The 44,963-nt window shown below is 42.2% G+C and carries 42 protein-coding genes, 1 pseudogene and 1 riboswitch; of the genes and pseudogenes, 37 read left to right on the top strand and 6 right to left on the bottom strand.

Translation table 11 applies throughout. The features are described 5' to 3' along the window. Positions 1–307: 307 nt before the first annotated feature. The gene (locus tag ACFX4I_RS22820) at positions 308–673 is read left to right on the top strand and encodes a collagen-like protein (RefSeq protein ID WP_377423202.1); all 366 of its coding nucleotides are present in this window, start codon (positions 308–310) and stop codon (positions 671–673) included. 35 nt (positions 674–708) lie between these two features. Here ACFX4I_RS22820 and ACFX4I_RS22815 read toward each other — a convergent pair whose 3' ends face one another. After that, a complete protein-coding gene (locus ACFX4I_RS22815) occupies positions 709–909 on the bottom strand; it encodes a hypothetical protein (protein ID WP_230302376.1) in 201 nt (66 codons plus the stop codon). A gap of 300 nt (positions 910–1,209) precedes the next feature. Between ACFX4I_RS22815 and ACFX4I_RS22810 the strand changes: the two genes are divergently transcribed. The 17 genes from ACFX4I_RS22810 (at position 1,210) to ACFX4I_RS22730 (ending at position 19,715) form a co-directional block, all read left to right on the top strand. Beyond that, positions 1,210–2,787 carry an ATP-binding protein gene (locus ACFX4I_RS22810; protein WP_377423200.1) on the top strand — a complete coding sequence of 526 codons (1,578 nt, stop codon included), beginning with the start codon at positions 1,210–1,212 and terminating at the stop codon, positions 2,785–2,787. Between the two features lie 11 nt (positions 2,788–2,798). Beyond that, on the top strand, positions 2,799–3,488 hold the full coding sequence (locus ACFX4I_RS22805) for a response regulator (protein WP_230302374.1): 690 nt from the start codon (positions 2,799–2,801) through the stop codon (positions 3,486–3,488). Positions 3,489–3,624: 136 nt separating this feature from the next. Next, complete coding sequence (locus tag ACFX4I_RS22800; RefSeq protein WP_377423198.1) at positions 3,625–4,506, top strand: helix-turn-helix transcriptional regulator; 882 nt, start codon at positions 3,625–3,627, stop codon at positions 4,504–4,506. Between the two features lie 249 nt (positions 4,507–4,755). Beyond that, on the top strand, positions 4,756–6,048 hold the full coding sequence (locus ACFX4I_RS22795) for a CitMHS family transporter (protein WP_230302372.1): 1,293 nt from the start codon (positions 4,756–4,758) through the stop codon (positions 6,046–6,048). 201 nt (positions 6,049–6,249) lie between these two features. After that, complete coding sequence (locus ACFX4I_RS22790; RefSeq protein ID WP_377423195.1) at positions 6,250–8,193, top strand: PTS mannitol transporter subunit IICBA; 1,944 nt, start codon at positions 6,250–6,252, stop codon at positions 8,191–8,193. Positions 8,194–8,279: 86 nt separating this feature from the next. Beyond that, positions 8,280–10,370, top strand: a complete 2,091-nt coding sequence (locus ACFX4I_RS22785) for a BglG family transcription antiterminator (protein ID WP_377423192.1) — start codon at positions 8,280–8,282, stop codon at positions 10,368–10,370. Positions 10,371–10,375: 5 nt separating this feature from the next. Further along, a complete protein-coding gene (locus ACFX4I_RS22780; protein ID WP_377423190.1) occupies positions 10,376–11,518 on the top strand; it encodes a mannitol-1-phosphate 5-dehydrogenase in 1,143 nt (380 codons plus the stop codon). Positions 11,519–11,749: 231 nt separating this feature from the next. Continuing rightward, positions 11,750–12,091, top strand: coding sequence for a hypothetical protein (locus ACFX4I_RS22775; RefSeq protein WP_377423188.1), 342 nt, complete (start codon positions 11,750–11,752; stop codon positions 12,089–12,091). A gap of 74 nt (positions 12,092–12,165) precedes the next feature. After that, positions 12,166–12,579: a hypothetical protein gene (locus tag ACFX4I_RS22770; protein WP_377423186.1), complete on the top strand. Its 414-nt coding sequence runs from the start codon at positions 12,166–12,168 to the stop codon at positions 12,577–12,579. A gap of 131 nt (positions 12,580–12,710) precedes the next feature. After that, positions 12,711–14,240, top strand: a complete 1,530-nt coding sequence (nikA, locus tag ACFX4I_RS22765; protein ID WP_377423183.1) for a nickel ABC transporter substrate-binding protein — start codon at positions 12,711–12,713, stop codon at positions 14,238–14,240. Then, a complete protein-coding gene (nikB, locus tag ACFX4I_RS22760) occupies positions 14,241–15,194 on the top strand; it encodes a nickel ABC transporter permease (RefSeq protein WP_377423181.1) in 954 nt (317 codons plus the stop codon). After that, positions 15,185–16,024 carry a nickel transporter permease gene (gene nikC / locus ACFX4I_RS22755; RefSeq protein WP_377423178.1) on the top strand — a complete coding sequence of 280 codons (840 nt, stop codon included), beginning with the start codon at positions 15,185–15,187 and terminating at the stop codon, positions 16,022–16,024. Before nikB ends, nikC begins: the two co-directional genes overlap by 10 nt. Then, positions 16,021–16,818, top strand: a complete 798-nt coding sequence (locus tag ACFX4I_RS22750; protein WP_377423175.1) for an ABC transporter ATP-binding protein — start codon at positions 16,021–16,023, stop codon at positions 16,816–16,818. Before nikC ends, ACFX4I_RS22750 begins: the two co-directional genes overlap by 4 nt. Beyond that, positions 16,815–17,579 carry an ABC transporter ATP-binding protein gene (locus ACFX4I_RS22745; RefSeq protein WP_377423173.1) on the top strand — a complete coding sequence of 255 codons (765 nt, stop codon included), beginning with the start codon at positions 16,815–16,817 and terminating at the stop codon, positions 17,577–17,579. Before ACFX4I_RS22750 ends, ACFX4I_RS22745 begins: the two co-directional genes overlap by 4 nt. A 162-nt stretch (positions 17,580–17,741) precedes the next feature. Further along, on the top strand, positions 17,742–18,146 hold the full coding sequence (locus ACFX4I_RS22740) for a DoxX family protein (RefSeq protein WP_377423171.1): 405 nt from the start codon (positions 17,742–17,744) through the stop codon (positions 18,144–18,146). 4 nt (positions 18,147–18,150) lie between these two features. Further along, positions 18,151–18,999, top strand: coding sequence for a VOC family protein (locus ACFX4I_RS22735; protein ID WP_377423169.1), 849 nt, complete (start codon positions 18,151–18,153; stop codon positions 18,997–18,999). A gap of 29 nt (positions 19,000–19,028) precedes the next feature. Further along, a complete protein-coding gene (locus tag ACFX4I_RS22730) occupies positions 19,029–19,715 on the top strand; it encodes an FMN-dependent NADH-azoreductase (protein ID WP_377423167.1) in 687 nt (228 codons plus the stop codon). A gap of 74 nt (positions 19,716–19,789) precedes the next feature. Here the strand turns inward: ACFX4I_RS22730 and ACFX4I_RS22725 are convergent, their stop codons facing one another. Next, positions 19,790–21,202 (bottom strand): sigma-54 interaction domain-containing protein, encoded by a 1,413-nt coding sequence (locus ACFX4I_RS22725; protein ID WP_230300786.1) that lies wholly within the window; start codon positions 21,200–21,202, stop codon positions 19,790–19,792. Positions 21,203–21,584: 382 nt separating this feature from the next. Here ACFX4I_RS22725 and pruA point away from each other — a divergent pair, with 382 nt between their 5' ends. From pruA to ACFX4I_RS22635, 18 genes and pseudogenes are all read left to right on the top strand, one after another. Continuing rightward, complete coding sequence (gene pruA / locus ACFX4I_RS22720; protein WP_249597328.1) at positions 21,585–23,132, top strand: L-glutamate gamma-semialdehyde dehydrogenase; 1,548 nt, start codon at positions 21,585–21,587, stop codon at positions 23,130–23,132. Between the two features lie 18 nt (positions 23,133–23,150). Further along, the gene (locus ACFX4I_RS22715; RefSeq protein WP_305161853.1) at positions 23,151–24,344 is read left to right on the top strand and encodes an ornithine--oxo-acid transaminase; all 1,194 of its coding nucleotides are present in this window, start codon (positions 23,151–23,153) and stop codon (positions 24,342–24,344) included. 22 nt (positions 24,345–24,366) lie between these two features. Continuing rightward, positions 24,367–25,632: a Glu/Leu/Phe/Val family dehydrogenase gene (locus ACFX4I_RS22710; protein WP_377423164.1), complete on the top strand. Its 1,266-nt coding sequence runs from the start codon at positions 24,367–24,369 to the stop codon at positions 25,630–25,632. 37 nt (positions 25,633–25,669) lie between these two features. Beyond that, the gene (locus ACFX4I_RS22705) at positions 25,670–25,924 is read left to right on the top strand and encodes a biotin/lipoyl attachment domain-containing protein (RefSeq protein ID WP_076364404.1); all 255 of its coding nucleotides are present in this window, start codon (positions 25,670–25,672) and stop codon (positions 25,922–25,924) included. A gap of 192 nt (positions 25,925–26,116) precedes the next feature. Next, positions 26,117–26,757, top strand: a pseudogene (locus tag ACFX4I_RS22700) (amidohydrolase); the annotation flags it as partial. A 416-nt stretch (positions 26,758–27,173) separates the two neighbouring features. Beyond that, the gene (locus tag ACFX4I_RS22695; protein WP_377423162.1) at positions 27,174–27,854 is read left to right on the top strand and encodes a DUF975 family protein; all 681 of its coding nucleotides are present in this window, start codon (positions 27,174–27,176) and stop codon (positions 27,852–27,854) included. Positions 27,855–27,978: 124 nt separating this feature from the next. After that, positions 27,979–28,161 (top strand): DUF4083 domain-containing protein, encoded by a 183-nt coding sequence (locus ACFX4I_RS22690; RefSeq protein WP_230300783.1) that lies wholly within the window; start codon positions 27,979–27,981, stop codon positions 28,159–28,161. Positions 28,162–28,809: 648 nt separating this feature from the next. After that, positions 28,810–30,048, top strand: coding sequence for a cytochrome P450 (locus tag ACFX4I_RS22685; RefSeq protein ID WP_377423204.1), 1,239 nt, complete (start codon positions 28,810–28,812; stop codon positions 30,046–30,048). Between the two features lie 299 nt (positions 30,049–30,347). After that, positions 30,348–30,998, top strand: coding sequence for a phosphatase PAP2 family protein (locus ACFX4I_RS22680; protein ID WP_309518581.1), 651 nt, complete (start codon positions 30,348–30,350; stop codon positions 30,996–30,998). A gap of 83 nt (positions 30,999–31,081) precedes the next feature. Further along, positions 31,082–31,693 carry a DedA family protein gene (locus tag ACFX4I_RS22675; protein ID WP_230300781.1) on the top strand — a complete coding sequence of 204 codons (612 nt, stop codon included), beginning with the start codon at positions 31,082–31,084 and terminating at the stop codon, positions 31,691–31,693. A 179-nt stretch (positions 31,694–31,872) separates the two neighbouring features. Then, complete coding sequence (locus ACFX4I_RS22670) at positions 31,873–33,510, top strand: spore germination protein (protein WP_377423158.1); 1,638 nt, start codon at positions 31,873–31,875, stop codon at positions 33,508–33,510. Next, complete coding sequence (locus ACFX4I_RS22665; protein WP_377423156.1) at positions 33,500–34,726, top strand: Ger(x)C family spore germination protein; 1,227 nt, start codon at positions 33,500–33,502, stop codon at positions 34,724–34,726. The genes ACFX4I_RS22670 and ACFX4I_RS22665 overlap by 11 nt, the downstream gene beginning before the upstream one ends. A gap of 21 nt (positions 34,727–34,747) precedes the next feature. After that, entirely contained in the window at positions 34,748–35,857 is a 1,110-nt protein-coding gene (locus ACFX4I_RS22660; protein WP_377423155.1) for a GerAB/ArcD/ProY family transporter, read from the top strand. Between the two features lie 27 nt (positions 35,858–35,884). Further along, on the top strand, positions 35,885–36,115 hold the full coding sequence (locus ACFX4I_RS22655; RefSeq protein WP_230300777.1) for a YczF family membrane protein: 231 nt from the start codon (positions 35,885–35,887) through the stop codon (positions 36,113–36,115). Positions 36,116–36,288: 173 nt separating this feature from the next. Continuing rightward, entirely contained in the window at positions 36,289–39,498 is a 3,210-nt protein-coding gene (locus ACFX4I_RS22650; RefSeq protein ID WP_377423151.1) for a DEAD/DEAH box helicase, read from the top strand. A gap of 226 nt (positions 39,499–39,724) precedes the next feature. Then, positions 39,725–40,207: a DUF2975 domain-containing protein gene (locus tag ACFX4I_RS22645; RefSeq protein WP_230300775.1), complete on the top strand. Its 483-nt coding sequence runs from the start codon at positions 39,725–39,727 to the stop codon at positions 40,205–40,207. A gap of 10 nt (positions 40,208–40,217) precedes the next feature. After that, positions 40,218–40,439: a helix-turn-helix domain-containing protein gene (locus ACFX4I_RS22640; RefSeq protein WP_309518586.1), complete on the top strand. Its 222-nt coding sequence runs from the start codon at positions 40,218–40,220 to the stop codon at positions 40,437–40,439. Between the two features lie 79 nt (positions 40,440–40,518). Next, entirely contained in the window at positions 40,519–41,310 is a 792-nt protein-coding gene (locus tag ACFX4I_RS22635) for a DUF817 domain-containing protein (RefSeq protein WP_283933104.1), read from the top strand. A gap of 152 nt (positions 41,311–41,462) precedes the next feature. On the opposite strand, the gene ACFX4I_RS22630 is transcribed toward ACFX4I_RS22635, so the two are convergent. The 3 genes from ACFX4I_RS22630 to ACFX4I_RS22620 form a co-directional block, all read right to left on the bottom strand. After that, on the bottom strand, positions 41,463–41,777 hold the full coding sequence (locus tag ACFX4I_RS22630) for a DMT family transporter (protein ID WP_098373619.1): 315 nt from the start codon (positions 41,775–41,777) through the stop codon (positions 41,463–41,465). Then, positions 41,777–42,118, bottom strand: coding sequence for a DMT family transporter (locus tag ACFX4I_RS22625; RefSeq protein ID WP_063232562.1), 342 nt, complete (start codon positions 42,116–42,118; stop codon positions 41,777–41,779). The genes ACFX4I_RS22630 and ACFX4I_RS22625 overlap by 1 nt, the downstream gene beginning before the upstream one ends. Before the next feature lie 72 nt (positions 42,119–42,190). After that, a riboswitch (guanidine-I (ykkC/yxkD leader) is annotated at positions 42,191–42,290 on the bottom strand. Between the two features lie 190 nt (positions 42,291–42,480). Next, entirely contained in the window at positions 42,481–43,452 is a 972-nt protein-coding gene (locus ACFX4I_RS22620; RefSeq protein ID WP_230300773.1) for a DMT family transporter, read from the bottom strand. Between the two features lie 501 nt (positions 43,453–43,953). Between ACFX4I_RS22620 and ACFX4I_RS22615 the strand changes: the two genes are divergently transcribed. After that, a complete protein-coding gene (locus tag ACFX4I_RS22615) occupies positions 43,954–44,238 on the top strand; it encodes a transition state genes transcriptional regulator AbrB (protein ID WP_230300772.1) in 285 nt (94 codons plus the stop codon). A 60-nt stretch (positions 44,239–44,298) separates the two neighbouring features. On the opposite strand, the gene ACFX4I_RS22610 is transcribed toward ACFX4I_RS22615, so the two are convergent. After that, entirely contained in the window at positions 44,299–44,736 is a 438-nt protein-coding gene (locus ACFX4I_RS22610) for a GNAT family N-acetyltransferase (RefSeq protein WP_230300771.1), read from the bottom strand. Positions 44,737–44,963 lie beyond the last annotated feature (227 nt).

Genomic DNA, 44,963 nt, shown 5'->3' with positions numbered 1-44,963 from the left:
ATATATCTCTAACTTCGGAGATAAAACAGTAGAATACGTCGATATATCTCTAATATTCGGAGATAAAACAGTAGAATGTGTCGATATATCTCTAAATCCGGAGATAAACCTATATATTACGTCGATATATCACTAAATTCGGAGATAAACCTATATATTACGTCGATATATCTCTAATATTCGGAGATAAAACAGTAGAATGTGTCGATATATTTCTATATTCAGAGATAAATTGCATTTCCAGCCCAAACACCTTGAGTCCATATATCATAACGTATTACATTCAATCTTATAGAGGTGAATGATCATGTATATGTACCCAACGTATCATTATGAAGATCCAATTTTTCTTGAACGGCAGTTTCCCGGCATACCTGGTTTACCTCAATTTCCAGGTCAACCAGGACCACCGCCGAGTTCGCAAGCACCAACAGCTCCCCCGCCAGCGTTTATCCCCCAACAGCAAACGGCTTCAACATTTGCCGTAGATCCAGGTGCCATTTCGTTTTGCATGTTCAGGAATACTTTTATATGGCTAAACAATGGTGCGCGTTTCTGGTATTACCCCATTTTCGTCGGTCCGCGTTCTGTTGCCGGCTTCAGGTGGAATGGCAGGTTCTGGACGATTTTTGGTATTGATACAAGACAAATCAATTCATTTAGCTGTTTTTGAAAAAATGCTCAAAGGAGATGTTTCCTTTGAGCATTTTATGTTTCCGATTGTTTTGCTTTCTTCCAATACGAAAAGGTATGGTAGGAAATGCCTATCGTTGCTCGACCCCCTAAAGCGGTCAACACTCCGACTAGGGAAAGGAGATTCAGTGTGTAAAACAGCTGCGCCTTGATCCTCACATCATGATCGGCGTGACCATCTTTCTTAAATAGGACACTGAGAAATAAACCGATCATAACTCCAAGAAATACCTCGGGTGAAATTTATGAGATTGAAAACTGACTGGAAAAAAATCATTAATAAGCAAAAGGGTGATGATGATCATATAAGTCATTTGAAAAGGATTCAAGAAATTCATTTCGCACTCCCTTTTTTTTTTGATAAATTACCCCTTATTTTGTTATTTAAATCCTTTCATTTTTCAATGTGGCGAAATAAACGGCCAACAATGTTCAATATTTAATAGAAATGGTAAAATCATTATGCTCCTATAAAATTTAGTGAATGAAAATGAAAATAGAGGATGCTGTTGAATTATGAGGAAAGTATCGCTGGAAACCAAGATTCTCGGGTTAGTCTTATCGTTGAGCCTGTTTTTGATTATTTTATTGACGACTACTTTTTCCTATATGGAAGGAAGGCAAATAGCGAAGGATAAAGGTCATTTGGCGTTGGAACTTTCAAAGACGATTAGCTTCATGCCTACAGTTATAGAAGCCTTTGAAACGGATGATCCCGCTGGCACAATTCAGCCGATTGCCGAAAAGATCCGCAGGGAAACAGGGGCTGAGTTCATCGTTGTCGGGAATAAAGAGGGAATTCGCTATTCCCATCCGCTTGCTTCCGAAATTGGGAAGAGGATGGAAGGCGGGGATAATGCCAGAGCCATTCAGGAAGGTGAATATTATGTCTCCGAAGCGGCAGGATCACTCGGTCTTTCCATTCGGGGGAAGTCACCGGTATTCGATGCTGATGGAAGAATAATTGGAATCGTCTCCGTCGGTTTTTTAGTCGACGATGTCCGCGCCCAAATTTTCAAGGACTTGTCCAAAGAGATGATTGTATCTTTAGTGGCCATCATGATATCGATCATTGGCAGTTATATGCTGGCAAGGAGCATACGTAAAGATACATTGGGGCTGGAACCATTTGAAATCGCCAATTTATATAAAGAAAAAAATGCAGTGCTTCAATCGGTGAAAGAAGGGATTCTGGCCATTGACCAAAATGGGTTGATTACCTCGATGAATCAGCCGGCAAAAAAATTGCTGGATATTCAAGAGTCCGTTCGCCATTTGAATGTGGATGGCCTATTTCCTACGAAATATTTATTCGAAGTGCTGAAGTCCGGTGAACCGCAGGTGGATAAGGAGATTTCATGGAAAGACAAATCCGTTATCGTCAATTGTACGCCAATCTTCGATAGTGAAGGGGTAAGCGGTGTTGTCGCTTCGTTCCGTGATCGAACGGAAATTGAGGAAATGGTCAACACATTATCGGAAGTGAAGATGCATTCAGAGGATTTAAGGGCACAAACCCATGAGTTCACCAATAAACTATATGTCCTTTCAGGTTTGATACAATTAGGCGAATATGATGAAGCAATAGATATGATTCAAAGCGAAACATCCGAATTGCATTCCCTGAACCGTGTCGTGTTCGAACAGATAAAGGATACAAAGGTACAAGCCCTTTTACTTGGAAAGATAGGAAAAGCATCTGAGAAGAAGATCTTCTTTGAAATAGACGCACAAAGTTACCTAGAGAAACTGCCGGATCATATAAAATTATCACAACTAACATTGATTCTAGGCAACATTATCGATAATGCACTTGAAGCGGTTTCAAGCATGGAAGAGCCGCTCGTGAAATTTTTCGCCACGGATATCGGAAATGATATGGTATTTGAAGTGAGTGATAACGGAAAAGGAATACCTGAGGATGCCATCGCCCATATTTTCGATCGGGGTTTCACTTCGAAAAACAGCGGAAGTCCGAGTGGTTATGGACTTTCGAATGCTGATCATGTCGTTAAAGAGCTGGGCGGCATCATCGAAGTTTACAGCGAGGATGGAAACACCATATTCACCGTGTATCTTCCTAAAAAACAGTGAGGAGGGAAAAAATGCTGAAGATAAGAGCAGTCATCGCAGAAGATGATTTTCGTGTAGCGGATATCCATGAAAAGTTCTTAAAAAACTTTGATGAAATAGAAGTGGTCGGAAAAGCCGGCAATGCCAAAAAAACGCTTCGGATCTTGGAGCAAAAAAGCCCGGATCTGCTTTTGCTTGATGTTTATATGCCAGATCAACTTGGTACAGACCTCCTTCCGGACATACGGAAAATGTTCCCGAATGTGGATATCATCATGATTACCGCAGCAACGGATAAAGAACAACTTGAAAAGGCGCTTCACTATGGTGTTGAGAATTATTTAATTAAACCAGTGGAAATGAAACGTTTCAACCAAGTTATCGAAGAGTATTTGAAGAAAGTCCATCTGATGAAATCCAAACAAGAGATAGATCAGGATTTTGTTGATCTCATTTTGAAAAAGGGATCTGCGGTTTCGGAAACGAACGATGGGCCGGCCTTACCGAAAGGGGTCGACGAAATCACGTTGGCGAAAGTGATCGAGGTACTCAAAGCAAGCGATATCGGTTTATCGGCTGAGCAAGTGAGCGGCCAGATCGGCGCTTCCAGGACAACCGCGAGACGCTACCTGGAATATTTGATATCCGTAAAGAAATGTAAAGCGGAAGTCGTATACGGGGTAGTGGGAAGACCTGAGCGAAGATATTATAAAATTCAATAGAATTAAGTGTGAAACACCTTCAAGATTGGAGGTGTTTTTTTTATGCATGCGAGGATTGAAAGATTTTAAAAAAAAGCAATATATGTAAAAAAAACGATGTTTTAATCTGTTATCTTATTCTTAAGGAGGCTCGGAAATGAGATACAGTCCCATCATCCAAAAAACGATTGAATATATAGAGAATAGCTTACAAGAGGAATTATCCTTGGAGAACATCGCACGATTCGCAGGTTTTTCGAAATTTCATTATCATCGTATTTTTCTCAAGGAGGTTGGCGTGACCGTATCAGAATATATTCGATATCGAAGGATCGCCAATGCAGCAAACATGCTGCTTTATACAGATGAAAAAATAATCGACATTGCTTTTTATTACCGCTTTGAAACACAAGAATCCTTTACTCGTTCATTTAAGAAATATTATGAACTGCCGCCAGGGCAATATCGGAAACTCGTAAGTAAATTAACCTTGCAAAAGGAGGAAATGACGATGAAAAACGAACAATTATTAAAAGGATGGAATGTAAGCGGGAGTCATCCATTCAATTATAAAATGGGAATTGACCGGGAGACATTCCATAAAGGCCGGGCATCAGGTTTCCTGAAATCCGCCACTGCGGAATCCAAGGAGGAATTTGCAACGATGATGCAACAATTCAAGGCGGAAAATTACCTTGGTAAAAGAATGAAACTGTCGGGTTTTTTAAAATCAAAAGATGTTGATGGATTTTGTGGCTTATGGATGAGGGTGGATAATGCCCTTCATGATGTTTTGCAATTCGACAATATGGGGAATCGGCCCATCGTTAACGATACGGAATGGAACCATTATTATATTGTCTTGGATGTACCCGAAAACAGTGCCATCATTTCATTCGGGGTCCTTCTTTCAGGGCGTGGCAAAGTATGGATCGATGAACTGGAATTCGAGGAAGTCAGTAAAGCTATACCAACGACCAATATAGAATACGGCTGTGACCTTTTGGATGGACCGGCAAATCTATCTTTTGAAGAATAAATGCACAGTGGCATGCCTTTTCCAGCGATAAAGATATAGTCAAAGTTTTCTTAATAATTGCAATCATTCTCTTAAAGAACCCGCCATTCAACCCGGGGAGTGGCGCCGGTTCAGCCACAAAAAGTCGCTTCCGTGAACACAATGAACAAAAATAACAAAATAGTTTTAAAAAACAATAAATTGAGAACGCTTACAAATGAAGCGATTTCATATACAATTTACCTTATTAGAAGATAAGGAGTGATTGATATGCTCGCTTTATTAGGATACTTGATGATAGTAGCGTTTATGATTTTAATTATGACAAGGCGACTTTCAGCCATGATAGCTTTGATTGCAGTACCAAGTGCCTTTGCGCTTATTGGCGGGTTTGGCGGTAAAATGGGTGAGATGGCGCTGGAAGGGATCAAGGACGTTGCGCCAACGGGAATCATGATTTTATTTGCAATCCTTTTCTTTGGCATTTTGATCGATGCTGGCGTTTTTGATCCAATCATCAATACGATACTTAAGGTTGTAAAAGGAGATCCAGTGAAAATTGCCATCGGCACTGCCGTCCTGGCTTTGCTGATTTCCTTGGATGGAGATGGTACAACCACATATATGATAACGATTTCAGCCATGCTTCCGCTATATAAACGGATTGGTATGAGACCGCTTGTATTGGCCGGTATTGCCGTTTCGTCCTCTGGAGTCATGAACCTTCTTCCTTGGGGAGGCCCTACAGCACGGGTGATGACCGCTTTAAAACTTGAAATGTCTGATGTTTTCACTCCTGTCATTCCAGCGATGATCGGCGGGGTCCTATTCGTCCTTTTCATGGCATATTGCCTGGGTAAAAAAGAAAGAAAAAGAATCGGGATCATAGAAGTCGATTATCATGTTATGGCACAGCAAGCGGCTGCAACGGAAGATGCTTATCTTAAGCGTCCTAAATTGATAATATTCAATTACGCATTGACTCTTACATTGCTGGTGGCGCTGATTATGGAACTTATGCCTTCAGCGGTTCTGTTCATGATAGGTTTTGCGATTGCCATTACGGTTAATTATCCGAAACTCAGTGATCAAAAAGAGCGTGTGGCAAACTATGCGGACAATGCTTTATCTGTAATTTCGATGATTTTTGCAGCAGGTGTCTTCACTGGAATCCTTGCCGGTACGGAAATGGTCGATGCCATGGCAAACTCTTTGATTCAGCATATTCCAGATCAAATGGGCGGACATTTTGCTGTCATCACAGCCATCATCTCAGCACCTTTTACGTTCTTCATGTCTAATGATGCATTTTATTATGGTGTGCTCCCATTGCTTGCTAAAGCGGGAGCTGCTTATGGAATTGACCCTGCCATGATCGGCAGAGCTTCACTATTAGGGTTGCCCGTCCATCTATTAAGCCCGCTTGTTCCATCTACCTATCTATTGGTTGGAATGGTAGGGGAAGATTTCGGTGCATTGCAGCGTACCTTCCTGAAATGGGCATGCGGATCGACGCTTGTCATGATAGTGGTATGTGTCCTATTGGGAATCATCCCACTATAAAGTTCTAAAGAGTCCCGTTCGTCAAGATGCGAACGGGACTCTTTACTGTCTGTATCAAGCGCTGAATAAATCTGGAAAAGTGAGATACATTATGTTTGTCTTCTCTTTCGCGACAAAGTTAGCTTTTACTTTTATTGAATGCGGAAGGTACGTACCTTAAGATTAAAGGAAACTATATTAATTTGAAGGGAAGAGTGCAAAATGGCTCACTTTAATATAAAAGTTGCAGTTCAAAAGTTCGGTAACTTTCTAAGCTCAATGGTCATGCCGAATATATCAGCTTTCATAGCATGGGGGCTAATCACTGCCCTATTCATACCATCTGGTTTCCTGCCAAATGAAAGCCTTGCCAAAATGGTTACACCGATGGTTACGTTTTTACTGCCGCTTTTAATTGGGTATACGGGTGGTAAGCTAATCCATGACCACCGTGGCGGCGTAGTCGGTGCCATTGCGACAATGGGCGTCATCGTCGGATCTGATATCCCGATGTTCCTTGGCGCCATGATAATGGGACCGTTCGGCGGTTATGTCATCAAGAAATTCGACCAATTGATTGAAGGGAAAATAAAGGCCGGTTTTGAAATGCTTGTTAATAATTTCTCAGCGGGGATAATTGGCGGCTTATTGTCCATTCTATCCTTCTTGGCCATCGGGCCTGCTGTAGACGTATTTACAGGCTGGCTTGTAGCAGGAGTCGATTGGCTTGTCGGTACAGGTTTACTGCCATTGACAAGTATCCTGATCGAGCCTGCCAAGGTATTGTTCTTGAACAATGCCATCAATCATGGTGTACTATCACCAATCGGTGTAGAGCAAGTTAAACAAACAGGGGCTTCAATCCTGTTCCTACTGGAATCGAATCCTGGACCGGGTATCGGCGTATTGCTTGCCTATTGCTTTTTTGGAAAGGGAACGGCGAAGAAATCGGCTCCAGGAGCTGCCATCATTCATTTCTTCGGCGGGATCCATGAAATTTACTTCCCTTATATCCTAATGAAGCCGATGTTATTCATAGCCGTCATTCTTGGAGGCATGAGTGGAGTTTTCACATTGGTCCTACTAGGCGGAGGATTGTTCGCTCCTGCTTCTCCAGGCAGCATACTTGCCATTACAGCAGTAACTCCGCATAATGCGGGCGCATATATTGCTAACTTTGCAGGCGTGATCGTTGCCGCCCTTGTTTCATTCATCGTCGGTGCATTCATCCTGAAAACAGGAAAGCAATCTGAAGAGAATATTGAAGATGCCGCGAAAAAAATGCAAGAAATGAAAGGCAAGAAAAGCTCTGTTGCCGATGTATTCGCTTCAGATCCGGGAACGATGCCAACAAACGTCAGCAAAATAATATTTGCCTGCGATGCCGGGATGGGATCAAGTGCGATGGGAGCTTCGCTGCTTCGCAAGAAGGTGAAGGAAGCCGGATTGAATATCACCGTGACCAATACGGCGATTTCGAACATTCCTGCTGATGCACAAATCGTCATAACACAGGAAGAGTTAACTCCAAGGGCACAGAATAAAGTGCCGAATGCTTATCATGTATCCGTCGATAATTTCCTATCGAGCCCTGAATACGATTCATTGCTTGCACGGCTTCAGGATGATGGCCTTGACGAGCTGCATGAAATCGTCGAAGATGCTGAAGAGAAGGTTCCCGGTGTTCGTGAACATTCAATCGAGCCTGGCATCAACGATGATGATCAGGATGATAATGAATTGCTTTGCGAAGAAAATATCTTCCTTAATCAACAATTCGCCAATAAGGAAGAAGCGATCCGCTTTGCGGGAAGAGCTTTGGTCAATGCGGGTTATGTTAAGGAAAGCTATATTGAAGCAATGATTGCCCGTGATGAATTGACTTCAACCTATATGGGGAATGATGTAGCCATTCCGCACGGAACCGAGGAAGCTAAGAAAGATGTCCTTAAATCCGGATTTACCGTTTTACAAATTCCTGATGGTGTCGACTTTGACGGCCAAAAGGCACGATTGATATTCGGCATCGCCGGCAAGGACGGGACACATCTTGAAATTCTATCTGGCATTGCGGTTACCTGCTCTGAGATGGAGAATATCGAAAAGATGGTTAAAGCGACATCAGCCAGGGAATTGATGGATATTATAAATGTCGGAAATAATTAAATACACTTAACCAAGAATAGAAAAGCGTTTTACGCTTTTCTATTCAGTATTTTCTCGTGTTACTCCACCTGAAATGAGTTGGTAGCATGTATATTACTTCAAGGGAAAAATCAATCATAGAATTGATCATAAAAACTTCTGGGAAACATACAGCCTTATCCATTGCGACACAATTGAATGTCAGTGTCCGGACTGTTCAACGTGATCTGAAGTCCATAGAAAAGATTCTTCAATCATTTGAGTTGCATTTAACGCGCAATACACATGAAGGACTGACCATCGACGGGAAGAATGAACAAGTCTTTCGGCTTGTACAGCACCTGATGGGCAATCATCCAATCGATCAAACGCCACAAGAAAGAAAGTTGCATCTCCTTTTAGCTTTGCTGCAGGAAGAATCATATAAAACTCAAGTTCTTGCGGGGGATCTCGGTATAAGCATTACGACTCTTACAACCTATTTGGACGAACTGACTGAATGGTTAAAGAATTTTAATATCGTGATTACCAGAAAAAGGGGAGTCGGAATAGAGCTTGCCGGCACTGAAGAAAATAAACGGAAAGCCCAGGCCGCCTATTTCTTGCACTTTTTTAATGAAGAACTGATTGAAAGTTTATTTTTGTTGCAAGAAGGAAAATTCCCAGAAGCGAAAATCCTCGACTATTTCGATCCCGAATATCTTCTGGCTATCGATGGGGTGCTGTTTTCCACTTTTAACAGTGTCCATTCCCGATTGGCGGATAGCGGGTATATAGGGTTAATTGTACATATTTATGTAACCCTGCAAAGGAATGAAAGCCAATTTTTTTTGGAGAAGGACTTCAAGAAAATAAGCGAACTTTCCGATGAGAATAATCTCATGAATAAAATAGGCAAGGAACTCAGTACCATGCTGGAAGTCTCTTTTACCATCGATGATATAAGCTACCTGGCAGCCATCCTTAAAGGTTCCAAGCTTCATGCGGCGGATGCCGTTCCATATGACAGTGTGTTGCTTGGCCAACTGATAAGAAACCTGATAAAAGATGTTTCGGCACAACTGCAAATCGATTTGACCAAGGATTTCCCATTGTATCAAGGGCTCCTTGCCCATATGGAACCATCGCTTTTCCGGATCAAACAGGAAATGGGATTGTACAACCCCTTAACCGAAGATATTAAACGAAAGTATCCGGTTCTCTTTTTGGCAGTAAAGACCAGTCTGGAAAAGGGATTCAAAGAAATAAAAGAATTTCCTGAAGATGAAATAGCCTTCATCGTCCTACATTTCGGATCTGCATTAGTGCTGCGGGAGGAAGAAATATCAATAAGGGCACTCATCGTTTGCCCGACAGGTATCGGCACGTCGAAGATGCTTGCAAGCCGGATCAAAAAAGAAATCATTGAAATCGAGACTGTAGAAATCAAGACGATCAAAGACATCCAGCAGCAGGGCAGTCTGAAAAACTATGATGTGATCATTTCTACCGTCCGGCTTCCGTATATCGATAGTGATTATATTCTTGTATCCCCTCTTTTGAGTGAAGAGAATATATGGAACATCAGGAATTATTTAAGGAAGAATATCGAAAACTTCACAAAGAATAAGCGATATGGCAGTCATTCAGCCCATAAGGATACTCTGACCAAAAAAAAGGATGACGAATTGAAAGAAGTGCTGCAGGAATTGAAAGATGCCCAGCAGAGCATCGAGTCAATCATGGATAATTTCCGGTTTTATCGGCTGCCGCATCTGAAAGGACATCCAGAAATCATTGAAGAAATGGTCAGGATGGCTGAAAATGAATCACTGCTAATGGGTGCGGATGATGTAATCGAATCCTTGAACGAACGGGAAAAAAAAGGTGGTTTAGGCATTCCTGGCACTGGAATGGGCCTTTTCCATACGAGACACAAGAATGTGAAAGAACTGATATTCCAGGTGGCCCACCTGGAGGAATATCGACTGGTCAAAGGTATGGATGGAAATGAAGTCCATATGAAAAATTTACTGCTGATGCTGGCACCTGAAGAATTGAGTGTGAAGCAGCAGGAAATCGTCAGCTTAATAAGCTCAAGCTTAATTGAAAGCAATGAATCCATCATGATTTTTTCATCTTCGGACGAGGGAATGATTAATAGAAGGCTGGAAGCCATATTTTTGGACTATTTATATACTAACTTGATAAAGGGATGATTGTAATGAAACAAGCAGTACATTTCGGTGCAGGAAACATTGGACGAGGATTTATCGGAGCACTCTTTTCACAATCTGGATATCATGTGACTTTTGTGGACATAGCCGATCAAATCATCGATCAGTTAAATGATAAAAAGCAATATCAAGTCAAACTGGCTACTGATCAACAAGAATCCGTAACAGTAGAAAATGTTTCGGGTTTAAACAGCTTAAAGCAGGAAGAGGAAATCATAAAAGCAATTTCCGAAGCAACCTATCTCACTACTGCTATCGGTCCCAATATTTTGCCTCATATCGCTCCTTTAATTGCAAAAGGATTAGCCTCAAGGGTGAAGGTAACCGATGAAAAACTATATGTGATCGCTTGTGAAAACCAAATATCGGCAACAGACCTTTTAGAAGGCTACATTCTAGAAAAATTGGATCAAGATACAAAAGAAAAACTAGCCGATAAAGTATACTTCTTTAACTCAGCAGTCGATCGCATCGTTCCTATCCAAAATAACGAAGGATCACTCGATGTTTTGGTGGAACCTTATTATGAATGGGTGGTTGAAACGAATGAAAGCATTCCTGCCGTTGAAGGGATGACCATTGTAAAAGAACTCGCTCCATTCATTGAAAGAAAATTGTTCACCGTTAATACAGGACATGCCGTCATTGCTTACCTCGGTTATCTCAAAAATAAAAAATCGACGATTGACCAATCATTGGAGGACGCAGGCATTGTAGAGCAAGTCAAGAAAACCCTAGGGGAAACAGGCGCTTATTTAATAAAGCAATACGGTTTGGACGCAGATGAGCATCAGCAGTATATCGAAAAAATCATTAATCGATTTAAAAACTCCTACCTGAATGACTCGGTGAATAGAGTCGGCCGTTCACCGCTGCGCAAGCTCGGGCCAAACGACCGCCTCATGCGCCCTGCCGTAGAAGCCAAGAAAGCCGGACTTTCCTATACTAATCTGGCGAATGCGATAGCCGCCGCTTTACTCTTTGATTTTAACGAAGATGAAGAAGCCCTTAAACTGCAAACGATGATCAAAGAACACGGTATAGCTACCGCACTTAAGGAAGTTAGCGGATTGGACGAAAATAGCGAAATAACCAAAGAAGTTATCAACCACTACAACAACTTGAAATAAAAGCCGAAAACTCCTGAAAACTTTTTTCAGGAGTTTTTTCTTAATCAAAAAGCAAATTATAGAAGGAACTGGCATCCGATAAACTGTAAAACTCAAAAAAACCTTGTAAACAGTAATCATTACGTTTTATAATGAAAGGCAGTCAAGACAGGAGGGGATTTATTAAAGCATAAATCGTAATCATTTTGATTTATTTGAAAGGAGCTTTTTTATGAGATTAGGCTTTACAAAATGCGGATTGGTGCAGTAAATCAAGAGTTAGGCGCAATTACTTTAGATTTTGGGTGCTATTGCACGAGATATAGAGCCGTTACTCACGGGTTTGGAGCGTTTACCCGTGAATTTGGCGCATTTACTCGTAAGTTTGGAGCGTTTACTCGTGAATTTGGCGCATTTACTCGTGAGTTCGGCGCATTTACTCGTGAGTTTGGCGCATTTACTCGTGAGTTTGGCGCATTTACTCGTGAGTTTGGAGCGTTTACTCGTGAGTTTGGAGCAAATACTCGTGAGTTTGGCACAAATACTCGTGAGTTTGGCACAAATACTCGTGAATTGGTGTTCAAACAGGAGTAGTTTGATTTTACTCAAGATTATGCGTGTTTGAACGAGATATAGAGCCGTTACTCACGGGTTTGGAGCAAATACTCGTGAGTTCGGCGCATTTACTCGTGAGTTCGGCGCATTTACTCGTGAGTTCGGCGCATTTACTCGTGAGTTTGGCGCATTTACTCGTGAGTTTGGAGCGTTTACTCGTGAGTTTGGAGCAAATACTCGTGAGTTTGGCACAAATACTCGTGAATTGGTGTTCAAACAGGAGTAGGTTGATTTTACTCAAGATTATGCGTGTTTGCACGAGATATAGAGCCGTTACTCACGGGTTTGGAGCAAATACTCGTGAGTTCGGAGCGTTTACTCGTGAGTTCGGCGCATTTACTCGTGAGTTCGGAGCGTTTACTCGTGAGTTTGGAGCAAATACTCGTGAGTTCGGAGCAAATACTCGTGAATTCGGCACAAATACTCGTGAATTAATGTTTACTCTCGAGGAGCATTACATAGTTTGATTTCGGATAAGCATTCGGCAATGCGTTGCCTGGTTTGTCATGATAGTAAAGCAAAGCTGTAATATAAATCGTAATCAATACGATTTTGCAGCAGCCAATAAAAATAGTTGAGGTAATGGGGGAAATCTATCGTGTTCAGAAAAAGTAAATCGATTTTTATTGTATGTTTATCATTCTTTCTTTTGGCTGCTTGTTCCACCGAGTCTGCGAATGATGAAGTGGGAGGGGAGAATGAAGTGAACTTGCTTTTTAATTTTGCGACTAGCTCGCTTGATCCGAATGTTGATACTAGTTATGTGTCACTAAGGGCTGGGATCACTGAGACATTGGTGCATCTCAATGATGAGGATTTGACTATCGAACCTTGGCTGGCGAAAAGCTGGGATAGTAAGGATGGTCAGTTATGGAATTTTGAGTTAAGGGAGGGTGTGACTTTTCAGAATGGAAAGCCAATGGATGGCAAAGCGGTGAAGGCTTCCTTGGAGAGGGCGATGAAGGATAGTCCGGCGATCAAGAATGCTTTGCGCATTGAATCGATTGAAGCGGACGGGAATGTTCTGACCATTAAGACGGAGGTTCCATTTCCTGAGTTTCCTTCTGAATTGGTCCATCCAAATACTTCGATTATTGACGTGAAGGAAAGTGACTATATAAACAAGCCGATAGGAACAGGGCCATTTGCCGTTTCGAAATTCATACCTGGTACGGCTGTTGATTTAATACGGTATGAGTCTTACTGGGATGGAGCCGCAAAGCTTGAGAGAGCCAGGTTTTCGTTTAATGAAGATGCCAATGCACGGTCCCTTGCCCTTGAATCGGGATACGCCGATATTGTTTTCCGTCCGGAAGTGGAAGGGCTGGAAAATTTAGAGGCGATAGATAGAGTGAAGGTGGAATCGACATCCACTTTCCGCGTACATCAAATGACGATGAATTTGGAACGTAAAGCACTGCAGGACATACACGTCCGAAAGGCGATAGATGCCTTGATCGACCGTTCATCCATAGCCGATACGATTTTACATGGTCATGCGGAAGTGGCAACAGGGCCATTTCCATCCACTTTCTCTTTTGCTCCGGACTATCCGAAAAAAGAGAATGGAATGGAAGCGGCTAAGGGGTTTCTTGATCAGGCGGGATATAAAAAAGTGGATGGTGTCATGCAAAAAGACGGCAAACCGTTAACGTTTACACTTCTTACATACAGTTCACGTGCCGACCTGCCGTTAATTGCCCAAGTTTTTCAATCGGATGCCGGCCAGTTGGGGATTGATGTGAAAATCAAGCAAATAGAAATTCCTGAAGAGTATATGGCTGCCAATCGCGATTGGGATTTAACGACCTACAGCAATTTAACGGCTCCGCGCGGGGATGCCGGTTATTATTTAAATGCTACTTATCATCCAAAGGGAGCCTTGAACTTCAGTGGGGCCGATGATGATCACCTGACGTCCCTGATTGATAAGCTGAACGTAACGGTCAAGCAGGAGAAGCGATCGGATTTAGCTGAGGATATTGCGATGTATGTGGATGAACAAGTGTATAATTCTTTCATTTTACATCCGAATACACTTGTTGCTTATGATGCCGGTAAAGTTAAAAACTGGATCACTTCGAGAAGCGAATACTACATGCTGACGAATGAACTGGATGTGAAGTGAATGTTCCGCATCTTAGTCCGGCGATTCATTGAGGTCGTGATTTTTGTCCTTGTGATTACATTCATCTCTTTCCTTTTTGTTCGGCTTGCTCCAGGGGATCCGGTTCTCTCGATACTTCAAGTGGATGATGTGTCGATCACAAACGAGCAAGTCAATGAGCTTCGTGAAGAATTGGGGTTCAATGATCCGCTGTTAATCCAGTATGTCGATTGGTTTATGGACTTTATCCAATTGGATTTCGGCAATTCCTATCTGACGAATCAGCCTGTGATGGAGATGATCATGAGCGGGCTGCCTGCAACACTTGAGTTGGCGGTTGGCGCATTGCTTGTGATGCTTGGTATAGCCATTCCATTAGGTTCGCTTGCTGCTTTGTACAGGGGGAGCTGGATTGATCAGATAAGCCGTGCCGTTTCTTTGTTGGGCGCAGCCATTCCTAGCTTTTGGCTGGCGCTGCTCTTGATAGATTTATTTGCGGTTAGATGGGGGGCCCTTCCAACAATGGGCAGGGACGGATTTCGTTCTTTGATTCTGCCGTCAGTCACGTTGGGGCTGGCCATAACAAGTGTGTACGTCCGTTTGCTGCGTTCGAGTTTGATTGATTCCCTCAGTCATGATTTCATCAGGGCTGCCGGATCAAGGGGAATTTCGGAAATGCGGATATTCTTTGCCCATGCATTTCGTTATAGCTTGCCCCCGGTCATTACCGTATTCGGTGTCAGCCTTGGCAGTCTGATCGGCGGTGTAGTGGTGATTGAAGTGATTTTTGCCTATCCAGGCATAGGCAAGATGGTCGTGGACTCGATTCGGTCGCGGGATTATCCAGTCATCCAAGGGTACCTGTTGGTCATGGCCATCATTGTATTCATGGTTAATAGTGCCGTGGATTTATCTTATCGCTATTTAAATCCGGAGCTAAGACTGAAGGAAAGGAAGCATGGAAAATGGAGTTAGTTATCAATAAAAAATCCAAAAGGCGCTGGAGAATGACCGTCCTTTTTACGCTGATGGCTACAGTCCTTGCCGTTGCGGCTTACACCTTTCTTATCCTGAAACATGATCCGGCACTGGTCAATCTCGGAGAAAGGCTATGGCCGGCGAGCTTGGAACATCCGTTAGGGACGGATCATCTAGGGCGTGATGTATTGACACGTCTTCTGCTTGGCGCAAAGCTGACGGTTGGCTGCGGCCTCTTATCTCTGTTTGCCGCTGTTATCATCGGCGTCCCGTTCGGGGTGATTGCCGGTTTTAAAGGAGGTCTGATCGATCGGATCTTCATGCGCATTGCAGACGCATTTCTCGCATTCCCTGATACGATCGTTGCCATTGTGCTAAGTGGCTTATTAGGACCGGGAATCGAAAATCTCCTGTTGGCGATCGTTCTAGTGAAATGGGTGAATTATGCTCGGCTTGTGCGAAGTACGGTGATCACCGAACGTCAGAAGGATTATGTCACAGCTGCTAAAATCAATGGATTAAGTTCATTTGGGATTATGCGGAAGCATTTATTTCCGCACCTTATCGGGAACGTGCTTGTATTGGCTAGCCTTGATTTAGGAAAAATCATTTTGCTCATATCTTCCTTATCATATATCGGGCTCGGGGCGCAGCCGCCGGCACCAGAGTGGGGAGCCATGCTGAATGATGCCCGTCCATACTTTCAATCCAATATGTTGCTGATGATTTACCCGGGGCTCGCCATCGTATTTGTCGTCCTTCTATCGAACATACTCGGTGATTATTTGCGCGATGCATTCGATGTGAAAAAGGAGGTGGAATCATGAGCATTTTATCCGTGAGGCAGCTACATATCATGGGAAAGCAAAATCATATCGTCAAGGATCTTTCATTAGAAGTGCAGGAAGGTGAGTGGTTCGCACTTGTCGGACAAAGTGGGAGCGGCAAAAGCATGACGGCCATGGCAATATGTCAGCTGCTTGCACCCAATCTCCAAGCGAAGGGGGAAATATGGTACGGGGAAAAGAATCTTTTAACGCTGTCTTCCTCTGAAATCAGGAAGATTCGCGGAAAGCGCCTGGCATATATTTTTCAAGATTACCAGGGTTCATTCACACCGTTCCTTACTATCGGTCAACACTTCGACGAATATCAGCGAACACATTTGAACCTTTCCAAAAAGGCAAGGAGGCAGCAAGCGGTAAAGGCGCTCATATCGGTTGGCCTGAATGAAGAAATCTATAGCAGATACCCTTTTCAATTAAGCGGTGGGCAGCTTCAGCGCGTATCCATTTCGATAGCCCTGCTGCTTGAACCGGATATATTGATAGCGGATGAACCGACCACAGCCTTGGACAGTGTATCTTCCTTTAAGGTCTTACAGCTGTTATCAAGGCTCCAAAAAGAAACCGGATGTGCGGTCTTGTTCATTACCCACGATTTACGTCATGTCAAGAAGTATGCGGATCGCATTGCGGTCATGAGAGACGGTGCCATCATTGAGACCGGTGATAAAAATCAGGTATTGAATCATCCGCAGCATGCTTATACGAATAAACTGATTCAATCATCGCCATCATTGAGCAGAATTCCATTTAAGCTTGAAGGAGTGTCAGGATGACTTTATTAGACGTGCGAAATGTCCATAAAAGCTATGATAACGGAGTGGAAATACTAAGGAACGTGAATTTCAGCATCGAAAGGAAGGAATGCCTCGGGTTAGTGGGAGAGAGCGGCTGCGGAAAAAGCACATTGGCAAGGCTCATCCTTCAGATTGAATCTTTTGAACAGGGCAGCATCCTATTTGAAGGAACCGCGCTGCAAAACAAAAGCGAACGCGGTTTAAAACCGTATCGCAAGAACATCCAGGCCGTTTTGCAAAATCCTGCATCGGCCTTGAATTCAAAACTGAGGATAAAAGATTCACTAATGGATCCATATCTTCAATTTGGCAGCCAGGTCAATCTGAAACATTTTACGTATACAAGTGAAGCGAACTTTATCGGACAGCTGCTGGAAACCGTGGAGCTTCCAAAGAGTTTTGCTGAACGTTACCCGCATGAGCTAAGCGGCGGACAAAAGCAGCGGGTGACCATTGCCCGCGCAATCAGCATTGAACCGGCCCTCATTATATTGGATGAACCGGCTTCAAGCCTGGACGTTCTGTCACAAGCGGCGGTGCTGAATTTGTTAGGCGGGCTGCGGGAGACTTTGGACATTTCTTACCTTTTTATTTCTCATGACCTGTCGGCTGTACAGGAGATGAGCCAACGGATCATGGTGATGAAAGGGGGGGGGATTGTGGATTCTTTCGAAAACGAACAGCTATTTTGCAGCGATCGCCATTCATACACAAAAGAACTGATTTCGATGTTTGAATAATGAGGTTGTTATTATTTGATTTTTAAATCGTAATGAACGAGTTGCTTCGGCAATTCGTTTTTATTTAGGGAAAAAAGATATCCCTATAAACTTACTTGACATTACAAACTTATTAAAATATAATAACTTACATAAAGTAACCAACAAAAGGAGAATTCATACATGAATAAAAATGAAGCGGGTCAAGTTTTTTTAAGGGTGATTTTAGGTCTTACTTTTTTCATTCACGGCGTTTCAAAGTTTCAAGGAGGAATAGGGAATACGGCGGGATTTTTCGATAGCCTTGGCATTCCTGGCTTCATGGCGTACATCGTTGCAGGAATCGAATTGATCGGAGGACTTGCGGTTATACTGGGTTTGGGAACACGAATTGTTTCCGTCCTATTTGCGGTCATTATGGCGGGGGCGATCTTCACGGCAAAATTACCTGCCGGTTTTCTTGGAAACGGGCAAGCGGCAGGCTACGAACTGGACTTGGCACTGTTGGCCATGTCTGTCTATCTAGTGTGTGCAAACCGCACGGTTCTTTCTTTGGATCATTTGATTATCAATAAAAAAGGGAAGTGACAATATGGATAAAAATTTTCATCAAAAACCAATAACTTTTGTTGGCGAAGTCAGTATAAATGTTTTGGATTTGAATAAGGCCATTCTGTTTTATCAAGAAATCATCGGTTTTCAAGTATTGAAGAAAACCGACCGGCAAGCTGTTCTAACGACAGACGGAAAGACCCCGTTGCTGACACTTGAGCAGCCTGCGGATGTGATTCCGAAAGAAGGGCGGACGACGGGCTTATATCACTTTGCCCTTTTGCTGCCAAGCCGTGCCGACTTATCGATTTTTTTACGCCATTTACTTCAAACGAAATATCCATTTGGAGCGGCGGATCATGAAGTGAGTGAAGCGCTGTACATTACCGATCCGGATGGCAATGGCATTGAAGTATACTCTGACCGGCCATCCACTGATTGGAGATGGGCCAGTGGGGAAGTTGCTATGGGCACGGATCCGTTGGATGGGAATGACCTTCTGGAAGAAAGCGATGGTGCGTGGAGCAAACTCCCTGCAGGTACTTTAATGGGTCATATACATCTGCATGTAGCGGATTTACGTGAAACGGAGGAGTTTTACATGCAGGGTCTTGGGTTTACCGTTGTGAATCGATATGGAGGAGCGCTCTTTACTTCAACCGGCGGATATCATCATCATATCGGGTTGAACACTTGGAATGGCGTTGGCGCCCCTGCTCCAAAGGAAAATAGTGTGGGGCTGAACTGGTATACTCTTGTTTTTGCGGATGAAGATGCGAGAAACAAAGTAACGGAGCAACTGAAAGGAATCGGGGCTGCCGTAACGGAAAAAGAAGGGTATTTCGCTGTAACAGATCCATCAGGCAATGAAATTCATTTAGTCGTCTGAATTTAAAGCAGAAAGCAAGGGTGAGGATAATGGGATTCTTAAGTAGATTATTTGGAAATAAAGAAACCGCGGCAGGGGAGAATGGAAAAATGACAAAAGTATTATTCGTAAAAGTGAACGATCGTCCAGCAGAACAGGCTATCAGCTCGAAAATGTATGACACATTCTTAAATGCATATAAAGAGACACACCGTACGGATGAAGTGACCGAGCTGGATTTATTTAAAGAAAAACTTCCTTACTATGGAAATACGGCGATTACCGGGTTGTATAAACGCAACCAAGGTCTTGAACTGACAGCCGAAGAGGAAAAGGCGGCCGAATTGGTTGACCAATATTTAAATCAATTCCTGGCCATGGATAAAGTGGTATTCGCTTTCCCTCTATGGAACTCAACGGTTCCTGCACCGCTAATCACATATCTTTCCTATTTGGCACAAGCCGGTAAAATGTTCAATTATACGGCGGAAGGTCCTGTCGGGTATGCTGGAGATAAAAAAGTCATGCTATTGAATGCCCGCGGTTCTGATTATGCATTAGAAGGAATGGCTTCTGCTGAAATGGCCGTGAATTTAGTGAAAAATATCATTGGCCTGTGGGGGATCAACAATCCGGAGGTCGTGGTCATTGAAGGCCATAATCAGTATCCGGATCGGACACAAGAAATCATCGCGGATGGTTTGGAAAACGTTGCAAAAGCGGCAGAAACATTCTGATTGCGAGTGGAATGAATAGCAGGCGAAGAAGGCCCTCCATATCAATGGGGGGCCTTCTTTGTGCGGGAATGATGTTATTTGACCTGATACTTTTTCAAGCGGTATTGAAGGCTTTGGCGGCTGATATTCAAGGCCTTGGCAGCTTGGGAGATATTCATGCCATGTTCTTTTAAGATCTTTTCCAAATATTGCTTTTCAGTATTGGCGATATAATCATCAAGAGATAAGGTCGACTCCTGTAAATCTCCATTTGCATGATTCTCTTTTCTTTCGGGATGAATATCTTCCAAATGGGCTTTCTTCCTAAATAAAGTCGGAAGGTGGGTGATGGCAATCTTTGTATCTCCAGGTTCCATTAAATTCATGGCCCCCTCAATGATATGTTCAAGTTCCCTTACGTTCCCGGGCCAGTCGTAATCATAAAAAAGCGAGTAGACCTCTTCGCTGATTCCTTCAATATTCAATTCGAACAGTGCATTGAATTTCTCGATGAAGGATTGCGCCAGCAAGGGAATATCCTCTTTCCGTTCACGAAGAGGCGGGATGAATAACGAAACGACGCTTAATCGATAATATAAATCCTTTCGTAAATGATCATTTGAAATGGCATCTATCGGATCTTCATTTATCGTTGCTATGACTCTTACGTCAATTTTTTTATCTTTTGTATCCCCAACACGGCGAATCGTCCTTTCTTGAAGGGCCCTTAATAATTTCGCCTGCATATTCGGATTTAAGGAATTGATTTCATCAAGAAGGATGGTCCCACCTTGTGCCTGTTCGAATAAACCTGGCCTTTCAATCGAGCCGGTGAAGGCCCCTTTCTTCGTACCAAAAAGAATTCCTTCAATAAGACTATCTGGCAGGGCAGCACAGTTTTGGCTGATGAAAGGATGTGTCGAACGGCTGCTGCCATTATGGATGCTTTGGGCAAAGAGCTCTTTGCCCGTTCCCGTCTCCCCGACGATGAGGATGGAGGATGCCGTCCTGGTCGAACGCTTGCTTTTTTCAATGACTTCCAAGAAATTCTCACTCGTTCCGATGATGCTGTCAAAAGTATATTTCGTATCGCCTTTATTCAAGATATTATCTTTAATGATTCTTTCAAGATTCGTTATATCCTTTGCCACTTCAATGGCTCCAATGATATTTTGATTCTGATCCAAAATAGGAAACGTATTATTGATTGTTGTAATTTCCTGTCCGAGATTATTGAAGTAGGTCTGCTTCGAGTTTTCGGTTTTCCTTCCAGAATGAAGCGCCCGTATTAATGTGCTCTCTGTTTCTTCCTTGAATATAAAGATCTCGTGAATTTTTTTCCCTAATACCTCTTCTGAATCCATGCCTTCTATTTCAGCCATTTTCTTGTTATATATAATGGTCCGCCCTTTTATATCGATTATATGTAACCCGATATCGATTACGTCCACTAGTGAATGGAGGATTGTTTGGAAACCTTCTATTTTAATGATTTGATCTAAATGCATGAATGCCTCCCGTTTTTCTTCTTTTCTTAGAGCTATTGTAGAGGAATTGAAGCAAAGGTGCAAATGAAATTTGCACAGCAAGATTATTTTGCATTGAAGTGCAAAAATATTTTGCGGAAAAAGTGAAAAAACGCTGTTTTTTATGGTTTTTCTAGTTGGCATGAATTTTGCATTATTAAAAAGTGTAAGGTTTAAGCGACAAAAATAGGGATTAGAGCAAAAAATAATGGCATACTATGTCAATTTTGCCCCAAAAGTGCTGAATTTCATTGCATATTTAAAGAAAAAACATTATTTTTTCAAAAAAATGAAAAGTTGGCACGGAACTTGCTTGTTAAATAAGTGTGAAATAAAAACATAAAATTTAGGGAGATGAGACATAATGGTCCAAACATATAAACACGAACCATTTACTAATTTTAAAATCGAAGAAAACAATAAAGCTTTTCAAGCGGCATTGAATGATGTAGCTAATGATCTAGGGAAGAAATATCCGCTGATCATTAATGGTGAAAGAGTGTTTACTGATGAAGTCATTACCTCTGTAAACCCAGCAAATAAAGAAGAAGTTATAGGAACCGTATCCAAAGCGAATAAAGATCTTGCAGAGCAAGCGATGCAAGCGGCAGATAAGACATTCCAAACTTGGAGAAAAACGAAAGCGGAAGTGCGTGCAAACATTTTATTCAGGGCTGCAGCGATCGTTCGCAGAAGAAAACACTATTTCTCGGCTCTATTGGTTAAAGAAGCAGGGAAGCCTTGGAATGAGGCGGATGCAGATACAGCGGAAGCGATCGACTTCATGGAATACTATGCACGTCAAATGCTGAAGCTTAAAGACGGCATGCCAGTGGAAAGCCGTCCGATTGAACACAATGCTTTCAATTATATTCCGCTTGGTGTGGGTGTCATCATCTCACCTTGGAACTTCCCGTTTGCGATCATGGCAGGCATGACGACGGCTGCTCTTGTTTCAGGTAATACGGTCCTATTGAAACCGGCCAGTACAACACCGGTCATTGCAGCTAAATTCATCGAAGTGCTGGAAGAAGCGGGCATGCCTGCAGGAGTTGTGAACTTCATTCCAGGAAGCGGTGCCGAAGTAGGCGATTATTTGGTAGATCATCCTCGTACACGTTTCATCAGCTTTACCGGATCTCGTGATGTCGGTATCCGTATTTATGAGCGTGCGGCAAAAGTACATGAAGGCCAAATCTGGTTAAAACGTGTCATCGCTGAAATGGGCGGTAAAGATACGATCGTTGTTGATAAAGAGGCTGATCTGGAATTGGCGGCACAATCAATCGTCGCTTCTGCATTCGGATTCTCCGGTCAAAAATGTTCTGCTTGTTCACGTGCTGTCATAGTGGAAGATGTATATGACCAAGTCTTGAATCGTGCCATTGAATTAACGAAAGAAAAAACGATCGGGGAACCAACAGATCTAAACAACTTCATGGGTCCGGTCATCGATCAAGCAGCTTTCGATAAAGTCATGAGCTACGTTGAAATCGGTAAAGAAGAAGGGAAAATTGTTACAGGGGGAGAAGGAGACAATTCAAAAGGTTTCTTCATCCAGCCAACTATCATTGCCGATGTAGATGAGAACGCACGTGTCATGAAAGAAGAGATTTTCGGACCGGTTGTTGCATTCTGTAAGGCAAAAGATTTCAATCATGCAATCGAGATTGCCAATAACACGGATTATGGATTAACGGGTGCAGTCATCTCTAACAACATTGAACATATCGAACAAGCGCGTGAGGATTTCCACGTAGGTAACTTGTACTTCAATCGCGGCTGTACTGGTGCCATTGTAGGATACCAGCCATTTGGCGGATTCAATATGTCAGGTACAGATTCAAAAGCGGGCGGTCCCGATTATTTAGTTCTTCATCTTCAAGGTAAAACAACATCTGAAACGCTATAAATTTTAGGGGGAATCAACATGACAACTTTAACGGAAAAATTAATCGAGCAAACTGAACAATATGGTGCAAACAATTATAATCCACTTCCAATCGTCATTTCGAAGGCAGAAGGAGTTTGGGTGGAAGATCCTGAAGGCAACAAATATATGGATATGCTTAGTGCCTATTCAGCAGTGAACCAAGGCCACAGGCATCCGAAAATCATCGACGAATTAAAAAAACAAGCTGATCGCGTAACATTGACATCCCGTGCATTCCATAGTGATAAATTAGGACCATGGTATGAAATGGTTTCACGCATTACGCAAAAAGACATGGCACTGCCTATGAATACAGGTGCTGAAGCCGTTGAAACAGCCATCAAAGCTGTTAGACGCTGGGGTTATGATGTTAAGGGAATTGCAGAAAACCAAGCTGAAATCATTGCTTGTATCGGGAACTTCCATGGCCGTACGATGGCAGCCGTGTCCCTGTCATCCGATGATGAATATAGAAGGGGCTTTGGACCGATGCTGCCAGGGATCAAGCTTATCCCTTACGGCGATCTTGATGCATTGAAAGAAGCGATTACACCGCAAACGGCTGGATTTTTAATCGAACCGATTCAAGGTGAAGCGGGAATCATCATTCCGCCACAAGGATTCTTAAAAGAAGCTTACGACTTATGTAAAGAAAATAATGTCCTATTCGTTTCTGATGAAATTCAGTCAGGACTTGGACGTTCAGGAAAAATGTTCGCCTCTGACTGGGATGGAGTAGTTCCCGATATGTACATTTTAGGTAAGGCGCTGGGCGGCGGGGTTTTCCCAATCTCTTGCGTAGCTGCAAACCGTGAAATCCTTGGCGTATTCAATCCTGGTTCCCATGGTTCTACATTCGGCGGCAATCCATTGGCATGTGCAGTTTCCATCGCTTCATTGGAAGTCCTTGAAGAAGAGAAGCTTGCGGAACGTTCATTGGAGCTTGGACAATACTTTATGGATAGTTTAAAAGAAATCAAGAATCCAATGATTAAAGACATCCGCGGCAGAGGCTTATTCATCGGAGTCGAATTAACAGAAGCAGCACGACCTTATTGTGAGCAGCTTAAAGAAGAAAAACTGCTATGTAAAGAAACACATGATACAGTTATCCGTTTTGCTCCACCATTAGTGATTACAAAAGAAGACTTGGATTGGGCAATCGAACGCATTAAAAGAGTTTTATCCTAATATACCTATGAGGTGAATTCCATTGAGTACAACTGTCAAAGAAGAAAAAGAAACTGCCAGCTTGCTTGATTCAACACAGGTCGTAATCAAGGAGGCGCTTGATAAGCTTGGCTATTCTGAAGAAGTGTTCGAGCTTTTGAAGGAGCCTCTTCGGATGCTGACCGTCCGGATTCCAATTAAGATGGATGACAATACGACGAAGATTTTCACTGGATACCGTGCCCAGCACAACGATGCTGTCGGTCCGACGAAAGGCGGAATCCGTTTTCATCCCGAAGTCGATGAGGAAGAAGTCAAGGCACTTTCAATGTGGATGAGTTTGAAATGCGGAATCGTGAATCTGCCATATGGCGGAGGAAAAGGCGGCATCATCTGTGATCCGCGCCAAATGTCCATCGGTGAATTGGAAAGGCTTAGCCGTGGATACGTTCGGGCAATAAGCCAAATAGTGGGGCCGACAAAAGATATTCCGGCCCCGGATGTTTATACGAATTCACAAATCATGGCATGGATGATGGACGAGTACAGTAGAATAAGAGAACACGATTCTCCTGGTTTCATTACAGGTAAGCCACTGGTACTGGGCGGTTCACACGGTAGGGAAAAGGCGACTGCACAAGGTGTCACAATCTGTATCGAGGAAGCGGCAAAGCGTAAGGGCATAGAATTGAAAGGTGCACGCATCATCGTCCAAGGGTTTGGGAACGCAGGAAGCTTTTTGGCCAAATTCATGCATGATGCAGGTGCGAAAGTGATTGGCATATCGGACGCATATGGTGCCATTTATAACCAGGATGGTCTGGATATCGATTACTTACTTGATAAAAGGGATAGCTTTGGAACGGTAACGACACTATTCGATCATACAATCACCAATCAGGAACTTCTGGAACAAGATTGCGATATTTTAGTGCCTGCTGCCATTTCCAATCAAATCACCAAAGAAAATGCACATCTTATCAAAGCCCAAATTGTCGTGGAGGCAGCGAATGGACCTACCACATTGGAGGCAACCAAGATCTTGACGGAACGCAATGTGCTTCTCGTACCTGATGTATTGGCAAGTTCAGGCGGTGTGACAGTTTCTTACTTTGAATGGGTTCAAAATAATCAAGGTTATTATTGGGAAGATGCTGAAGTCCAAACTAAATTAAAAGAGTTATTGGTCAATTCATTTAATCAAGTATATGAAATGTCCGAGACAAGAAAAGTGGATATGAGGCTGGCAGCGTATATGGTGGGTGTCAGAAAAATGGCAGAAGCCTCAATATTCCGTGGCTGGGTATAAGACTTAGTCAAATAATGGAGAGTGGAGGAGTGATTCCGTGTTAAAACCGATTCATACCATCGAGTGTGCTCAGGATGGGACCGTCGAACAAGTTTACGTTCAAAAGAATTCCTATGTTTATGAATGGGAGAGGCTCTTTTTAGTGAAAACGGAAGATGGGAAATTGATTGATGTTTCAATAGGTGCCAGCGGTCACATTACTGAAATTAATGTTTCGGCAGGGGATCCTATTAATAGAAAGCTTCCTTTAGCTTTGCTCCAAGACGATTTTGTTATAACTGGCTCTGATTGATTATAGGAAAGAGGGTGTTCCAAAGGCGGAAGCGATTTCTGCTTTGGGATGCTCTTTTTTGTTGTGATCATTTTAATGGTAATCATAAAGCCAGGAAAAAGTTTGAAAAGAAAAAACGCCCTGTTTCATGGTAAAATATCAGAATGATTGGACAATGCACCAAGCAGTTCCAAACCAAGAAGCTACAAAGTGTATGGACCGATGATGGCTGCGCCGGATGTTTTTTTTCTGACCATCAAAGGAAAGGGAGGCCATGGTTCTACACCTCATGAAACGATTGACAGTATCGCGATCGGTGCCCAGGTCGTTACGAATCTTCAATATATCGTGTCCCGCAATACAGATCTGCTGGACCACTTGGTTCTCTCTATTGGAAAGTTCGTTGGAGGGGAGCGGCCAATGTCATTGCAAACTCCGTAGAGATTAGCGGGACGGTTCGAAGTTTTGATTTGAAATTCCGGGAATCCATGCCAATTCTTATGGAAAGGGTAATCAAAGGCATTACGGAAGCACATGGTGCCTCTTATGAATTTAACTTTCTAACTGGATATCGGCCAGTCATAAATGACAATGAAGTCACAAAGCTCATTGAAGAAACTGTCCGTGAAGTATATGGAGAACATTCTGTCGACCATCCAAAACCGACGATGGGGGCTGAGGACTTTTCGGCTTTCCAACAGAAGGCACCTAGCAATTATTTCTTGATAGGAGCCGGGAATAAGGAAAAGGGAATAACCTATCCCCACCATCATCCACGTTTTACTTTTGACGAAGATGCCATGGAGTACGGTGTTAACATTTTTATCCATGCTGTTCGGAAAATTTTAGGTTAGGAATAAATGAGTGGCCCGTTCTATCTGGGAGAAGGAAAAAAGAACTAGATTAATGAAAGTAAATTTAACGATAAATACAAGCACCTTCACTGACCGTACGCCTTAACAGGGTATGGTTTAGCGAAGGTATTTTTCATTTGGAAGGACATATTGTCATTTTCCCCTTCATAAACTGTTATGGAGAAACAAACAAGCCAATAGACCAAGGGCCAGAAAGGAGTTTGATCATGGTTGCTCGAAACCGGTTCAACCGCTTGACTCTATCCGTGTGCGCTTTCTAGGAATTTAAGTCCACGACTAGAAATATTATGAGATTTAGACATCAAATAAATAGTGGTTTTTCTGACTCTATCCATATTTACAATAAAGGAACATTCAGAATTCCGCCGTTTAAAAAAGGGGAGTTAAATCAGAGTATGAGAATCTCAGAATTAAAGAGGAAAGCCCTTCAGTCGTTGGGAGGTAAATGGGGAGTAACTGTTTCGCTTATGTTGCTCTTGTTCTTGATCAACCTCATTTTACCTTTAATTGTCGAAGTGATCGGAAGCGGTGGGTTTTCACAATGGCTCATGCAGGAAGAAACACCATTATGGACTGATATCTTCAGCATGGTCTTTTCCATTGCCCTAATCCCGCTTACCATTTCAACCACTTGGTTCTACCTGAATTTGGTTAGGGAAGGAAACCCTGATATTCCAGAAGTATTCGCTATCTATAAAGATGGAAAAACCTCTTTCAAGCTTATTGGGGCATCCATCTTACAAGCAATTTTCATTTTTTTATGGTCATTATTATTAATCATTCCGGGTATCATCAAAGCTATCGCCTATTCGCAGCAGTTTTTCTTATTGAAGGATCATCCTGAATACACGGTGCTTGAAGCCATTACAGAAAGCAGAAAAAGAATGAAGGGCTTGAAATGGAAGTATTTCCTTATGCACCTAAGCTTCATCGGGTGGGGCATCCTTTGCATGTTCACGCTGGGAATTGGTTTACTATGGTTGATTCCTTATGCAGGAACAACAACGGCTGCATTCTATAACGAATTAATTGTGCCTCAAGAAGAGATTGACGACGATCAACAAATAGAGGGATAAAAGATCAACCGATAGCAAATGGCTATCGGTTTTTTTATTCCCGATTCTCCTTAAAAAGGTTAAATTGTTCATTTTTCCTGGTGTATAATAGAATATTGAGAATGCCATTTAGGGGGATTACATAGTGAGTAGTGGGTTTAATATTGCGGATATGATATACCAATTGTTTTGCCTTGTATTTCTAATCCTGATCATCGTTGGGACTGTATCTCTTTTCCGTTCCATGAAGCAACGTAAAACCAGACTGGATATCATGGAAAAGAAAATGGATGATTTACATGAACTGATTAAAAGGGGCAAAAATTGACGGCAGCATCGTTCAGACTGCAGGCAAACTCGAAGAAAAGCGAGTTTGCCTGCAGTTTTTTTCTTTAAAAAACAATCCAGCAAATTTCAGAAATCCGCTCCCTTTCCGCCGACTTTCTGCCAAGCCTCCTCACCGCAAGCGCCTCCGGGGTCTCGGCAAGCCAGTTATTCGGCAGGAGTGTCGCAAATTCCTTCAATCCAGTGAGGGTTTAACAAACTGGACGGTTGCATGTGCAGCCGTTTTCTATGCAGTGGAGGCATTCCGGTTCAAACTCAGTCAATTATAAAAAATAATCTATATTGAAATAACTTAGTGAAAAGCACTGTCACCGAATTTGAAAAAGAGGATTGGATTTTAAACATCAATTGAGAGACATAAAAAAATAGAAAAAGAAAGTGAATTGTAAAAAATAAGCAGTTTTACATAGGGTTGTTGGGAGTGTGGTGCAAATTTCATGTACGGCTGCTGGTATGGAAGATGCATGGTTTGTAACGGTGTTTTACCCTATAATGGAATAGATGTGTATTTAAGGATACGGTGAAAAAGTCTATCAGGAATGCTCGACCCTATAACAAATCGACGAAGATGGAGAATGCTGAACATTCGATCCTTTTGTTAGGTGACTTTTGAGAAGTGGGAGGAGTCGGTATCATGAAAGAAGTTATTGCAGTAAAAGAAATTACTAGGTTTAAAACACGGACGGAAGAATTTAGTCCGTACGCTTGGTGCAAACGGATGCTAGAAAATGACCCGGTGAGTTATCACGAAGGAACGGGTACGTGGAATGTTTTTAAATATGAAGATGTGAAGCGGGTTCTCAGTGATTATAAACATTTTTCGAGTGTTCGGAAACGGACTACCATATCGGTTGGAACGGATAGTGATGAAGGTTCTGTACCTGATAAAATCAAAATCACTGAAGCTGATCCACCTGAGCATAGAAAACGCCGTTCACTGCTGGCTGCAGCATTCACACCTAGAAGTCTTCAAAACTGGGAACCTCGGATCCAGGAAATTGCAGATGAATTGATTGGAGAAATGGGTGAGGACACGGAAATCGATATTGTGCAATCATTGGCGAGTCCGCTTCCGATCATTGTCATGTCGGATTTGATGGGCGTTCCTTCAAAAGATCGTTTATTGTTTAAGAAATGGGTGGATATCTTATTCCTTCCTTTTGATAAAGAAAAACAAGAAGAAGTAAATGAATTAAAGCAAGTGGCAGCAAAAGAATACTATCAGTATTTGTATCCGATTGTTGTGCAAAAACGATTAAACCCGGCAGATGATATCATCTCAGATCTATTGAAATCAGAAGTGGATGGGGAAATGTTTACGGATGATGAGGTTGTCCGGACGACGATGCTGATTTTAGGAGCGGGGGTCGAGACAACAAGTCATTTACTGGCCAATAGCTTTTATTCCCTGCTATATGATGACAAAGAAGTTTATCAAGAGTTACATGAAAATCTGGATTTGGTTCCGCAGGCGGTCGAAGAAATGCTTCGTTTCCGATTCAATCTTATTAAATTGGATCGCACAGTAAAGGAAGATAACGATCTATTGGGAGTGGAATTGAAAGAGGGGGAAAATGTGGTTGTTTGGATGAGTGCAGCTAATTTGGACGAAGAGATGTTTGAAGACCCTTTCACCCTTAATATCCACCGCCCCAATAATAAGAAACATCTTACCTTCGGAAATGGCCCTCATTTCTGTCTGGGAGCGCCGTTAGCCAGACTCGAAGCAAAGATTGCGCTTACTGCATTCCTTAAGAAATTCAAGCATATTGAAGCGGTGCCATCATTCCAGTTAGAAGAGAATCTTACCGATTCAGCGACCGGGCAAACTTTGACATCACTACCGCTTAGGGCGTTCCCTACAGTTTAAAAAACGAAAGACCTTGTGCACTAACCTGCATAAGGTTTTTTTCTTTTTAGTGGGGACGCATGGCATACATGTTCCTGCCACTTCCTTAAACGTTCAACAGGAAATCTTATAGTAACCTGAAGTTGAGGTGACAATGACGAATAGAGTAATATGATGAAGTAGCAAATTTTGTGCCCAGGCATGTTCCCCGAATTAGGTTGGCTGGCGATCAAGCATTTACATGCACCATGCAATGAAGAAGATATGATAAAATAGAAAGTTCCATATGAAACGGTTTTAAAAAGTGAAAGGATGTTATTATGAAATTAAAGCAGCAATTAACCATTGCCTTTCTAATAAGTGTACTTTCTTTAATTGGATTCAGTTTCATGGCATTTACGATAAGTGCAAATGAATACCTGAAATTTGATGAAGATGTGATTTCCTTGGTGCAAGGAATTGAATCTCCCCTTCTGACGGACATCATGAAGTTCTTTACCTACATAGGTTCAACCGGTTCCATAATCATCCTTTCCTTGTTTATTTTGTTTTTCTTATATAGGGTTTTGAAGCATCGTCTGGAACTAGTCCTATTCACTGCAGTCATGGTTGGTTCACCTCTTCTTAATTTGATGGTTAAGCTATTCTTTCAACGCGCCCGGCCCGATTTGCATAGGCTCATCGAAATAGGGGGGTACAGTTTCCCTAGTGGACATGCCATGAATGCATTCTCTTTATACGGTATTCTCACGTTTCTGCTATGGCGTCACATTACGGCTAGGTGGGCAAGGATACTATTGATTCTGTTCAGCATGTTGATGATCCTCTCGATCGGTATAAGCCGAATATATTTAGGGGTCCATTATCCTAGTGATATCATTGCCGGATATTTGGCGGGTGGTTGTTGGATTGCGATTTCCATTTGGTTTTTCCAAAGGTATCAAGACCGGCGGAAGAACAAAGATCGCTAATAAAGAGAGCAAGGTTATTGCAAGATAAGTAGCCGGCAGGTAACAAGTCAGCTGTTGATTCAAGAAAGTTAGGAGCGTATTAAATGGAAAACTGGATTACGGAATTCATGAATGATTTTGGGTATATGGGAATCTTTCTATTAATAGCATTGGAAAATATTTTCCCGCCGATTCCGTCTGAGGTCATTCTTACTTTTGGCGGTTTCATGACGACTACAGCGAACATGACGATTATGGGCGTCGTGATTGCATCGACTATAGGGTCAGTGGCAGGGGCAGTCGTCCTTTATGGAATTGGTTTACTTCTTGATGTGAAGGTCATTGAAAAGTTCGTGGAAAGATGGGGCCATATTCTTAGGTTAACGGTATCGGATGTCCACAAGGCGAATTCATGGTTTGACAAGTACGGGTCATGGACCGTGTTTTTCTGCAGACTGGTTCCTCTGATCAGAAGCCTGATCTCGATTCCGGCAGGCATGTCCCATATGAGCTTTTGGCTCTTTCTGCTTTACACAACATCCGGAACATTAATTTGGAACATCATCTTAGTGAATATCGGGGCAGCTGTTGGATCTTCGTGGGAAGATATTGTAGGGTATATGGACATTTATTCAAACATCGTTTATGCGATATTGGCCTTGCTATTCATTACTTTCGTTGTTTTGATTTTTAGAAGGAATAAAGGCAAAGTATAATTTCAGTTTAGTTGATTGGGCCGTTAAAGTCGGCTCTTTCATTACATAATCGAAAATAACCACCAAAGGCTGTCATTGCGACAGCCTTTTTTGTATGGAGCAAGACGGCTGGACTCAGAATAAAGGGGGAGTGCTTTGGACAAAATGAGTGAAACGAAAAAGGAATGAGGTTCGGTGCTATGGCTTCTTTTTTCAAACAAAAGAGACAAGTGAAGCAACGTGAAAAGAAAAAGGAAGATGAAAATCAATCCAAAGGCAAAACGCCTGATTATATTGAAAGTTCCATTTCTGCCAATCTGGAAATCGTGAAGAAAAAGACGGGAAACAGTCCGGACATCATTATCCGAACGTTGAAAATCGGTCAAAAACCGGAGCTGAAAACAACGATCTTGTATGTGCAAGGTATGATTGATAATCCAAGCGTTACGGACTTTTTAATTGAGTCAATCATGAAAAATCCTCATCTATCAGAAAAAATGCTTCCGCAAGAAGCATTGGATATAATCTCTGAAGACGTGGTTTCCCTCGGTGGTGTAGAAACCGTCAAGGATTGGGAAAAATTGTTTTTGTCATTATTATCCGGGGACAGCATCATTTTTGTTGATGGTATCAACATCGCCCTGGTTGCCAGTACAAGAGGAGGAGAAAAGCGCTCGATTCAGGAACCGAGCACGCATTTGACTGTTCGGGGTTCAAGAGAAGGGTTTACGGAATCGAATGGAACGAACATCGCCATGTTACGCCGGATCATCAACACCCCGGATTTATGGATAGAGTCGATGAAAATTGGCACGGTGACAAAAACGGACGTTTCCATCATGTATATAAATGGAATTGTCAAAGAAGGGATCGTCGAAGAGGTCAAGAAGCGCTTAAATCGAATTAACATCGATAGCATTCTTGAATCAGGATATATTGAACAATTGATAGAAGACCAGGTCATGACCCCATTCCCAACCCTTAACCATACAGAAAGACCGGATATGGTCGCAGGAAATCTTCTGGAAGGAAGAGTGGCGATATTCGTTAATGGAACGCCTTTCGTCTTGGTAGCCCCGGCAATATTTGTACAGTTTTTTCAATCCGTCGAAGACTACTATAATCGCTTCGACATTGCTTCTGCCACACGTTTTTTACGGATCATCGTTTTCATTATTTCTATAGTCGGACCAGCTGTCTATGTTGCAGCCACGACTTTTCATCAGGAAATGATCCCAACGAAGTTGCTGGTCATTGTAGCGGCCCAAAGGGAAACGGTCCCCTTGCCTGCCGTCATTGAAGCGCTTCTCATGGAAATGACCTTTGAAATATTACGGGAAGCAAGTCTTCGGATGCCAAAGGCTGTTGGTTCGACCATGTCCATTGTCGGGGCATTGGTCATCGGGCAGGCGGCTGTCCAGGCTGGTATCGTATCACCGGCAATGGTCATCATCGTCTCGATTACGGCGATTGCCAGTTTTGCAACCCCTTCTTATTCCATAGCGATTTCTGCTCGCATTGTGCGGTTCGGATTCATCATTTGTGCCGGCACTTTAGGCTTTTATGGAATGATTTTAGCCTTTATCGTCCTTATTGTCCATTTATGCAGCCTGCGTTCACTTGGAGTTCCTTATATGACACCGCTCGCCCCTCTGAATCCGGAAGGGTTGGGCGACACATTCTTCAGAAGACCTATGTGGGCATTCAAGGAAAGGCCAAAATTTTTAACCAACGAAAATAATCTGATAAGGGAAGGCGATAATCAAAGACCTCTGCCTCCTGAATCGCGTGGAATGAAAACTTCTGACGAGAAAAAAGGTGAAGGCAATGAATCGTAAAAGATTAGTTCTGCTCTGGATGATGTTGATCGCCACCATATTCACCTCCGGCTGTTGGGATAAAAAAGAGTTAAACGAAATAGCCATCGTCTCGGCAGTTGGACTCGATAGAAATAAAGAAGGAAAGATAGTGGGAACATTCCAAATCATTAATCCAAGCAATGTAGCGGGAGCTCTTCAGGGCGGCGGCGGAACAAATCCACCGATATCCATTTATAGGGCCACCGGAGATAATGTGCTTGAATTGGATAGTAGCGCTACAACTAAAATCTCGCGTGATATGTATTTTGCTCATGCCAACTTGGTTGTCATCGGTGAGGAACTAGCAAAAGAAGAGGGCCTCAACTATATTTTCGATGCATTTGAGCGTTCACCGGAATTCAGGGCAACTACGAGGATCGTGATTTCCCGAGGTGTTAAAGCCAAGGATATAATCGAAACGTTAACCGCAATCGATAAGGTATCTGCTGAGAAAATCATTAGGACGATTGAAGTCACTGAAAAAACCCAGGGGAAAAATATTAGCATCAATCTCCAAGAAGTGATCAAGAATCTGCTTAGTACCGGTAAAGAACCGATAATTAGTGGTTTTACCGTGAGAGGAAACACAGGTAAAGAGGATAAAATGGAGAATACCCAGTCTTCGGATATTGAGGCAAACCCTAATGCAGCGGGAATTGGTGTTTTTAAAGATGGAAAATTGATTGACTGGCTGGATGGCGATAAGGCAATAGGGGCAATGTGGGTATTGGATAGGATCGAAAGTACCCATTTAAACATCGATTGGGAGGGTAAAAAAGACGCAGTCACCTACCAGGTGATTCGTCAAAAAACTAACGTTTCGGTAAAAATGGAAAATGGAAAACCTAAGGTATTTATAAAGGTCCGTGCAGAAGGAGATATCCGGGAGGTGAATGTTCCTTTGAATCTAACCGATACGCATGTTTTGATAGATATTGAAAAGAAGTTAGCCAAGAAATTAAAGAAGGAGATGGAAGATGCGGTCGTTCGGGCACAAAAAAATAAATCCGATATTTTTGGCTTTGGTGAAATCATGCACGAAAACCACCCTAAAGAATGGAAGAAAATCGAAAAAAACTGGGACGATGTATCTTTTCCTAAGCTCGAAGTAGATGTGCAGGCAGAGACTTTCATTCGCCGTACCGGATTACGTAATAAGCCATTTCTTTCAAATTTAAAAAAGAAAGATCAATAATGGAAAGGAAGTGGCATCCTCATGGAAAAGGCAAAAATCAGCGGTTACCAGCTGTTCGTCCTTATTGTCCTGTTTGAAATGGGTAGTGCACTTTTGGTTCCGCTTGCAGGTGAAGCCAAGCAGGCTGCTTGGCTAGTTATCCTTATTGCGATGATAGGCGGATTTTTATTGTTTTTCATTTATTATGGCCTTTTTCAATACTACCCTGAACAGCTGTTAACAGAGTTTGTAAAACATTTATTGGGGAATTTTCTAGGCAGGATCGTAGCTTTTCTATACATCCTTTATTTCATCTATCTTGCTGCAAGGGTGCTGAGGGATTTCGGGGATACACTGCTTACTTTTGCCTATCCTCGTCTTCCGTTATTTTTTGCAAACGCTGTATTCATTTTAGTCGTGGTGTATACGGTCCGTAAAGGGATAGAAGTATTGGCGAGGACGGGGGAACTATTCTTTGTCTTGGAGAATTTACTTTTAATGACCTTCATGCTTCTGATTATTGCTTCAGGCATGATTCATTTAAACAACTTAAAACCCATTTTTGAAATCAGCGGGACAGAGATGATGAAAATGGGTTTCACTAAAACCGTTTTCTTTCCATTTGGCGAGATCATTGTGTTTTTAATGATTTTTCCTTATTTGAATGAGCCTCAGCGACTGAAAAAAATTGGGATAGGGGGCTTGGCGACAAGCGGGATTTTTCTAGCGATAATAATGGCTGTTAATATTGCTGTACTTGGTGTAGACCTTACAACACGTTCGCAATACCCCCTTCTTACCCTCATTCAGTCAATAGAGGTCGCTGGCTTTCTTGAACGTCTCGATGTGTACTTCTTGTTTTTGTTGTTGATTGGCGGGTTCATCAAGATATGTGTATTTACTTATGTAGCGGTAACGGGTACGGCGAATGTTTTCAATGTTAAACAGCCCTCCAGACTTGCTTACCCTGTTGGCATGGTCATTTTATTGATCTCGATTATTATAGCAAGCAGCTATACGGAACATATCTATGAAGGGCTAGGTGCCGTACCTCATTACATCCATCTGCCATTTCAGGTGATCATCCCGTTGCTTCTCCTGATCATTGCCTTTTTTAAGAATCGAAAAAAAGGAAAACAAGCACCAAAATAAGATCCTAAAAGGTGGAATTGATGAGAAATGAAAATCTTTGGTATTACAGTTTTGATCCTAGCCCCTTTAGTGGTCATATCTTTAGGTATGGATATATTAATGGGATTTGATCTGGATAATTCAATCAAGCATGCCTTTAACCCATTTTTGGTGCAGGATCCCATTGAACTTATCCTTTTTCTCATTCTTCTTGTATTCCTTGTGTTCAGCTTCTTTTATCGAAAAAAAAAGAAAGGCAACACCAAAGGACAACAATGATGGTGCAATATTCCCCCTTGTTGAAATAGAGATGAACTCCGAATATGGGAGTTTGTCTTTTTGCTTTTTTACAACCCCGTAAACCCATTTCATAGTATGATGATAAAATGAGCTTATTTTTCAGCGGAATGTAAAATCACTCAACAACAAAACCTCGGAAGGAGGACGGCGATTTGGATATCAAAATGAATCAAAAAATCATAAAAGACATGTGCGGGGCCGTCTCCTTCAAAAGAGGGGAAGCTTTTCATCGTGCCAATAAAGTGACATTTGAAAGTTACCGTCCTGATGGCTGTGAAGCAACGGTTAAAGGAAAGGAAGACTTCCATGTCAAGATTGAAGTGGATGCTGTCGGCGGATTTCAGACGAAATGCAGCTGTCCTACGCTAGCTTCCTTCCCAAGGGATTGCCAGCATATTGCAGCCGTCCTGCTGTCGGTTTACGACCATCAGCGAGATGGGACGATCCCTGAGGGTCTGCATGCACCCGATACTGATACAGCAGCCAATAAGAAGTTGTCAGAAGGCTTGCTGACCCTATTCAATAATCAGACTGTACGCAAAAGCGGTCATCAGCGCCACTTTGAAAAAAGAAAGATGCTTGAAGCGGAATTTACGTGTAAACCAATATGGATGGGAACGGATCAATATATGTTAGGACTGGAAATGAAAATCGGTTCTTTCAATGTGGCGAATATCCGGGATTTCCTGAAGCGAGTTAAAGAAGGAAAGCCTGCCCAAGTGTCCCGGTCATTTAACTATGACCCGGTGCTGCATTGTTTTCAGAATGAAAATGATATCGTGCTTCAGGAGCTCATTACAGTGATATCGGATGAAAAGGTCTATGTTGACGCCCTGACGGATATATCTGAATATACATTGGACAATCACTTATTACTTTTGCCTCCATCATCTTTTCGAAGGCTTGTCCCCATCCTTGAAGTAGCGCCATTGGTGAAGCTTGCCTATGGTGGCCTTACATTCAATGGCTTTCGTTTATCAAACGGACCGCTTCCTTTACAGTTTGACTTTACCGAAAGCGAGGTCAAAGGTTATCAACTGAATATTAAAAGGCTGCACGAGATGATCGTCATGAATGCATACACATTGGTTCTATTTGAAGGGAAATTGGTTCAGCTCGAAAATGAGGATTTCCAACGCCTTTCAGAGTTAAAGCAAATGATGGAAGATTCGGGGATGAATCAGATTCCAATCCATCATGACCAGCTGGAATTATTCATGGACAAAGTGGTACCGGGTTTGAAAAGACTCGGTGAAGTCCATATAGCAAGATCCATCACTGAATTGTTTTTGAAGACACCGCTGGTTGCAAAACTATACTTGGATCGAGTGAAAAACAGGCTGCTTGCGGGGCTGGAATTCCATTATGAAAATATCGTGATCAACCCTTTGGAAAAACAGGAATCCAAGGTTATAAGGGATGTTGAGAAAGAGGCGGAGATATTAAAACTGATGGAGGATAGCCAGTTTGCCAAGACTGACGGCGGCTATTTCTTGCATAACGAAGAGTTGGAGTATGAGTTTTTGTACCACATCGTTCCGAAACTCCAGAAGCTGGTACAAATCTATGCCACGACCGCTGTAAGAAACCGAATTTCCCGTGGGAATGCTGCACCGCGCATTAGGGTGAAAATTAAAAAAGAACGTACTAATTGGCTTGAATTCAAATTTGAAATGGATGATATCCCAGATAAACAAATACGTGAGGTCTTAGCAGCGCTTGAAGAAAAAAGGAAATACTATCGTTTAAGGAATGGATCGTTGCTTTCCCTTGAAACAAGGGAATACGAGGAAATCAATCGTTTTCTGAATGCACTGCCCGTTCAGGATGAAGACTTGGAAAGCAGACTGAACATGCCAATCGTAAAAGGGCTGCAGCTCCTTGATTCCGTTAATGACAGCCAGACATTTACAATGGAAGAATCATTCCGGCAGTTTTTGGATAACATCAGGAATCCTGGCGCCTTGGAATTCGTGGTGCCAAATAGTCTGGACCCGATCTTGCGCGAGTATCAAAAAAACGGCTACAAATGGATGAAAATGCTTGCCCAATACGGTTTTGGCGGGATTCTTGCTGATGATATGGGTTTGGGAAAAACACTGCAAAGCATCACGTTCATTTTATCCGAGCTACCTGACATCCGTAAGAAAAGGGTTCCGGTGCTTATTGTCTGCCCATCATCATTGACCTACAATTGGCTGGGTGAATTCACTAAATTCGCTCCTGATATCCAAGCCGTCGTCGTGGATGGCGACAAGATTGAAAGGACGAAGCTTCTTAAGGAAGTGGGTGACGTGGATGTAGTGATCACCTCTTATCCATTGCTCCGGAAGGACATCACATCGTTTGAAAAAGAGGACTTCCATACGGTGTTTTTCGATGAGGCACAGGCCTTTAAGAACCCAGTGACACAAACGGCACGAGCAGCCAAGAAGATAAAAGCGGCAAATCGCTTCGCGTTGACTGGTACGCCCATCGAGAATTCACTAGAAGAGCTCTGGTCCCTTTTCCACGTCGTATTCCCTGAACTATTCATGGGGTTAAAGGAGTATAGCAACCTCTCAAGGAAGCAGATTTCCCGAAGGATCCGTCCATTTTTGCTGCGGAGAATGAAAGAGGACGTACTGGCGGAACTACCGGAAAAAATCGAGTCGCTGGAATCGATGGAACTGCTCCCTGATCAGAAGAAACTGTACGGCGCCTATCTGGCGAAGCTGCGGCATGATACGCTGAAACACCTGGACAAGGACACCCTCCGGAAAAATCGGATCAGGATCCTTGCAGGCTTGACCCGGCTTCGGCAAATATGCTGTCACCCCGCCTTGTTTGTGGACGGATATAAAGGCAGTTCAGCAAAATATGAGCAACTGATGCAAATTGTAGAGGAATCGAAGCATTCTGGAAGACGGGTGCTGATTTTCTCGCAATTTACAAAAATGCTTCAAATTATCGGCAGGGATTTGGCCGTGAAAGGACAACCCTTTTTCTACCTGGATGGACAAACTCCATCAAAGGAACGTGTTGAAATCTGCAATCGGTTTAATGCAGGAGAACGGGATATATTCCTCATTTCATTGAAAGCGGGCGGTACGGGTCTCAATCTGACGGGTGCCGATACAGTCATTCTATATGACCTTTGGTGGAATCCGGCAGTTGAAGAACAAGCTGCGGACCGTGCCCATCGAATGGGGCAGAAGAATGAGGTTCAAGTCATCAAACTTATTGCCCGCGGCACAATCGAAGAAAAAATGAATGAACTTCAAGAGAAAAAGAGACACCTAATTGAAGAAATCATCGACCCTGGGGACAAGTCGCCGTCTGCACTTACAGAAGAGGATATCAGGGAAATCCTGATGATATAAGGAGGGGGATACGGTTACGCAAATCAGTAGACAGGAACAATTTATGAATTGAATAGTTTAGTCATGAAGCATTTCTTTGTAATGAGGAATGCTTTTTTTCTTTTTTTAAAAGAGAAAAGGATATTTAGATAACAATAATAATATAATAAAAGACAACAATATTTTATTGTAAAACGATAAATCGTATGTTAAATTAAATGGACAATAAATAAGTGAGGTGCTTTTTATGAAACTAGGAACAACACTCTTTTTAAAGATAGCTGTTATTCTTATTGGAATTCCGGTTCTTGCTTTGTGCATCTTTTTGGTGCCTGAGGTAGCGAACTTTGCAGCAGAATTATATCCGGATATGACTTATTTGAAATATCTCGTTTTTATCGATTTGTATGCATCCGCGATACCTTTTTACTTTGCTCTATATCAAGCCTTTAAACTTTTAAGCTATATTGACAAGAACAGTGCTTTCTCGGAATTATCTGTAAGAGCTTTAAAGACTATAAAAAATTGTGCAATCACGATCAGTGGCTTGTATGTGGCAGGCATGCCGCTCTTTTATCTCATGGCGGAAATGGACGATGCACCAGGTATCATATTAATCGGAATGGTCGTTATTTTTGCTTCAATGGTGATTGCAGTCTTTGCTGCTGTTCTTCAAAGGCTTTTACAAGAAGCCATCGATATAAAATCAGAAAATGACTTAATAGTCTGAGGTGAATAACTTGGCGATTATAATCAATATTGATGTGATGCTGGCTAAAAGGAAAATGAGTGTTACAGAACTTTCCGAGAGGGTTGGAATAACGATGGCCAATCTTTCCATATTGAAAAACGGTAAGGCAAAAGCGATTCGATTAACAACTTTAGAGGCGATTTGCAAGGCTTTAGAATGTCAACCCGGAGATATTTTAGAATACCGAAATGATGAAGACATCCAAGAATAAAAAAGTGGAAGAAAAGAAAGATTTCATCAAAGGGGAGTTACTCATGAATTTAACCATTAAAAAAATGGAGGCACCAATCATGAGAGCACTGAAACAACTCGTTCGTTTTGGTTGGGAGCAGGCTTTATCATGCTTGTTTCCTGCCGTTATTTTTGCCTCTTTGGCTATTACAAAAGTCATACCGCTTCCCTTCCTGCCGCGGTATGACTGGCTGCTCATCATCTGCCTTCTGATGCAGTGGTGGATGTTGCGTTCCGGGCTTGAAACAAAGGATGAACTAAAGGTTATCACATTGTTCCACCTTATTGGACTGGGTCTTGAACTTTTCAAGGTACATATGGGCTCCTGGTCTTATCCAGAGGAAGGATACTTCAAAATATTTGGAGTGCCTCTGTATAGCGGATTCATGTACGCAAGTGTAGCGAGTTATCTTTGCCAGGCGTGGAGGAGATTAAAGGTTGAACTGGTCAAGTGGCCGCCGTTTTTGGCCGTTGTATCTCTTGCCGCTGCGATTTATTTGAATTTTTTCACCCACCATTATTGGATTGATGTTCGTTGGTGGTTATCTGGACTTGTCATCATCGTCTTTTGGCGATCATGGGTCACATACGAGGTTGGTGGAACTCGTTATCGTATGCCAATCGCACTTTCATTCGTTCTCATCGGATTTTTTATATGGATAGCCGAAAATATCGCAACGTTCTTTGGAGCTTGGGAATATCCAAACCAAACCGATGCATGGAGTCTCGTTCATCTAGGAAAAGTAAGTTCATGGCTCTTATTAGTGATTGTTAGCTTTCTTATAGTAGCGACGCTAAAACAGGTTAAGGGGAAAGATTCCACTAAGATGGATGCAAGTCAATTTTTATAAAAAGAAATTCGGCGTTCGCATGAAAAATTCTACTTAATTCAAGTTAGGTGAAAAGACGGCACATAATGGACAATAAGTGTCGTCTTTGATTTTTTAAATATTTTATACTTTTTTTCTACTGAATTTCTACGAAAAATCACTTTCACTCATTCCTATGAAACAAGTTTTAATCCCACTGCTGCGCCAAGGACCATGGCTATAAAAATGACCCTTCGCCAATCTTTGGATTCCCCGTATAGGAGCATCCCGATTATCGCTCCGCCTGATGCGCCAATCCCTGTCCAGATAGCATAAGCCGTCCCCATCGGCAAGGTTTGCATGGCATAAGCAAGAAATAGGAAACTTGCTCCGAATCCGATGAATAACAGCAGCAAGGATTGCCAATTACGGTCTTTGTGCAATTTATTTATCATCGCAACCCCAAACATTTCAAATAGCCCCGCTAAGATTAAAGAGACCCAAGCCATTAAGATTCATCCCCTTTCTCAGCCTTATCATCAGTCACTAGTTTCAAGCCGATCACTCCTGATAATAAGAGGAGGATCAATAGCGTTTTGCTCAGCTTGAACGATTCCCCAAAGAAAATGATTTCGGAAAAAACGGTCCCGGCCGTCCCCATACCGACAAAAACGGCATATACCGTTCCGACAGGAAGCTTCCTGCCAGCCATTATCATCAAATAAAAACTGATGATGATCGAAATGACCGTTCCAGACCAAGTCCAAAAGTCATCTGCATGTTTTAAGCCAATCACCCAAAATACTTCAAAAAAAGCTGCAATGAATACTTTAATCCAGTTTGTGCTCATGAATACCGCACCTCCGATTTTATTCTTTACCAAAAAAAACAAAAAAAGCCCAAGAGATAACCGTTAAACAGTTTCTCCCAGGCTTTTATCCTTCCGTGGCACAGCATGCTGTGAGTTTTCTCTCGGACCAGACCAGCAATAGACGCACTGCGGAACCCTAGAAAACCTTTGACATATGCAATTACCTTTCATTATACATACTTTTTGAACTTACTCAAGGTAAAAGTTTAATGGAAAAATGGACGTTGGGCTTTTTGCCGCACTAAAAAATCATCAATTTATCGAAATAAAGAACATACTCAGATTCTGTTTTCAGGTCGAAAAAGCCCCGATAAGATTTCAGGGCTTTTTTGACTTGCTATTTAGGCACTCACTATCCGTTTTCGGGATGGGCCTTCTTTTTTATGTGATACATAGCTATGCAGGATCATTCCTATGATGACGATAAAGATGCCGAACCACGATAACGGAGAAGGAATCGGTAAAGATAGGAATAGTAATTCGCCAGCCAGTGCAAAAAGGACCTCCATCGATTGTGTAGCTTCAACGGAAGCTAATTTCTGCATATTTCCGCTTACCAAATCGGTCGCCTTGAAAAAAAGGACCGTGGCGATGACTCCGGAAAATAGTGCTACCAAAAGGGATTGGAAACTTTGCATCTTCGTCGGCGCCCCTACTGTAAAGAAACCGTACAATGAAAGCAGAAACCAGAATGGCAGACTCGCCAAAGTCATTCCCAATACCCGCTGATAAGCATCCAAACGTCCTTCGGAAACTTCCATCATTTTGCGATTTCCCAAAGGGTATGCAAACGAGGCGATGACGATTGGAATCACTCCCAGCCAAAGATTGGCCATTGAAATGTGCTTGGTGTGTTCCAGCTGCATCAGGATGATTCCAAGCAGGATGATCATGGACATGAGGAGGCCTTTCACAGAAACCTTTCCTCTTTGCCTTTCGAGCCCATCTTTCGTTTGGACATTCTCAAAAAACAGCGGCGCAAGTAATGCACCCGAAATGATCGTGATTTGCCAAGTGCCGGCAATTAGCCAGCCAGGTGAGTAGGCGGATGCAAAGCATAAAGGAGCATAAAATAACCCAAAACCGACAAAACTCCAAAGCAGCCAAGGACCCGGCTTTTCTCTCATCACTCGTAAAAGGGGACGCAGATTTTTTCTGCTTAACACGATACAAAACAGAAAAGGCACCATAAAGATATAACGCAGCGATGCACTCCATATCCAACTTCCGCCAGACAACTCCATGGCCTGATTTAAAACAAACGTAAATGCAAAAAAGAAAGCGGAACAAATACCTAATATAATCGGACGCAATTGACTCACCTCAATCTGTTTTATGAGTCAGTAAGACTCTGGAAGCATGGCGATCGTTTCGGTTTTCTGAAAGAATTTTCAGAAATATCCACTGTGTCAAAAGCGGAATGAATTTTCGGAATATTTTAAGCGATCAATTTAAATTGTCCTTCAAAAGCAATAGAAAATCAACAGGATTCTTTTAAGTTAGAGAAATTCATTCTCGATGATTCGACATGGAATGAAAAGAATGGCTTTTGGAGTTAAATGAAAACGTTTCCACTTTAATGTTTATATTAACAAAATATACCAATTAAATAAGCGAGAAACGTTGTTATGACAAGGATTATGAAGGGGTTACTAATATTTAATATAAAAATCATATAGAGGCAGATAATATATGAAGATACGAGAATTGACGAATATGGTAGGGAGTGGTATCTTTATAAAAGTGCAAATAATGTCGAATGGTGACGAAATATTAAATGCAACATTCGCAAGAAAGTTAGTGGGGTAAATTAAATGAAATCTACAGGTATTGTACGTAAAGTTGACGAATTAGGGCGGGTAGTCATTCCGATTGAACTGCGCCGAACATTAGGAATTAATGAGAAAGACGCTCTGGAGATTTATGTGGAACAAGAGCGCATCATCCTTCAAAAATATAAACCAAACATGACTTGCCAGGTTACAGGTGAAGTTTCCGATGACAATATGAAACTTGCTGACGGTAAATTAATTCTTAGCCCTGAAGGTGCCGAACTTCTAATTAAAGAAATTCAAGCCAGCATGGAAACTGCTAACTAATTAATATACTAGATAAATAGCAAACAAGTGTAGGGAAGGTTTTCCCTACACTTTTTTATATTAAATGGTAAAATAATAAAAATGGTTCGATTCACGTACGAAACCAATTTTTTCATAAAGTTTCTGTGCGTTTACATTATCCTTGCCTGTCTCCAGTGAAACCCCTTTGGCACCTGTTTCGCGTGCAAAAGTGATGGCCGCGTTCAATAACTCCTCGCCAAATCCCTTTTTTCGGGCGGACTCCTTCACGAATAAATCATTCAATACCCATGACCGCATCATACTCACAGATGAAAAAGAAGGATATAATTGTACAAAACCAATAGGATGTCCTTCATCATAGGCCATAAAAACCACAGACTCCCCATTTGTCAGCCTTTCCCTTAAAAACTCCCTTGCGCGACCAGGATCGGATGTTTGCTCATAAAACACTCTGTATAAATCAAAAAGTTCGGTCAGTGATTCCAGCTCATGTAATGTAGCCTTCTGTATGCTCATAAATGGCTCCCCCTAATTGTTATAATACTCCTAATTTACCATTTATTTATGCTATCCGACAAATTCAGGACCACATTTTCCAGCGCCAAAAAAAGGATGGAGCTCAAAAAGGCTCCATCCTACATGAAAAGGGCTATTAAACCCAAGTTGAGCAGCAAACTCGTGAATTATAAGCGTTTACTCGTGAGTTTGTGCAATTTACTCGTGAGTTTGGAGCAAATACTCGT

Origin of the sequence: Peribacillus sp. YIM B13472, from assembly GCF_042788005.1 — a bacterium.
Lineage (GTDB): Bacteria > Bacillota > Bacilli > Bacillales > DSM-1321 > Peribacillus > Peribacillus simplex_E.
The sequence above is the reverse complement of the archived record's forward strand: the minus strand, read 5'-3'. Positions and strand labels throughout refer to the sequence as shown.

Excerpts from the sequence above, each read along its gene's own strand:
- ACFX4I_RS22820 (WP_377423202.1), top strand. The coding sequence starts at position 308 with ATGTATATGTACCCAACGTATCATTATGAAGATCCAATTTTTCTTGAA.
- ACFX4I_RS22815 (WP_230302376.1), bottom strand. The coding sequence starts at position 909 with ATGATCGGTTTATTTCTCAGTGTCCTATTTAAGAAAGATGGTCACGCC.
- ACFX4I_RS22810 (WP_377423200.1), top strand. The coding sequence starts at position 1,210 with ATGAGGAAAGTATCGCTGGAAACCAAGATTCTCGGGTTAGTCTTATCG.
- ACFX4I_RS22805 (WP_230302374.1), top strand. The coding sequence starts at position 2,799 with ATGCTGAAGATAAGAGCAGTCATCGCAGAAGATGATTTTCGTGTAGCG.
- ACFX4I_RS22800 (WP_377423198.1), top strand. The coding sequence starts at position 3,625 with ATGAGATACAGTCCCATCATCCAAAAAACGATTGAATATATAGAGAAT.
- ACFX4I_RS22795 (WP_230302372.1), top strand. The coding sequence starts at position 4,756 with ATGCTCGCTTTATTAGGATACTTGATGATAGTAGCGTTTATGATTTTA.
- ACFX4I_RS22790 (WP_377423195.1), top strand. The coding sequence starts at position 6,250 with ATGGCTCACTTTAATATAAAAGTTGCAGTTCAAAAGTTCGGTAACTTT.
- ACFX4I_RS22785 (WP_377423192.1), top strand. The coding sequence starts at position 8,280 with ATGTATATTACTTCAAGGGAAAAATCAATCATAGAATTGATCATAAAA.
- ACFX4I_RS22780 (WP_377423190.1), top strand. The coding sequence starts at position 10,376 with ATGAAACAAGCAGTACATTTCGGTGCAGGAAACATTGGACGAGGATTT.
- ACFX4I_RS22775 (WP_377423188.1), top strand. The coding sequence starts at position 11,750 with ATGCGGATTGGTGCAGTAAATCAAGAGTTAGGCGCAATTACTTTAGAT.
- nikB (WP_377423181.1), top strand. The coding sequence starts at position 14,241 with ATGTTCCGCATCTTAGTCCGGCGATTCATTGAGGTCGTGATTTTTGTC.
- nikC (WP_377423178.1), top strand. The coding sequence starts at position 15,185 with ATGGAGTTAGTTATCAATAAAAAATCCAAAAGGCGCTGGAGAATGACC.
- ACFX4I_RS22750 (WP_377423175.1), top strand. The coding sequence starts at position 16,021 with ATGAGCATTTTATCCGTGAGGCAGCTACATATCATGGGAAAGCAAAAT.
- ACFX4I_RS22745 (WP_377423173.1), top strand. The coding sequence starts at position 16,815 with ATGACTTTATTAGACGTGCGAAATGTCCATAAAAGCTATGATAACGGA.
- ACFX4I_RS22740 (WP_377423171.1), top strand. The coding sequence starts at position 17,742 with ATGAATAAAAATGAAGCGGGTCAAGTTTTTTTAAGGGTGATTTTAGGT.
- ACFX4I_RS22735 (WP_377423169.1), top strand. The coding sequence starts at position 18,151 with ATGGATAAAAATTTTCATCAAAAACCAATAACTTTTGTTGGCGAAGTC.
- ACFX4I_RS22730 (WP_377423167.1), top strand. The coding sequence starts at position 19,029 with ATGGGATTCTTAAGTAGATTATTTGGAAATAAAGAAACCGCGGCAGGG.
- ACFX4I_RS22725 (WP_230300786.1), bottom strand. The coding sequence starts at position 21,202 with ATGCATTTAGATCAAATCATTAAAATAGAAGGTTTCCAAACAATCCTC.
- pruA (WP_249597328.1), top strand. The coding sequence starts at position 21,585 with ATGGTCCAAACATATAAACACGAACCATTTACTAATTTTAAAATCGAA.
- ACFX4I_RS22715 (WP_305161853.1), top strand. The coding sequence starts at position 23,151 with ATGACAACTTTAACGGAAAAATTAATCGAGCAAACTGAACAATATGGT.
- ACFX4I_RS22695 (WP_377423162.1), top strand. The coding sequence starts at position 27,174 with ATGAGAATCTCAGAATTAAAGAGGAAAGCCCTTCAGTCGTTGGGAGGT.
- ACFX4I_RS22680 (WP_309518581.1), top strand. The coding sequence starts at position 30,348 with ATGAAATTAAAGCAGCAATTAACCATTGCCTTTCTAATAAGTGTACTT.
- ACFX4I_RS22675 (WP_230300781.1), top strand. The coding sequence starts at position 31,082 with ATGGAAAACTGGATTACGGAATTCATGAATGATTTTGGGTATATGGGA.
- ACFX4I_RS22670 (WP_377423158.1), top strand. The coding sequence starts at position 31,873 with ATGGCTTCTTTTTTCAAACAAAAGAGACAAGTGAAGCAACGTGAAAAG.
- ACFX4I_RS22665 (WP_377423156.1), top strand. The coding sequence starts at position 33,500 with ATGAATCGTAAAAGATTAGTTCTGCTCTGGATGATGTTGATCGCCACC.
- ACFX4I_RS22660 (WP_377423155.1), top strand. The coding sequence starts at position 34,748 with ATGGAAAAGGCAAAAATCAGCGGTTACCAGCTGTTCGTCCTTATTGTC.
- ACFX4I_RS22655 (WP_230300777.1), top strand. The coding sequence starts at position 35,885 with ATGAAAATCTTTGGTATTACAGTTTTGATCCTAGCCCCTTTAGTGGTC.
- ACFX4I_RS22645 (WP_230300775.1), top strand. The coding sequence starts at position 39,725 with ATGAAACTAGGAACAACACTCTTTTTAAAGATAGCTGTTATTCTTATT.
- ACFX4I_RS22635 (WP_283933104.1), top strand. The coding sequence starts at position 40,519 with ATGAGAGCACTGAAACAACTCGTTCGTTTTGGTTGGGAGCAGGCTTTA.
- ACFX4I_RS22630 (WP_098373619.1), bottom strand. The coding sequence starts at position 41,777 with ATGGCTTGGGTCTCTTTAATCTTAGCGGGGCTATTTGAAATGTTTGGG.
- ACFX4I_RS22625 (WP_063232562.1), bottom strand. The coding sequence starts at position 42,118 with ATGAGCACAAACTGGATTAAAGTATTCATTGCAGCTTTTTTTGAAGTA.
- ACFX4I_RS22615 (WP_230300772.1), top strand. The coding sequence starts at position 43,954 with ATGAAATCTACAGGTATTGTACGTAAAGTTGACGAATTAGGGCGGGTA.
- ACFX4I_RS22610 (WP_230300771.1), bottom strand. The coding sequence starts at position 44,736 with ATGAGCATACAGAAGGCTACATTACATGAGCTGGAATCACTGACCGAA.